Here is a 57,671-nt window from a genome sequence, read left to right on the forward strand (position 1 = left end):
AAGCTCGCCGGCGGCGTCCACCGCCTCGATGGCCAGCTCATGGTCGTCCTCGATGTCGATCGCGTCCTCGAAATCGTGCCCACCACACTCGCAGCATAGAACGATCGGAATAAGGAGGTCGAAAAATGAAAACATGTCTTGTCGTCGACGATTCAGGTGTCGTGCGTAAAATTGCGCGCCGCATCCTGGAAGAGATGGGCTTTGAAATCACCGAGGCTGAGGACGGTGAGAAGGCGCTCGAGGTCTGCAAGCTGGCGATGCCGAATGCCGTCCTGCTCGACTGGAACATGCCCGTGATGGACGGTTATGAATTCCTCGGGCATCTGCGCCGATTGCCCGGCGGCGATGTGCCCAAGGTAGTGTTCTGCACCACCGAAAACGGCATGGACCATATCTCGCGCGCGCTGCATGCCGGCGCCAACGAATACATCATGAAGCCGTTCGACAAGGATATCGTCGCCGCGAAGTTCCAGGAAGTCGGCTTGGTCGAGCTTTCAGAACCGACTCCGGTTTAAATCTTATCCGCTTGCCCTTGAGAGGCCACCCGTGACCCCGCCAGACTATGAGTATCTGCGTAAGCTCCTGAAGGACCATTCCGGTCTCGACCTGTCCGCAGACAAGCAGTACCTGATCGAAAGCCGCCTGCTGCCGCTGTCGCGCAAATGCGGCCTCGCCGGCATCAGCGAGCTCGTGCAAAAAATGAAGGGCGGCGCGTCGACGATTGTCGCCCAGGTGGTCGAAGCCATGACCACCAACGAAACCTTCTTTTTCCGCGACAAGGTGCCGTTCGATCATTTCCGCGATTCGATCGTGCCCGAGGTGCTGAAGGCACGCGCGGCCCGCAAGAGCATCCGGATCTGGTGCGCCGCCGGTTCGACCGGTCAGGAGCCGTATTCGCTGGCCATGTCCCTGAAGGAGATGAGCGCAGCACTTGCCGGATGGCGGATCGAAATCATCGCGACCGATCTCTCCCAGGAAGTGCTCGAGAAATCCAAGGCCGGCATCTACAGCCAGTTCGAGGTCCAGCGCGGCCTGCCGATCCAGATGCTGGTCAAATATTTCAAGCAGAACGGCGAGCTCTGGCAGATCAATGCCGACATCCGCGCCATGGTGCAGCACCGGCAACTCAATCTGCTGCACGATTTTTCGCAGCTCGGGATGTTCGACGTCATCTTCTGCCGCAACGTTCTGATCTATTTCGACCAGGACACCAAGATCAACATCTTCGGCCGTCTTGCCAAGTCGATGGAAGCGGACGGCTTCCTGGTGCTGGGCGCGGCGGAGACGGTGGTCGGCTTGACCGATGTCTTCAAGCCATTTCCGGACAAGCGTGGGCTCTATCGGCCGAACGCAGCGCGTGCGGCAACGGCAGCGCCGAAAATCGCGGCAATGGCGGGGCGTTGAGGAATGACGGAAGAGAACAAGGCAGCCGAGCGCGTCACGTTCAGCCGGGGTTACGACGTCTGCATCATGGCGATTGACGGAACCTGGCGCCGGGATTGCCAACTCAACTCGATCTCCGATACCGAGGCCACGTTGACCGTGGAGGGCTCCATTCAAGGCCTCAACCTCAAGGAGTTCTTTCTGCTGCTGTCGTCGACCGGGCTCGCCTATCGCCGCTGCGAACTGGTGCGCGTCAACGGCACCGACATGGATATTCATTTCCTGAGGGGCAAGCACGCCAAGAAGCGATCCGGCGCGGCGTCGAAGTCCGAAGAGATGATGTCCTGAGCGTCTAGCTTTCGCACCGAACCGCTGGTCAGGCGGTGAAATCGCTCATTGGCAAAAAGCCGGGGCAACGTCCGGGCCAGGATGGCGGCAAACGGCAAGGACCCGCCGATACAGGCTGGCCGGTTCGATGTTCCCAATTTTCAGATGGCCGTATTGGGCGGGCTGCTGCGGCACGGCGCCGCCATTCGCTTACGCGCTGAGAACCGAAAGCGCCGGCGGACTCCAGGCATAATCGCTGGCGCCCTGCTCCGGTGTATTGGACGGTGTCATGGGGTCGAACAGCGAGTGGAGGGCGATGGCAAGATTGGCGTCACAGGCCTTCAACGCCACGGTCGCCCTGACATAGGGCGGCGTCACATCATCCAGCACAACGACATTGGTGGAGATGTCTTGGCTGCCGGACGCGGTTTCGCGGGCGATCTCCTGTTCGATCAGCCTCAGGCTCGCCTGGACATGCTCGATCAGGGATATGACATCCGATACCACCGAGCGGTACGCGTTATTTCGGTCGTCGGGTTCGATCGCGATGCCGCCGCCTTGGGGGTTCTGCATAGCTGCACTCCTCAGGCCACTTTTTAGGGGCGCGTTGCTACTTGTGCGTTAAGCGAACGTCCCGTACAAATACGGGGGCGTTTTGATGCGGTATGTAGTTGAGTACCGATATCGAGTGCGCGTCACGTTTCACCATGCACGGAAGTTGAAACATGGCTGAGAAAGCCCACTCCCGCGGGGAGATCTTTGTAGTCGATGACGACCCGGCCGTGCGCGACACGCTTTCCATGGTGCTGTCGGCGGGCGGTTATCAGGTCATCTGTTTTGCCGACGGCGCCGCATTGCTGGCCGTTGCAAGAACCCGGACGCCGTCCTGCATCCTGCTCGACGTGCATATCCCCGGCAAATCGGGCCTCGACATCCTGAAGGAACTGCACGGCGAGGACTATCCTGCGCCGATCTTCATGATCTCCGGGCAAGGCGATATCTCGATGGCCGTCAACGCCATCAAGAGCGGCGCGCTGGACTTCATTGAAAAGCCGTTCCGTGGCAGCGAGATCGTCGCACGGCTCGACGAGGCGATCGAGGCCTATGCGCGCCGGCAGGCGGAAAACAACTCCGCGTCCCGGATCGCGACGCTGCATTTTCCCGGACGCGAGCCGCTCACCCGCCGCGAACGCGAAGTGCTCGAGCAGTTCACCGCCGGCGCGTCCAACAAGGAAGCGGGCAGGCACCTTGGGATCAGCCCGCGGACCATCGAGGATCACCGCGCCAACATCATGAAGAAGCTCGGGGCACGCAACGCCGCTGACCTGGTCCGAATCGTGATGACCACTTCGCGTCAGGCGTGAGTGGACGGCGACGGTGCAGCTTTCGCGAGAATGCGCGGCAGCTGTAGGCCGCTAGAGCGTTTTCCAGCGAAGTGGACACCGGTTCGCGTCAAGAAAACGCGTCAAATCTAGAATCTAGAACCCCGTTCCGATTTAAATCGGAACGGAAAAGGCTCTAGTCGCCGAGGGCCTTGCGAATCATGATGGCCATATCCGATTTGCGATAGGGCTTGGCCAGCAGCAGCACGCCCTCGTCGAGCCGGCCGTGGTGGATGATCGCGTTTTCGGTATAGCCTGACGTGAACAGCACTTTCAGCCCGGGTTTGATCTTCAGCATCTCGTTGGCGAGCTGGCGGCCGTTGAGGCCGGGCATGATCACGTCGGTGAACAGCAGGTCGAAGGGGTGGCCGGCGTTGACGATCGCGAGCGCCTCCGTCGCGTTCCCCGCATCCATCGTGACGTAGCCGAGCGAATGCAGTTGCGTCAGCACGTAATTGCGCACCAGCGCGTCGTCTTCGACCACCAGGATCGTCTCATTGCCGCCCTCGACCGTCGGCCCGTGGCTCGGCCCGGCCGCAAGCGACGTGCCTGAGGCCGGCGGCAGGTACATCTTGATCGTCGTGCCGTGGCCTTCCTCGCTGTAGATCATGATGTGGCCGGCGGATTGCTTGACGAAGCCGTAGACCATGCTGAGCCCGAGGCCGGTTCCCTTGCCCGGCCCCTTCGAGGTGAAGAACGGATTGAACACCTTGTCGAGGATGCCAGCCGGAATGCCGGTTCCGGTATCGCTGACTGCGATCATCGCGTAGCGGCCCGGCCGGACGTCATTGTGCGTCCTGGTGTAATGCTCATCGAGTACGACCATGCCGGTTTCGATGATCAGCTTGCCTCCGTCAGGCATCGCATCGCGGGCGTTGAGGGCGAGATTGAGGATGGCGGTGGCCAGTTGATTGGGATCGACGATCGCCGGGCAGGATTCGTCTTCAAATACCGATTCGATCTCGACATGCTCGCCGAGCGTACGCTGCAGCAGTTTCGCGGTGTCGATGATCAGCGTATTGACGTCGGTTTCCTGAGGCTCGAGCGGCTGCTTGCGGGCGAATGCCAATAGATGCTGGGTGAGGTCGGCGCCGCGCGACGCGGCTTCGTCAATCATCCGCGTGATGGCCGCGAGTTGCGGCTCGTCCTTGACGGCGTCGGCCAGGATTTCGATCGTCCCGGTGATGACGGTCAGGATATTGTTGAAATCATGCGCGATGCCGCCGGTGAGCTGGCCGACGGCTTCCATCTTCTCGGACTGCCGGATGCGGTCCTCAGTGGCGATCTTGTCGGTGAGGTCGCGTATGAAACCGTTGAACACGAAGCCGTTGCGGCGCTTCAGCGCGGTGACACTCAGTTCGACCTTGATCTCCTTGCCGTCGCGTCGCATCGCGTCGATCTCGAGACGGCGGCCGAGGATCACCCCATCACCGGTGCGCAGGAACCGTTCCAGGCCGGCCGCGTGCGCGTCGCGATGGACGTATGGAATGATCAGTTCGCTGAGTTTGGCTCCGACCGCTTCATCCCGTGTCCAGCCGAAGATATTCTCGGCTTGCGAATTCCAGTCCGCGATCGTGCCCTGATCGTCCATCTGGACAAAGGCATCGAGCGCCGTGTTGATGATCCCGCGGGCCAGCTGTGCGCTTTCACGCAAGGTTTCCTGCGCCCGGCGGGTCTCGGTCATGTCGCGGCCGACAAAGAAGAACCGTCTCACCGGTTGGGACCAGACCCCGAGCCAGGACAGCCACACTTCGCGACCGCTCTTGTGGAAGCAACGCGTGTCCGCAATCGTCGGGCGTTGCCCGCGCCGCAGGGCGCGCATTTCCTGGCGCGAGTTCTCGAGATGATCGGGATGGATGAAGTCTTCTCCACTGCGGCCGATCATCTCGCCGGGCCAATAGCCCAGGATGACGGCGCAACTCGGGCTGATCTGGACCACGGATCCCCGTGAATCCGTCACCATGATCAGGTCCTGCGAAGTCTCGAAGACGCGGCGAAGCTCCTCGGCCTGTTGGCGCAGCTCCAGCCGGGTCTTGTTGCTGTCGGTAATGTCGCGGGCAACCTTCGATATGCCGATGGTCGCGCCCGAGGGCGCCTTGATCGGCGAAATGCTGAGCGAAACCTCGACCGGCGTGCCGTCCTTGCGAAGACGCGTGGTTTCGTTGTGCTCGATGCTTTCACCCCAGCCGATCCGGCGCAGGATGTCCTGCCCCTCGGGCAGCCGGCCGGCGGGCATCAGGATCGCGATGTTCTTGCCTGCCGCTTCCGCCGCACTGTATCCGTACAATCGTTCCGCAGCCGAGTTCCAGCCGGTGATCGTGCCGTCGAGCGACGTCGTGATGATCGCGTCGTTGGATGATTCGACCGCCGCGCTGAACAGACGCTCGCGCTCGGCGTGGTGGTCGCGCGCCGCGATGGTGCGGCGATGCTCCTGAACCTCCTGCTGCAGTGCTGCGGTCTTCTCGTTGACCTCCTCGATCACGTCAGCGAATGCGCGCGCCAGCACGCCGGTCTCGCCGCGAGCGTCAACCGGAATGGCGACTTTCCCGTTCCGGGCGGCGCCCTGTACGGCGGCGGTCAGGCGAATGATCGGCCGGGTCAGCGACCTCGCGATCAGCAGGGCCAGCACTGCCGCGCACAACACGGCGATCGTTCCGACCAGAAGGGAGGTGTTTCTGATGCTGGCGGCCGGCGCCATGATCACGGCGTTGGGGGTGGTTTCGATCACGCCAACCCATTCGGTACCAGCCAGAAGGGCAGGGGCGAGAGCTATCCCGCCCGAGCGGGCAGCATGATCCGGGACGATTTCGGCGATGCCGCGGGTTGCCCCTGCCTGCGCCGCCAGTTGCGGAAAGTCGGCTTTCCAGTCGTTGGGCTTGCCGAGCAGCGCGCCGAACTCGCGTGAGCGATCGGGATGAATGAGATAGTCGCCCTGCCGGTTGACGACGTAGATCGTCTCGCCCGGCAACATCGACGACCGCACGCGGTCGAATGCCCGCCGCATATCGACATTGATCATGAAGATGCCGAACGGCTTGCCGTCATCGGCGAAGATCGGCGTCGCGATGCGAATCGTCGGCCTGTGCGTCTCCTCGATCAGTCCGTTGCGGCGTCCCAGATCGAGCGGCGAAACGTAGATTTGTCCGGGACCGAGTGCGAGCGTTTCCGTGAAATAGTTTCGGTCGCTTCTCTTCTGCAGTCCCTCTTCGGGAACGATCCGAATCCTGTCGTCTGGTCCCATACGGTCGACGCGGACGACCTCGCGGCCGTCGTCATCAAAGCTGATGATCCGAAACATCGCATAGGTGGGCTTGGCTTCGAGTTCCGCTGCAAGGCGAGTCGCTATCCGGTCGCGCCACGTCTTTTCGGAGACACCATCCACCGGATCGACGCCGCCCGCCCTTCGGGCGCGGATCAGTCCCCGCAACGCCGCCGCCGAACGGAAGCCCGCGACATCTCCGGTCGCACTGGCTGCGTAATATTCGAGGTCGGTCGCCACCTGCCGCGAATGCGTCTCGATGCGGTCTCGGGCGCGCAGCAGCAGCGCCTGTTCCAGGCTGCGATAGCTCAGCCAGCCGACCGCGGAAACCGCGAGCGCGACCAACGCAATCATGGCGATGGCAAGCCTGGTTGTGAGCGTCATTTTTTGATTCGTTCGCCCTCCCGTTCATCCCGGGCAAGCGGCTGGGCGAACCCGGTAATGCTATTTCGCATTACGGGCAGGAAGCAACTCCGCCGGGGGCATGGGATGAACTTGACGACAGGCGTTTGGCGGCCTCCAGGCAGTTCGTGACCATCGCCAGCAGGGCCGCCGGTTTGAACGGTTTCTGCAGACTGGAGACGGCGCCGAGCTTGGTCGCCATGGTCAGGAAGTCGGGGGCGGCGCCTTCTTCCGAAGATATCGGCCGTCCCGAGATCACGACGATCGGTATCAGTGGCCGCAGCTGGTGAACCAGCCGCATGGTCTCGAACCCGTCCATTCCCGGCATGAAGATGTCGAGAAACAGCAGATCGAAATCTTCCTTTTCGAACAGCGCAAGCCCTTTACGGCCGTCACCGGCGGTGACCACGCTATGGCCTGCGCGCTCGAGCAATAGGCGGACCGTGGCCTGAACCGCGGTATCGTCGTCTACTATCAATATTCTTGCCAAAAGAAGGTTCTCCGGGCGCCCGCTGGAATCAGGTCAACGGCAGGTTGCGATTTTCGCTGAAACCTTGTTCTCCTGCAACGGTTTCCCGGCTGCAGATGTTCCTGCCAAGAACCGCATATCCGCCTGTTGTCGGGTAGACAGCGAGCAATTTGCTGCCGCAACGGAGCCGATTCGTCCTGATGGCGCGGATTAATCTGCGGCGTTCAGTCGCTCAGATATTCCGGATACCGCGCCCGGATCTGGGCGAGTTCGCTGAGCGTTCCCGACAGATGGGTGCGCAGATGCTTCTGCGCCCCGTCTGGATCGCCGGCGTCGATCGCCTTGGCGATCAGCCTGTGGTGCCGCACGATGTCCTGCGCCTTGCCGGGGGAGGGCAGATGCAGCCGGCGCAGCCGGTCGATATGGCCGCTGCGGCTGCGCACCAGCGCCCAGATGTCCTGCTTGTCGGCCGCCGTATAGAGCTGGGCGTGGAATTCATTGTCGGCGGCCATGAATTTCTCGAACTCGCCGGCCTTGGCGAATTGCTGTTGGCGCACGATTGTTCCATTCAGCTCGGCGACGAAGGCTTCGTCATGGCGGATCGCCAACCCGCGTACGATCTCCAGCTCCACCGCCTGCCGCAGGAAATGCGCTTGCTGGGCCAATCGCACATCGACCCGGCTGACCACGGTCGCATATTGCGGGAACACGTCGACCAGGCCTTCCTCTTCGAGCCGCATCAGGGCGTCCCGGATTGGCGTCGAACTGATTCCGAACTGCCCGGCCAAAGCGGCCCGCGACAGCGGCGATCCCGGCGGCAGCTCCAGCGAAATGATCATGCCGCGCAGGCGCTCGAATACCTGGGGCGCAGCCTGCCGGTCGCGGTCGAGCCGCTCGGGGGAACGCGGTGCGGCGCGGCGGGCGGCGATTGGCGTTGGACCCATCGGAACAACGGTCCTTTCAGAAGGTGCTTGCCTCAAATGCACTAATATATTAGTGCATCTCCTTGAGGGCGTCAATGCGTGGAGACCGCCGGAGGAAACCAACGATGAAGAGCATGATGTGGCGCGCCGCTGCAGGCGCAATCGCGGCACTCGGAATGGCGCTGTCCGGCGCGCCCGCGCTGGCGCAACAGAAAAGCGAGATCGCGCTGTCGCGGCAGCCCGGCATTTTCTACATGCCCTCGCACATCATGGAAAAGCAGAAGCTGATCGAAAAGCACGCCGCGGCGCTGGGCCTTGCGGGCATCACCACCAAGTGGCTCAGCTTCAACAGCGGCGGCGCCCAGACCGACGCGCTGCTTGCGGGGGGCGTCGACATCCTCAACACCGGCACCGGCAACCTGCTGCTGCTGTGGGATCGCACCCGCGGCGGCGTCAAGGGTATCGTTGCGACGTCAGCACAGCCGATGACGCTGATCAGCCGCGACGCCAACATCAAGTCGCTGAAAGATATCGGCCCCAACGACAAGATTGCGGTGCCGACCGTGAAAGTCTCGACCCAGGCGATCGTGCTGCAGATCGCGGCCGCCGAATTGTTCGGCGCCGACCAATGGTCGAAGCTCGATCCCAACACTGTGCAGCTCGGCCATCCCGATGCCTATGTCGCGATGACCAACGCCCAGCACGAGGTTCGCAACCATTTCGCGATCCCGCCCTTTACGTTCCTCGAACTGAAGAACGTGCCCGGCGCCCATGTCGTGCTGTCCTCGCCCGACGTGATGGGCGGGCCGCTGAGCCAGGCGCAGTTCTTCACGACAACCAAATTCGCCGACGCCAATCCCAAGATTGTCCAGGCGGTGCGCGATGCCACCAAGGAAGCGCAGGATCTGATCCGCAGCGACACCAAGGCGGCGGTGGATATCTACAAGGAAGTCACCGGCGACAAGACCAGCGCCGAAGATCTGCTGGCCTGGCTCAAGGAGCCCGGCATGATGGAGTGGAACCTGCAGCCGCAGGGCACCATGAAATTCGCCAACCATCTGTTCAAGGTCGGTACGCTGAAGACCCAGCCCAAGGCGTGGACCGAATATTACCTGCCGATGGCGCATGACCTGAAGGGCAATTGACGCGATGACGGCGCTTCTCGACGTCAGCGACGTAACGCTGCGCTACAAGACTTCGAGCGCGGTGGTGACCGCGACCGAGCGGGTCAGTTTTACGGTCGATCGTTCCGATCGTTTCGTGCTGCTCGGTCCCTCCGGTTGCGGCAAGTCGACCTTGCTGAAGGCGGTCGGTGGCTACATGACGCCGAGCGAAGGCAAGATGCGGATCTCGGGCCGCGAGATCACGGAGCCCGGCGCCGACCGCATGATGATCTTCCAGGAGTTCGACCAGCTGCTGCCCTGGAAGACCGTGCTGGAAAACGTCATGTTCCCGCTTCTGATGACGCGGCGGCTGCCGCGCAAGGAGGCCGAGGTTCGCGCCCGCGCCTACATCGAGAAGGTCAGCCTCACCCGCGTCGTCGATTCCTATCCGCATACGCTCTCGGGCGGCATGAAGCAGCGCGTCGCGATCGCGCGCGGTATGGCGATGGAGCCGGATATCCTCTTGATGGATGAGCCGTTCGCCGCGCTCGATGCGCTGACGCGGCGCACCTGCCAGGACGAACTGCTGCAGCTCTGGTCGGAAACCAAATTCACCGTGCTGTTCGTCACCCATTCGATTGCGGAAGCGATCAAGATCGGCAACCGGATCCTGCTGCTGTCGCCGCATCCCGGACGGGTCAAGGCCGAAATAACAGACGTCGATCAGGTCTCCAGCGAAGACGGCAGCGCCGCTCGGCTCGAAAAGCAGATTCACGATCTGCTGTTTTCGAACGCGGACAACGAAGCCGCCGCGGTACATTAGAGCATGATCCGGAAAAGTGGGTACCGGTTTTCCCTCGCGACAAACGCGGAACGCGTTTGCGCGGAGATCATGCTCAAACAAAAGGATTGAGCGTTCGATGGGCGAAGCGAAAATTTTGATGCGCGACACCTCGGCCGCAGCCGCATCGGTAGAGGTTGAGCGTAAGCTGACGGTGCTGGAGCTGTTGTGGAACGACGGCTTCGTTCGCAAAGCCGTAATCATCCTCTTCCTCGCGGTGGTTTGGGAAGTCTACGGCACTTACCTCGACAATCCGCTGCTGTTCCCGACCTTTCACGACACCATCGTGACCATGTTCGAGAAGGTGCGCGACGGCACGATCCCGCTGCGCGCCTGGGCGTCGCTGAAGGTGCTGTTCATGGGGTACAGCGCCGGCATCATTCTCGCCGCGATCTTCACCATTCTGGCGATCTCCACCCGCATCGGCACGGATTTCCTCGAAACCGTGACCGCGATGTTCAACCCGCTGCCGGCGATCGCGCTGCTGCCGCTGGCGCTGATCTGGTTCGGGCTCGGCAATGGCAGCCTCGTCTTCGTGCTGATCCATTCGGTGCTGTGGCCGGTCGCGCTCAACACCCATTCCGGCTTCAAGAGCGTGTCGAACACGCTGCGCATGGTCGGCCGCAATTACGGCCTGCGTGGGCTGCCTTACGTGGCGCGCATCCTGATTCCGGCGGCGTTCGGCTCGATCCTGACCGGCCTGAAGATCGGCTGGGCGTTCGCCTGGCGCACGCTGATTGCCGCCGAACTGGTGTTCGGCGTGTCGTCGGGGCAGGGCGGGCTCGGCTGGTTCATCTTCGAAAACCGCAATCTGCTTGACATACCTGCTGTCTTCGCCGGCCTGTTGACGGTGATCATCATTGGCTTGATCGTGGAAAACCTGATCTTCCGCACCATCGAGCGCAACACCGTCCAGAAATGGGGTACTCAATCATGAGCAGCAAAAACAAGACCCCCGACCAGCTTCGCAGCGCGCGCTGGTTCGCGCCCGACGATCTGCGCGCCTTCGGCCACCGCTCCCGCGCGATGCAGATGGGCTACGCGCCGGAGGAATGGAAGGGCCGTCCCGTCATTGCGATTTTGAACACCTGGTCGGACGCGCAGCCCTGCCACATGCATTTCAAATCCCGCGTCGACGACGTCAAGCGTGGCATCCTGATGGCCGGCGGTTTTCCGATGGAGCTGCCGGCGCTGTCGCTGTCGGAATCGTTCCTGAAGCCGACAACGATGCTCTATCGCAACATGCTGGCGATGGACGCGGAGGAATTATTGCGCGGCCATCCCGTCGACGGCGTCGTGCTGATGGGCGGCTGCGACAAGACCACGCCGGGCCTTCTGCTCGGCGCCACCAGCATGGGCCTGCCGACGATCTATCTTCCGGCGGGGCCGATGCTGCGCGGCAACTGGAAGGGCAAGACGCTAGGCTCTGGTTCGGACGCCTGGAAATTCTGGGACGAGCGGCGCGCCGGGAAAATCTCCGACAAGGATTGGGTCGATGTCGAGGCCGGCATCGCCCGCAGCTACGGCACCTGCATGACCATGGGCACCGCCTCGACCATGACGGCGATCGCCGAGTCGATCGGCATGACCTTGCCGGGCGCATCCTCGATCCCGGCCGCCGACGCCGGACATATCCGCATGGCCTCGGAATGCGGCCGCCGCATCGTCGAGATGGTGTGGGAGGATTTGACGCCAAACAAGATCCAGACCCGCAAAGCCTTCGAGAACGCGATCACGGTGGCGATGGCGATGGGCTGCTCGACCAATGCGATCATCCATCTGATCGCGCAGGCCCGCCGCGCCGGCCAGGATATCGGGCTCGATGATTTCGAGATCGCCAGCCGCAAGGTGCCTGTGATCGCCAATGTGCGGCCGAGCGGCGACAAATATCTGATGGAAGATTTCTTCTATGCCGGCGGTTTGCCGGGCCTGATGAGCCGCATCAGGGAGCACCTGCACCTCGACGTCATGACCGTGACCGGCCAGACGCTCGGCGAGAACATCGCCCGCGCCGAAGTTTATAATGACGACGTCATCCGCACCGTGAACGACCCTATCTATGCCGAAGGCGCGCTCGCGGTGCTCAAGGGCAACCTTGCGCCCGATGGCTGCGTGATAAAACCCTCGGCCTGCGAGCCGCGCTTTCTCAAGCACACGGGACCGGCGCTGGTGTTCGACGATTATCCCTCGATGAAGAAGGCGATCGACGATCCCAATCTCGATGTGACCGCGGATCACGTGCTGATCTTGCGCAATGCCGGGCCGCAGGGCGGGCCCGGGATGCCGGAATGGGGCATGCTGCCGATCCCGACCAAGCTGGTAAAGCAGGGCGTGCGCGACATGGTGCGGCTGTCGGATGCGCGCATGAGCGGCACCAGCTACGGCGCCTGTATCCTGCATGTGTCGCCGGAATCCTATATCGGCGGTCCGCTGGCGCTGGTGAAGAACGGCGATCGCATCACGCTCGACGTCAACGCCCGCACCATCAACCTCGATGTGCCGGAGGCGGAGCTTGCAAAGCGCCGCGCCGAATGGAAAGCGCCGGAACGCCGGTTCGAGCGCGGCTATGGCTGGATGTTCACCAAGCACATCAAGCAGGCCAACGAAGGCTGCGATTTCGATTTTCTTGAAACCGGTTTTGGCAAGCCGGTGGGGGAGCCGTCGATTTACTGACGCCGTCGTTCCGGGGCGCGCGCAGCGCGAACCCGGAACCTCGAGATTCCGGGTTCGATGCTGCGCATCGCCCCGGAATGACAAGAGAGAACCGATACCAAGCAAAAAACATCCCAGGGAGGACCACCCATGAGCATCACACGACGCAACATCCTCGCCGCAGCCGGCGCCACCGCGGTCACCACGCTTCTCTCGCGTGCCGCAGGTGCGCAATCATTCCCGTTCACGATGAACCAGCGCTATCCCGATCCGTCGGTGCAAATCCTCGATCCAAGCTTTGCAAAATACCGGATCTATTCGTCTACGATCGAACAGGTCGCTACCGGGATGCGTTGGGCCGAAGGCCCGGCCTATTTTCCCGAGGGAGGCTATCTCCTGTGGAGCGACATCCCCAATAATCGCATCATGAAGTTCGACGAGAAGACCAGCCAGACCAGCGTGTTCCGCGCTAACGCCAACTATGCCAACGGCAACACGCGCGACCGCCAGGGCCGCCTCGTCACCTGCGAGCATTCGGTGACCCGCCGCGTCACCCGCACCGAGAAGGACGGCAAGATCACGGTGCTGGTCGACAAGTTCGAGGGCAAGCGGCTGAACGCGCCGAACGACGTCGTGGTGAAGTCCGACGACAGCATCTGGTTCACCGATCCCTTGTTCGGCATCAATGGCGAGTGGGAGGGCAAGAAGGAAAAGCCCGAACAGGCCACCACCAACGTTTACCGCATCGCCAAGGACGGCAAGATATCGGCCGTCATCACCGACATCGTCAATCCGAACGGCCTGGCGTTCTCGCCCGACGAAAAGAAGCTTTATGTGGTCGAGTGGAAGGGAAGCCCCAACCGCAGCATCTGGGCCTACGACGTCAAGGACGATGGCACGCTCGGCAGTCGCAATAAGCTGATCGACGCCGCCGACCAGGGCGCGCTCGATGGCTTCCGGGTCGATCGCGACGGCAATCTGTGGTGCGGCTGGGGCAGCAACGGCGCGCTGCAGCCGGATCCCACTGACGTTGGCGGCCGCAAGGTGTATCAACTGAAGGGCAAGTCGGAAGACCTCGATGGCGTGATGGTGTTCAACTCCGAAGGCAAGCCGCTGGCGTTCATCCGGCTGCCGGAGCGTTGCGCCAACCTCTGTTTCGGTGGACCGAAGAATAACCGCCTCTATATGACGAGCTGCCACTCCGTGTACGCGCTTTACGTGGAAGCGCATGGGGCGGTGTGATTGATTACCACCGTCATTCCGGGATGGTCCGAAGGACCAGACCCGGAATCTCGAGATTCCGGGTTCGCTTCGCGCCCCGGAATGACGGAATAACTGGGATGATGAAACCATGACAAAACTGAGCGACGCCACCCGCAACAAACTCAAAACCGTCTCCACCGCCACCGTCGCCACCGCGCTGTTCAAGCGCGGCTTCCGCATCCAGATGATCCAGGATGTGCATCCGCTCGGGCCAAATCAGCCGGTGCTGGTCGGCGAAGCCTTCACGCTGCGCTACATGCCGGCGCGGGAGGATCTCAACAAGATCGAGGTGTTCCGCGACCGTGCCCATCCGCAGCGCAAGGCGATCGAGGACTGCCCGCCCGGCGCGGTGCTTGTGATGGACAGCCGCAAGGATGCGCGCGCAGCTTCGGCCGGCGCTATCCTGGTGACGCGGCTGATGAAGCGTGGCGCGGCCGGCGTCATCACCGACGGCGGCTTTCGCGATTCGGCTGAAATCGCCGCGCTCGGCTTTCCCGCCTACCACCAGCGGCCGAGCGCGCCGACCAATCTGACGCTGCACCAGGCGATCGAGATCAACGTGCCGATCGGCTGCGGCGACGCGCCGGTGTTCCCCGGTGACGTCATTCTCGGCGACAGCGACGGCGTGATCGTGATTCCCGCGCATGTTGCCGACGAAATCGCCGACGAGGCGGTCGAGATGACCGCGTTCGAGGATTTTGTTACCGAGGAAGTGCGCAAGGGCCGATCGATCCTCGGCCTCTATCCGGCAACCGACGAGCAGACGCCGAAGGATTTTGCGGCTTGGCGCAAGGCCAACGGGCGGTAATATGCCGCCGGCTGGCACCGAACGTTTTTTTCTCCAACAGTGAGTCCACATCATGCTGATGTTCAACAATCTGATCGACGGCGAATGGCTGTCCGATGGCGCCCGCGCGCCCAACGTCAACCCATCCGATACCAAGGACATTGTCGGCCAGGCGGTGCGCGGCACGCGCGCGCAAGCCGAGGCCGCGATAGCAGCTGCAAAGGCCGCATTCCCTGCCTGGTCGCGGTCGACGCCGCAGGTGCGCTACGACATTCTGAAGAAGGCGTCGGACGAAATCCTCGCGCGCAAGGACGAACTGGGCCGGCTGCTGTCGCGCGAGGAAGGCAAGACGCTGCCGGAAGGCATCGGCGAAGTCGCGCGCGCCGGGCAGATCTTTGCGTTCTTTGCCGGCGAATGTTTGCGGATGGCGGGCGAGAAACTCGCCTCAGTGCGTCCCGGCATCGACATCGAGATCACACGCGAAGCGCTCGGCGTTGTCGGCCTGATCACGCCGTGGAATTTCCCGATTGCGATACCGGCCTGGAAGATCGCGCCGGCGCTGGCCTATGGCAACACCGTGGTGATCAAGCCCGCCGACCTCGTGCCGGGCTCGTCGTGGGCGCTGGTCGATATCCTGCACCGCGCGGGCCTGCCCAAGGGCGTGCTCAACCTCGTGCTCGGGCGCGGCTCCGAAGTCGGTGCGGTCCTGCTGGAGCATCCTGATGTCGCGGCCATCAGTTTCACGGGGTCCGTTTCCACCGGTCAGAAAGTCGCGGCGGCCTGCATCGCCTCGCGGCCGATGAAGAAGTTTCAGTTGGAGATGGGCGGCAAGAATCCGCTGGTCGTTCTCGACGACGCAGACCTGAAGGTCGCCGTGGAATGCGCCGCCAATAGCGCGTTCTTTTCCACCGGCCAGCGCTGCACCGCCGCTTCGCGCCTGATCGTCACCGCCGGGATCCACGACAAATTCGTCGAGGCCCTCACCGAGCGGATGCGTGGCCTGAAGATCGACGACGCCGTCAAGGCCGGCACCGATATCGGTCCCGTCGTCGATCAGAGCCAGCTCGATCAGGATCTCAAATATATCTCGATCGGCAAGGATGAGGGTGCAAAACTCGCATTCGGTGGCGAGCGCCTCAACCGCGATGCGCCCGGCTTCTATCTGCAGCCGGCGCTGTTCACCGACGTGAGCAACACCATGCGGATCGCGCGCGAGGAAATTTTTGGGCCGGTGGCCGCGGTCATCAGGGTCAAGGATTATGCCGAAGCGCTGGCGACCGCGAATGACACCGACTTCGGCCTGTCATCCGGCATCTGCACCACCAGCCTGAAATACGCCAGCGACTACAAGCGCAATTCCGAAGCCGGCATGGTGATGGTCAATCTGCCGATCGCCGGCGTCGATTACCACGTGCCGTTCGGCGGCCGAAAAGGCTCCAGCTTCGGCGCCCGCGAACAGGGCCGCTACGCGGCGGAGTTTTATACGACGGTGAAAACGGCGTACACGTTGCCGTAAATCGACTACGGACAGTGTGCGTTCCCCGGACGCAGCGCAGCGTGAAACGGTGCGCTGCAGAACCGGGGTCCATACATCTGTAACTCAAGCGTGGGTCCCGGCTCTACGGAGCAGCGTTTCACGCTGCACCGCGTCCGGGACACGGCCTCACATCACACCTCCGCTCTATCCGCCAGCCCCACCGCCCACAGCGCGAACGCATAGGCGATCGCGACTTCATCCAGCCGGTTGAAGCGCCCCGACGCGCCGCCATGGCCGGCTCCCATATTGGTGCGGAGCAGCACCGGGCCGCCACCCTTCATTGTCGCGCGCAATCGCGCGATCCATTTCGCCGGCTCCCAATAGGTGACGCGCGGATCGGTCAAGCCGCCCATCGCGAGGATCAGCGGATAGTCCTTGGCCGCGATATTGTCGTAGGGCGAATAGGACAGGATGGTGCGGAAATCTCTTTCGCTCTCGATCGGGTTGCCCCATTCCGGCCATTCCGGCGGCGTCAGCGGCAGCGTGTCGTCGAGCATCGTATTCAGCACGTCGACGAACGGCACTTCCGCGACGATGCCGGCGAACAATTCGCCCGCGCGGTTGGCGACCGCTCCCATCAGCATGCCGCCGGCGCTGCCGCCATGGCCGACGATGCGCTTTGCGCTGGTGTATTTGGCCTCAATCAACGCGCGGCCTGCCGCCGCAAAATCGTCAAACGTGTTGGTCTTCTTTTCGCGCTTGCCGTCGAGATACCAGCCCCAACCCTTGTCGGCGCCGCCTCTGATATGCGCGATCGCATAGACAAAACCGCGATCGACCAGCGACAGCCGGTTGGCCGCGAACGAGGCCGGCATCGCCATGCCGTAGGACCCGTAGCCGTACAGCAGCAGCGGTGCGTTGCCGTCGCGCACGAGATCCTTGCGATGCAGGATCGAGACCGGCACTTTGGCGCCGTCATGCGCCGTCGCCATGATGCGGGTGGTGACGTAGTCGGCCGGGTTATGGCCGGACGGAATCTCCTGCCGCTTGCGCAGCACTCTCGTTCGCGTCGCCATGTCGTAATCATAGACTTCCGACGGCGTCGTCATCGACGAATAGGAAAACCGTAAGTTCGTGGTTTCGAATTCATAGCCACCCATGGTGTCGAGCGAATAGGCGGCTTCATCGAAGGCGATGGCGTGTTCTTCACCCGTCGTGAGATCGCGGATGATGATCGCGGGCAACGCGTTGGCGCGCTCCAGCCGCACCATGTGGCCAGCGTAAAGCTCGACATCGAGCACATAGATGCCCTCGCGATGCGGGATCAAATCGCGCCAGTTCGCGCGCGCTGGTGAAGCCAGCGGCGCGCTCATCACCTTGAAGTCGATCGCGTCATCGGCGTTGGTGAGGATGAACAGCTCGTCGCCGCGGTCGGCGATCGAATATTGCACGCCTTCCTCGCGAGCCGCGACCAGCCGTGGCGGCGTCTCGGGATACGCCAGATCGATCAGGCGCTGCTCGGATGTCTCGTGGTCGCCGCCCGCGATCACGCAAAAGCGTCCGCTGGAGCTTTCATGCAGATGGGTGAACCAACCGGAATCCCGTTCCTCATAGATCAGCGTGTCGTCCGCCTGCCGGGTGCCTAAGCGATGCCGCCACACCTGCATCGGCCGGTGGTTGTCGTCGAGCTTGACGTAGAAGAAGCTTTGTCCGTCCGTGCTCCAGACCACGCCGCCATCGGTCTCCTCGACGAGGTCGTCAGAGTCCTTGCCGCTCGCCCAGTCGCGCACACGGATCGAGAAATATTCCGAGCCCTTCGTGTCCGCGCTCCACGCCTGCAATTTATGGTCAGGCGAATGCCGCGCGCCGCCGAACTTGAAATAGCTGTGGGATGCCGCCAGCGCATCGCCGTCGAGCACGATCTCAACGTCGCCGCCATCGCGCGGGGTGCGGCCGTACATCTCGTGCTGGCCGCCCTCGCGGAATTTTCGCAGGTAAGCGAACGGGCCATCCGGCGATGGCACGCTGGAATCGTCTTCCTTGATGCGCCCGCGCATCTCCGCGACCAGTTTCTTCTGCAGCGGCGAGGTGTGGCCGAGCAGGCTCTCGGTGTAGTCGTTTTCGCTTTCCAGATACTGCCTGATGTCGGCGTCCAGGATCGAGGGATCGCGCAGCACCTCCTGCCATTTAGCGTCCTTCAGCCACGCATAATCGTCCGTCACCGTGATGCCGTGGGTGGTGAACGAATGCGTGCGGCGCGGCGCCACCGGCGCCTGCATTGAACGGCCTTTGGTCGTTGGTTGGGTCAAGCGATCCTCGTCTGGTTCTGGAAGTTCGTTCGCATCCGCCCTTATATCGGGTCGAGATCGCGAATTGCCAGACGGAAGCCATCAGTTCGTTTGCAGATCGACGCGTATCGGGTGGAGCGCCAGGGCGGCACGCCTTGAGCCGTGCCGTTACGGTGCCGAGACCGCGCCGACAATCGCCCGAATGGCCTTGGGATTCCTGATCATGTCAGTGTGCGTCACATCAGGTACAATGGTAACCGGGATATTCACGCCAAGACGCTGCAACAGCGGGGCGTATTGGGATGCGATCACCTGCTCGTCGGCATCTCCAACCAGCAACGCGGCGGGACGGCGGATGTTCTGCAGATAGGCCTGATACTGACGTCCTGCGCCGAAATTTGTCGCCAGCCGATACGAATAGCTGTCGGTCAACCAGCGCGCCATCTCGGGCGATATCGCGTAGCGGATGACTGGAAGCCCGTCGAACCAGTGAATGCCGACGCGGCCGAGCAAAGCAATCGTGATGATGCGCGGAACGGCAACGCTTACCCAGCCGCCGGCGTTCGGCCGCAAGGTTGGCGCGTCCGAGAGCGTGGTCGGCGATAGCAGCACATAGCGATTAAACAGCAGGCCATAGCGGCCGCCGGCGATACGGATGGCGAATCCGGCCCCGGCGGAGAATCCCAGCAGCGTGCGGGTCTCGCCGCTCTTCGCCGTCCCAAGCGCTGCGACGAAGTCGGCGAGATCGTCATCGATCTGCCCGATATAATCGATGTCGCCGCGCCGTCCCGAGCCGCCATGACCTCGTATATCCGGCACATAGACCGTAACGCCGGCGGTGCGGAGGGATTCAGCGAGGATGTGCATGCTGGTCCCGGGGCCCGCCGAGCCGTGGATCAGGATGGCGACTTTCTCAGGTCCCGCAGGGTAGGCGTAGTATTGCAGGTTGGCGCCGTCCCGCGCTCGGAATTGCCGGGGCGCCGGAAAGTCAGAGCTGGCCAGCTTTGACGGCGCCGCCATGGCGGCCATCACCGGCGGGGCTCTCGGTGCGTCGAACGAAATCACGGCAACAGGGATCATCGCGGCCACGACGAGTAAGGCAAGCAGGCCGATGAGCAGCTTGTACATGATGTCTCCGGGGCTTCTACAACGGCCTGATTGGAAGACAGAGCTCGCAGCGCAGGCTCGCGGTAGAGAAATCGTAACCGCGCCGAAGTTCCAGTCGCGGCCTGTCCTCGGGTTGGTAGCCGCTGCCTGGCAGCCAGATTGTGTACAGCCTGTCCCACGCCTCGGTGATGACGGCGGCCGAACCCTGAAAGAGCATGACTGCGTATTTGCCGCCGGGCAGGTCGGCCACGTTGATGGCGCGGTCAGGCTTGAAATCGTTGCCGACGATAAGGCCGGCGTCATAGCGCAGCCTGTCCGGTGCAACGATGCTCGGCGCATCGTGGCCGATGCCGACCGTGAGCATCGCGGGGTGCCGCAGCTCGCGGATGGCTGCCCAGCGCATCAATCTGGCCCATAGCGGGGAGATGCCGCCGCTGGTGCCGTAGGGCCCGACGTGACGCATATAGGCGATCCGGTACGGCGGAATTTCCATCACCTTGACCCGCATTGCGCTCCCTTCGGTGCCAGTTGCGGGACGATGCCGGATGCGTTCGATGGATGCTTTGCGATTCTTGCGCTGTGATTGACCTGGTTTGCGCTTCGGCTTTGCCTGTTTGTTCCGACGCCGATGCACCTCCCGCCATTTCCGCCCTTCATCTCCGCGCCACCGTGTTGCGCTCATGCCGAAATGCGCCTTGAACGCGCGCGCGAAGGTCGCGGCCGACGAGAAGCCGTATTCGAGCGCGATGCCGAAAACGTTGGCGTCCGGCGCTCGCAGGAGCGCGGCGGCGGCACGCTCGAGGCGCGTGCGGCGGATGAAGTCAGCGAGAGTCTCGCCGGTGATCGAGGTAAAAACCCGATGGAAGTGGAACGGCGAAAACGCCGCGATATCGGCCAGTCGCTCGAGCGTGAGATCGCCGACAAGGTGGGCTTGCACATGGTCGATAACGCGATTGATTCGCCGCTCGTACTCGCGGAGGCTGGCGGGCGTTTTCATGCGCAGCTTTTCGGTCACATCCGCACCGGCATCGGGCAACAAACGGTCGACCCACGTTATAGCCGATGGACGTCAGCGGCGACGCGCCATTGACGATTTTATCGAGGGTCAGCTATTCCTTAACCGCGCGGCGGCGTTGCCGCCCGGGATGCGGTTGACAGCGAGCACCACCGCGAAGGTGATGATCAGCATCGCGATGCCGAGCACGGCGATCGCGGCGAGGTCGCCGCTTTCGTTGAGGTCGTAGATCAGCACCGACAGCACCTTGGTCTGCGACGTAAACAGCACGATCGCCGCCGATAATTCGCGCATCACGCCGATGAAGATGAAGCACCAGGTCGCGATCACGCCGGTGCGCAGCAGGGGCGCGGTGATCTTGCGCAGCGACTGCAGCCGCGTCGCGCCGAGGATGCGGCTGGCGTCTTCCAGTTCGGGGTGGATGGTCGCGAACGCCGCCTGCAATTGCTGATAGGCCGACGGCAGGTTGATGGTGAGGAATGCGAGCAGCAGGATCCACAGCGTGCCGTACAGCACGAAGGGCGGCCGTGTGTAGCTCAGGAACAGGCCGACACCGAGCACGATGCCGGGCACCGCGATCGGGGCGGTGGCAAGAAAGCCGAGGAAGCGATGCCCCGAGATCACGCGCCGCGTCGTGACATAGGCGATCACGAGCGCCAGTAACGTGCCGATGGTCGCGGTCGAGGCGCCCAGGATCACGGTGTTCTTGAGCGCGAGCTGGGTCGACGACAATTCGGTGAACACGAATACGATGTTGTGCAGCGTCGCGGTCGCGGGTGTCACCAGCGTGGTTGCGTTCGGCGAGAATGCGGCGTTGAGCAGCGCCAGATAGGGCAGGAACACGGGGTTGAGCAGCACGATCAGGCAGAATGCCAGCGCCACCCAGCGCCAAGCCTTCATTTCGATCGGGCGTGGTGCGCCATATTTGCCGCCCACCACAGAGTAGCCGCGGCGGCCGAGCAGGAATTTCTGGCCCTGCAGCAGCAGGATCGTCAGCAGCAACAGCGGCACCGCGGCCGCCGCGGCGAGTTCGGGCTTGGGCGGATACTGGAACAGGCTCCAGATCTTGGTGGTCATGGTGTGGAAGCCGGCCGGCAGCGCCAGGATCGCGGGCGATCCGAACAGCGTCATCGCCTGCAGGAAAGCGATCAACGCGCCGGCGACCAGTGCCGGCAGCGCCAGGGGGATCGTGACGCGCCGCGCCGTGGTCCACGCCTTGCCGCCGAGGATGGCGGAAGCGTCTTCGAGCTCGCCCGGCATGTTGTCGAGCGCGTTGGCGACCAGCACGAACACAAACGGAAACGTGTAGCAGGAGATCACGAAGATAATGCCGGTCAGCGAATAGATGTTGAAGAGATGCGTGCCCGATTCGGCGCCGGTCAGGAACCGATAGAGCTGGTTCAATAGCCCGCTGTTCGGCGCGGCCAGCAGTTCCCAGGCCACCGCGCCGAGAAACGGCGGCGTCACGAACGAGGCGGTGACCAGCGCGCGGATGGTCTGCCGTCCCGGCATGTCGGTGCGCGACACCAGCCAGCCGATCGGGGCGGCGATCATGCAGCAGATCGTCGCCGACGTGGTCGCGATGATCGCGGTGGTCAGCAGGGGATCGAGGAAATCCGGATCGGTGAACAGCTTGACGAAATTCTGCAGCGTCGGGTTGCGTGCCTTGTCGGTGAAGGCATACACCGCCAGCCACGACATCGGCATCACGATCAGCACGATCATGACGGCCGCGAACAGCCACAGGATAGGTTTGGTCCAGTCGAGTTTTGTCTTGGCGGGAGCGGTGTCGGCGATGGTCATTTATCTCTCTATCCTGTCATTCCGGGGCGCGAAGCGAACCCGGAATCTCGAGATTCTCAGGTGCGCAGTTGCGCACCGTAGTTCGATGCTTCGCATCGCCCCGGAATGACAACAGCAAATTGGTCCGAACTGGGCCGTCACACCCGAAACAACTTCGCATACCGCGTCTTGATCTCTTCCGTCATCGCCTCGACGCCAACAGCGTCTTCCTTCATCAGCTTGATGTCGGAAAGCTTGCGGCGCCCCGGTTTCGATTGCACCTGCGGATGAACCGAATATTGCGCGGTGTAGTCGACGAAGAATTGCTGGGTCTCGCGCGTGTGTAGCCATGCCTGGAACAGTTTTGCCGCGTTCGGATGGGGTGCGGTCTTGAAGATTGCGGTTGGCCCCGAGATCGTCGGCGTGCCCTCGGTTGGATATAGCGGCTCGACCGGCTGGCCGGCCTCCTTCAGAAGCACGACGCCGTACTCATTGCCGTCGGCCATCACCGCACGTTCGCCGAGCGCGAGCTTCTTCGGTGGATCGGTCGAGGATTGCACCTGCATCACGCGCTGCTTCGATAGTTTTTCGAGATAGCTCCAGCCCAGCTCACGCACCAGCTGGAAGGTCGCGGTCATAATGGTGCCGCTATAGGACGGATGAGCCTTGACCATCTTGCCCGCCCATTTCGGATCGAGCAGGTCCGCATAGCTCTTCGGCGCGTCCTCGGGCTTTACGAGGTTGGTGTTGTAGGCGATCGACGACAAGTAGATACGCGAGGTCGCGGACATTCCGTCGGGATCGCGATAGGTTTCCGGAAAATGCTTGGCAACGTCTTCCGGAAGGAACGGCATCAGCCAGCCGTTTTTCTTCCAGGTGATGATGTGCGAGGCGTCCGACGTGTTGATGATGTCGGCGGCGCGGATGTTGCTGGCGAACTCCTGGTCGATCCGCGTGAACAGCCGCTCCGAGCCGGAGCGCTCGATCTGCACACTGATGCCGGGATAGGCCGCCTCGAACGCCTTGCCGAGCTTTTCGCCGACCGGCAGGTCCATCGAGGAATACAGCACCACCTTGCCTTCCTTTTTGGCCGCTTCGATCAGGCCGGGGTTGATCGCGACCGGTTCCGGCGCCTGGGCGCGCACCGGTGACGCGAACACGGTGCCGAGCGCGAGCGCGGCCGAGCCCTTGATGATATCGCGCCGGTTGATAAGTTTTCGCATCGTGGTTCCCTGATCGTTTCTTGTCGTCATTGCGAGGAGCGAAGCGACGAAGCAATCCATCTATCCATTATGCCGTGAATGGATTGCTTCGCGGAGCCTGTCATCGGGCGCGCATTCGCGCGACCCGTTGGCTCGCAATGACGGATCAAACACGGAAGATCTTCTGGTAGCGCGCCTTGATCTCCTCGCTCTGGGCCTCGGCGCCCGCGGCGTCTTCCTTCATCAGCTTGATATCCGCGAGCGGCTTGCGGCCGGTATGTTCCTTCACCTGGGCGTGCAGCGATCGCAGGCCGCCGGCGTCGATGATGATCCGCTGTGCGTCCGGCGTGAAGCAATAGTTCTGGAACAGCTTTGCCGCATTGGGATTCGGCGCCGCCTTGAAGATGCCGTTGGGTCCGACGATGAACGGTGTGCCCTCGGTGGGATACACCACCTCGACCGGCTGGCCGGCTTCCTTGAGCAGGAAGATATTGTACTCGGTGCCGTCGGCCATCACGCTACGCTCGCCGAGCGACAGCTTCTTCGGCGGATCGGTCGCCGATTGCACCTGCATGATGTTCTGCTTCGCGAGCTGTTCGTAATACTCCCAGCCGATGTCGCGAACCATCTCGAAGGTCGCGGTCAGGATCGTGCCGCTATAGCCGGGATGCGCCTTGACGATCTTGCCCTTCCATTTGGGATCGAGCAGGTCCTTGAAACTCGCCGGCGCGTCTTCGGCCTTCACCAGTTTGGTGTTGTAGGCAATCGGGCTCAGCGTGGCGCGGAAGCCGGCAAACATGCCGTCGGGATCGCGATGCTCGGGCTTGTAATGCCTGGCGACGTCCTCCGGCACGTAAGGCAGCAGGATGCCCTGCCGCTTCCATGCCAGCAGATGCGCGGCATCGGACGAGTTCGCGATATCGACGGCGTGTACGTTGCTGGCATATTCCTGGCCGATGCGCTGGAACACGCGCTCGGCGCCGGTGCGTTCGACCCGCACCTCGATGCCGGCGAATTTCGCCTTGAACGCGGCCGCGATCTTTTCGGATACCGACAGATCGATCGAGGTGTACCAGACCACCTTGCCTTCTTTTTTCGCCGCCTCGATCAGCTGTGGCGTGATCGCTTCCGGCGGCGGCGCCTGCGCGCGGGCGGGCGAGGCGAACACGGTTCCGAATGCCAGCGCCGTCGAGGCATTCAGCGAGCCCTGCAGCACCTCGCGCCTTGAGAGTTTTCGCTTCATTGCATCCTCCGCTTCTTGTTCTTCGTCGGCTGATGGCTCTTTATCGGCTGAGCGCCCGGCAGCGGTCGGGCGGCAGGGTGAGCCAGACTTCGGTTCCCTTGGCGACATTGTTTGCGGTCGGCGTGGTGACGCGCAGCGAGGTGCCGTCGGCCACCTCCACCATGTAGTCGCGCGCCACGCCGAGATAGACCTGCCGTGTGACCGTGGCCTTGATCGCATTTAGCGGCGCCGCCGGCGTCTGCGTCGAAAGCTGGATATCGTGCTGACGGATCGCGACCGGCGCGCTCTGGCCTGACGTGAGCGGCGCACCGACCACCTGCAAGGTCGCGCCCGCGAACGCGACATGATTGCCATCGCGCGCCGTGCCTTTGATCACGTTGCTGGCGCCGATGAAGCGCGCGACGAATTCGGATTCGGGACGCGCATAGATGTCCTCGGGCGTGCCGAGCTGGTCGATCCTGCCGCCGTTCATGACCGCGATCATGTCGGCCGTGGTCATCGCCTCCGATTGGTCATGGGTGACGTAGATCGTGGTGTAGCGATATTCGTCATGCAGCCGGCGGATCTCGAACCGCATCTCTTCGCGCAGATTGGCGTCGAGATTCGACAGGGGCTCGTCGAGCAGCAGCGTTTCCGGCTCCACGATCAGCGCGCGCGCCAGCGCCACGCGCTGCTGCTGGCCGCCGGAGAGTTCGCCGGGGTAACGCTGCGCCAGCGCTTCGAGTTTCGTCGTCGCCAGGATCGCTGCGAGTTTCTTTGCGATGATATCGCGATCCAGTTTGCGCAGGCGCAAGCCGTAGACGATGTTCTCGGTCACCGTCATATGCGGCCACAGCGCGTAGCTCTGGAAGATCATCGACATCTTGCGCTGTTCGGGCGGCAGCGTCCGCGCCTTCGACGACACCAGCCGGTCGCCGACATGGATCTCGCCGTCGGAGGGTTCTAAAAAGCCCGCGATCAGCCGCAGCGTCGTGGTCTTGCCGCAACCCGATGGTCCCAACAGGCAAACCAGCTGACCATGATCGATCCGCAGCGAGACGTTATCGACCACCGCGAGCGATCCAAATCGCTTGGTCAGGCCGCGCAATTCGACGGACGCCAATCGGAATCCTCCAACGTTTCTTGCACCGGAGTCTGCGCCCGGCTTTCTCTGGCATACAGTATAAGCACTAAATATGACGCGCGGGAAAGCCTTCGCGTCGGAAGTTAGTTGGATTGAATGAAGCGCATCGCCTCGAATCTCTCTCACATTGTGAGAGAGACGGCGTCGAGCGCGCAGAAACCGTGATTACGCTGTCGCGCTCACGCTTTCGCCGAGCCATTCGATCGCGGCTTCGGTTCCGCCCTTGCCGTGCGGGATGTTGAGGGCGTTGAGTCCGACTTCGATGACGCCGAGCGTGCCCAGGATCATCGGCGCGTTGACGTGGCCCATATGCGCGATCCGGAACGCCTGGCCGGAGAGGTCGCCGATGCCGGTCCCAAGCACCACGCCGCATTTTTCCTTGCAATAGCGCTGCAGCGCGGCGGGGTCATGGCCGTTCACCGTCACCGTCGTCACGGTGTTGGAGCGCTCGTTTGCTTCCGCGATGTTGAAGCCGATGACCTGGCCCTCGGCCCAGACCGCGACCGCGCGGCGAACCGCTTCGGCGAGCAGCCGGTGGCGCAGGAAGGCATTTTCCAGGCCTTCGGCGTGGAGCATATCGATCGCCTTGCGCAGCGCGAACAAGAGATGCACCGGCGCGGTGCCGGCATATTTGCGGTAATGCTCGCTGCCATCGCGCTCGGTCCAGTCCCAATAGGGCGTGCGCAGGTTTGCCTTCTTGTGCACCTCGCGAGCGCGGTCGTTGGCGGCGACGAAGCCGAGGCCCGGAGGCGTCATCAGGCCTTTCTGCGAACCGGACATCGCGACATCGATGCCCCAGGCGTCCATCTCGAACGGTACGCAGCCGAGCGAGGCAACCGTGTCGACCATGAACAGCGCGGGATGACCCGACGCCTTGATCGCCTTGCCGATCGCTTCGACGTCGTTATAGGCGCCCGAAGCGGTATCGATCTGCACGGCGACGATGGCCTTGATCTTGTGCTCCTTGTCCAGCTTGAGGCGCGCCTCGACTTCGGCCGGGCGGATCGCGCGGCGCCAGTCGCCTTTCAGCACCTCGACCTCAGCGCCCATCGCGGCCGCGGCATTGCCCCAGCCGATCGCGAAGCGGCCGCTTTCCAGCACCAGCACCTTGTCGCCCCGCGACAGTACGTTGGAGAGCGTCGCTTCCCACGCGCCATGGCCATTGGCGATGTAGATGTAGGAGTGGCCCTTGGTCGCGAACAGCTTGGAGAGATCGCCGAGCAGGCTGTGCGTCAGGTCCAGCATCTCTTTGGAATAGATATCGAGCGCCGGACGGTGCATCGCCTGAAGCACTTCGTCGGGCATGGTGGTGGGTCCGGGGATGGCCAGAAATTCCCGGCCCGCGCGAACGGTCATTTTTCTTATTCCTTATCGGCGGAACGCGGAATCAAGGCGCCCGAGGTTTGGTAGGACTGGAGCATGACAATAATCGATTGAAACCGTCATTGCGAGCGTAGCGAAGCAATCCAGAGCCGCAAAAAGACTTGATCGCTTCCTGGCGTTGCTCCCTTGCGCAATTGCTCCGAGCTTGTCGCGGGTAATGGCGGCAAATGGCAGCTTATTTTCCCATTGCCCCCGCGATCGCATGCCAGATCTGATCCTTCAGCTCGGTCGCCGGCGGGCTCGGGATCGTCACCGTGGGGCCGTCGCGCTTCCGGCACGCCTCGACCAGCCGCAGCACCCAGATCTCGCCGTCGGTGTAATAGAGGTCGCCGCCGCCATTATAGCCCGCAATCGTCGGCCCGATCCCGGTCACCTGATATTTCGCGGTCACCATTCCGGCATTTGCGAGGTCGGCGCTGAGCCGCGCGCGCTCGGCGTCGAGATCGGCGCTGATGTGATGCGTCACCGCGCCGGTATATCTGCTGACGCCGACGCCGCGATCTTGCGTCGCCGCGCCGAGCCACACCGGGCGTTTTTCCTCGCCCTGGTCCAGCACCTTCCAGTAGCGCACGTGGTTGCGGCGATCGGCGCTGGCGCCGATCGGCTTTTCGTAAGCCAGATCCTCGCGGCGTTCCTGATAATAGAGATTGCTGACCGGCGCATCCTTGTAGGGGCGGTCGAGCAGCACGCTGCCTACGATCTCGATCGATGATTTCAGCGTGATCGGATCGGCCGGATACCAGCCGGCCTGGTGCATCGCGCAGACCACGTCGCTGATGTCGCCGATCAGGCCGACATTCATGGGATCGCCGGGAATGCCTTGTCCCGTGCGCGTCACCATCGGCAAATCGGCAAGCCCTTTCTGGTGCTCGTAATGCGTCCACAGCCCGGGCAGGATCAGATAGGCGAGCAGGCCATAGCCGCAAAGGATGAACAGGGTCAGCGTGACCGCGCGGCGCAGCCCGCCGCGATGCTGTCGGGGTGGCGGGCTACTGGGTTGGGTGCCGGGCACCGCTAACGTTTGGTCTCGCGGCAGCCCGCGGCTTCGGCCTCTTCGACCGAGCAGAACCAGCGCGTGCCCTTGCTGATCTTCATCTCGATCTTCGCGTACCAGCGGCTGGTGGGCTGGTGGAAAATGCACTCGCCCGAGCGGTTGACGTTGCCCTTGATGGTGCAGTCGGGCGATGGCGCGACCGAGCCGGAGGCGGATGCCTGCAGGATGGTGCTGGCGTTCTCGGGCGGTTTGGCGGCGCCGAGAATGGCGGTCTTCTTGTTGCGGGCGCGCCAGTCCCACGGCGCGATGAAGGCGCCCTGCCACATGCCGGCCTTGGCCTCGCGCGCGGCCTTTTCATCCGCCTCATAGTCGTGGGAAATACGAGTGAACGCCAGCGCCCAGCCGTTGGCGACCATCCATTTCTGGACGTCCTCGCCGCCGACCTCGCATCGCGCCACAATGCGGCCGCGGCGATCGACGCTGCGGGTACGGCAGGTCCAGCTCTTGTTGCCGAAATGCTTGATCAGTTCGTCACGCGCCGCGACGCCGCAGGTCCAGCGTTCGCCCTTGTTGTTGAGGCAGAGCTGGTCCACCGCCGGCGCGTCGATGCCGCCGAGCCGAATGCGGGTATTGCCGATCTGGAGCTGGTCGCCTTGGCGGATTTTCGGGACGCCGGTGATGTCGGCGGCGTGCGCCATCGCCGGCAGCAACAACGTCAAGACGGCACAAAGCCAAATCTTCGAATTCCAGATCCTGGACTTCCAAATCTTAGACTTCATGGGCAATCCCGGCGCGGAAATGTGCACAATCATTGCGCGGATTGTGCGGACATTGAGGCCGGCTTGCCAGTGCTCTGGGACCGCATGGCTTTCAACTTCCCGTCAGAAGGAGGCGCTTCTTCTTACCCTCCCCTGGAGGGGGAGGGTCGGCTCACGTTGAGCGAAGCGAAATGTGAGACGGGGTGGGGTGATCTCTCAACACGGGTACTGTTCGAGACGAAAGACTTTCACCCCACCCCGCCGCGAATTTCATTCGCGTCGACCCTCCCCCTCCAGGGGAGGGTAATCTTAGCCCCTTCCACTCCGCATCATCACCCCCCGTGCCAGCGCCAGCCCCATCAGCACGAAGGCCGAGGTCACCTCGGGGCCGCCGACCAGGATGCGCGTCGGGGTCTTCATCTTGTTCCACTCATACGCCTTGTAGGGACCGTGCCGGCCGCCTTCGCCGACACCGGCGACGATGCAATGCAGCGCAGGTGCAAAGCTTGCCGCGTCGGCGCCGAGATGCGCCAGCGCCATCAGGGCCAGCGCCGCGTCGAAGGCGTTCATCTCGTGGGTGATCAACTCGCCCTCGACATAGGCCAGCACGCGGCCGCGGATGAAGTCGAAGGTGTTTTCGGGATCGATCGCCAGCCGCGCCGCCGGCGGCAGCGCGATGAAGGCCGCATAGCAGCGGCCGAAATAGGCGCAATACAGCTCCGGCAGATAATAGATATGCGAGCGCGGATTGGTGAACGCGCCGCTTTCCACCAGCCGCTTCTGGAAGTCGATGATGCGGTGAACCGTCTCCAGCCGTGACGGCGTCTCGATGATCTTCCAGCGCGCAAGGTTGCGGAAGCTGACCTCGAGGATGTCGAGATTGAGTGTGGGGTCGAGGTCGTTGCCGTAGGGCCGGTCGCCGGCGAGGTTGTCGATCCAGGTCACGACGCCGCCCTCGTACTCGACATTGTCGTTCAGCGGCACCGTCACGCGCGGCTCGTTGGCGCCGCTGCGGACCTGATAGCCGGCGTAGAAATCCAAAAGCGGCTGGTCGAGGATCGGATCGGTCGAGCCGGCCTGCGTCGCCGCCGAGAACGAGCAGGCCGTGGTGTCGCAGTCCGGCACGTAGATGCCGAAGCCGAGATCCTGCTTGATCTGGGAAAAGAACTTTGAAAAGCGCGGATGCGGCAGCGGCGCCAGTGCGGTGATGACGCGCACGGTGGAGCCGTCATGCGAGGGCGCTTCCTCGGCGCTGGTGGCGAGGCAAAAATCGACCATCTCCGAGATGGCGCGGCGTGACGCCGCCGTCTGGTCGACGGAGGCCAGGCCGGTTTCGACAAAGCTGAGCAGCGCCTCGGTGAAGAAGGCGTCGTAATAGGCCGAGCGGTGGCGGATCTGCATCGGCTCCCACATCGGCTCGGCGATGCCGGTCCAGGGCGGGTTGATCAGCGCGCGGGCCGGCGAATGCGCGATGAAGATCCGCGCCAGGCTGAACAGCAGGGTCGAGTTCTTGTAGCCGCGCGAATTGAGCCCGGTCAGCGCCATCAGCATTTCGCGCCCGCCCATGTCGGCATCGCCGAGCAGGTTGAACGCGGCATAGGTCGGGATGAAGCCGTTGCCGGCAAACGAGCGCAGCAGATGCGAGCCGCAGGTCCGGATCACGCGCTCGATCTCGGCGAGGTCAGGCGCTTTCGCCGGCGCCACGGCCGGCGCCGGCTTTGGGTGGCGGACATCAATCGTCGCCATCAGCTCGGCGATGGGTTGACCGACCGCTTCCCAGTCCGGCGCGTCGTTGTCGCGGGCGCGGGTCAGCGCCTGGCGCAGCGACTGCAGGCGGCCTTCGTCGCGCAGTTGCGGCAACCCGGTACGGCGCAGCAGCGGGCGCAGCGCCGGGTTGCCAAGCGCGGTCCGATAGAATTTTCCGAGATGGGGGTCGCCACCGGCATAGTTCAGCAGCAGGGGGTCGCAGACGTCATACAGCGACGGCCCGTCCTTGCGAGCGGTCAGCGCGCGGTAGGCGGCGCCGGCGAAATATTGAAAGCCCATGCAGTCTCTTTTCGCCGGAACCGTGAACCGAGGGCCGTCGAATCTACCGCCGGCCTGCAAGCCATTGAAAATGATACAAATCAGCGGGAAATACAAATGTGACCGATGTCACAGAAAATGTCCCGATTTGGCACCATCATTCTTCTGGGGAACGTCATGCGCCAAAGGAGGTTGCCCGCAATGGCCGTGCGGGTTAAGGGTTTCTTTGTTGCGGTGCCGCAAATTGCCACAATTCGACGGCACACCAATTCGCAACCCCTCAAACCTAAACGGCACTGGCGCGACTAACTGGCGCGCCCTGGTCAACGATTGGGAATTGAATGATGGACGGTAAGCCTAGCATCTCTCGCCGCACGGTCACCGTGGCCGCCGCTTTGGTCGGTCTGGTGTCGCTGGCGATCGGCGCCCATGCTGCGCTCAACAAGCGTTCGCTCGATGCCGCCAAGGCGATCGCGACCGAACAGAATTCCGACGTCGCCACCAAGACTTCCCGCGTCGCACTGGTCATCGGCAACGGCCACTATCCCGACGCCTCGGCGCCGCTGGCGCAGCCGATCAATGACGCCCGCGGCCTGACCGCGGCGTTGCGCGGCAAGGGCTTTGACGTCGACGTGGTGGAAGACGCCACCAAGGACGACATGGCCCGCGCCATCGGCCGGCTCAAGTCCAAGATCAAGCCCGACAGCGTGGTGATGCTGTTCTTCGGCGGCTACGGCGTCCAGGTCGGCCGCCAGAGCTACATGATCCCGGTCGATGCCGCGATCTGGAAGGAAGCCGATGTCCGCCGCGACGGCGTCAGCATCGAGGCCGTGCTCGACGCGATGAAGGAGCAGGGCGCCAAGGTCAAACTCGTCGTGGTCGACGCCTCCCGCCGCAACCCCTATGAGCGCCGTTTCCGTTCCTACTCCCACGGCCTGGCGCCGATCTCGGCGCCCGAAAATGCGCTGATCCTGTCTTCGGCGACGCCGGGCAAGGTGGCCGACGATTCCAAGGGCCAGTACAGCGTGCTGATGTCCGAGCTGCTGAACAACCTCGCCGCACAGGCCGGCGCCGAAACCGCCTTCAACAAAACGCGCGTGACGATCTCCCGCGCCAGCGAAGGCGAGCAGGTTCCCTCGGTGTCGTCCTCGCTGCTCGAAGACGTCAGCATCGGCGGGTAAGCAAGCTAAAATAATTGTCTAAGTGTCGTCATGCCCGGGCTTGTCCCGGGCATTTTCGTGCGTGCGGCTACTTCGCGTCCGCGGCCACCATCACCGGGCGCACCGGATCGCCTTCGCGCAGCAGGGCGCCGGCGCGGGCCACCACGATATCGCCTTCGACGATGCCCTCGCGGATCTCGACCTGGCCCTGTGACATCAACCCGGTTTCCACCCGCCGCGTCTCGACGCGCTGGCGTTTCACCACCTGCACCACGGTGCCGGCATTGCCATAGAGGATCGCGGTCAGCGGCACCGAGATGCCGCAGCTCTGGCCGGTCTTGATCTGCGCCCGTCCGGATGAATTGACCAGAAGCCGGCGGTTGGTGGTGACGGCGATGAACACCTGGGCGAGCTGGCTGTTGGGCTCGACCGTGGTCGACAGCCGCCGCACCCTGCCATCGACTTCGCCGGCGCCGATCACCTTGATCCGCGCGCTCTGGTTGATCTGAAGCTTTGCGATGTCGCGGGTCGGCACCAGCCCGACCAGGTCGAATTCGCTGCGGGCGATGATCGAAAACAGCGCCTCGCCCTTGCCGGACGCCATCGCGCCGACCGCGGCGGTCGAGGCCGAAACCAGCCCGGCGACGGGCGCCTGCACCAGCACCGTGCCGCCTTCCGGCAGCGTCAGCCGGGCCAGCGTCTGGCCCGCGGTGACGGTATCGCCGGCATCGACCAGCACTTCGGCGACCTTCAGCCCCATGCGCTCGGGCCGCACCTGGGTTTCCTCGCGCGCGATGATGGTGCCGGACACCTCGACATTGTTGCCGAAGCAGGATTTTGCGGCCTTGAACACGGTCACCGCCGCGCCCTTGGGCGCTGTTTCCTCGTCGGCGGCGAACGCCTGCGGCGCGGCCAGGCTGAGTACCCCCGCAAGCATCAGGGCAGGCAGCTTGAGGTCGCGCACGGTGATCATCGGCGTTTCGTTTCCATTTTGCCCGGTTTCGGGCCCATGGATACCAGATGCCCGACCGGCGCGCCAAGCGGCAAGAAGACCCAAACCGCCGCTCAACCGCCTGCCAGGCTGACCAGCTTCGCCGCCGGCTGGCCGGCCGCCAGCGACACGCCGGCGAGTTCATCGGCGCGGGCGATGTGGGCCGCGATCACGGGGTTGATGATGGCGGCATGGGTCATGGCAAGCATATGCCCGGCATCCGGCAGATGGCGCAGTTCGGCGCCGTCGATGACCGCGGCCAGCCGGCGGACGATGCGCTGGGTCAGGTTCGGCGATTGCCCGCCGGACAAGAGGAGCGTCGGCACCCGCAACGAGGCCGCCGCCATCGTCACATTCTCTTCGGCGAAGGCGGCGGCGAAGTCGTACGGCAGCCGTTCGGCGTGTTCGATCATGCGGATGCGCGCGGCCACAGGCAGCTCCTCGCGCGGGCCGGAGCCGCACCAGAATTCGCTGAACTTGTCGATCGCCTCCAGCACTACCCGTTCCAGATATCCTCACGCACCTCGGCGGCGAGATCGGCGAACTGGTCGTGCAGCCGCCGGTCCGGCGCGCTGTCAAGCAGCAGCGTCGGCAGCACCGGCTCGATCAGCGTCAGACTCTGGACGCGATGTTCATACGCCGGATCGGTCGCGATCTTGAACGCGATGGCGCCGCCATAGGAATGGCCGACCAGATGGATCGGGCCGTTGGCCTGATCGAGCGTCGCGCGCAGGCATTCGACTTCCTGCGCCAGCGTCAGCGGCAGGTCGAACGTAACGGCACTATGGCCATAGCCGATCAGATCCGGCGCGATCAGCTTTGTGCCGACGCCAAGTTCGGCGCCGAGCTTGGCCCATTGGCGTCCCGAACCGAGTGAGCAATGCAACGCGACGACGCGAGCGGTGGCGCTTTTGCGTGAAGATATTTGAGTCAAAATATTCATCGAACTTGTCCTGTGTGTTCTTCTCTCCGTCATGGCCGGGCTTGACCCGGCCATCCACGTCTTCCTTGCTTTCGAGAAACAAAGGCGTGGATGCCCGGGACAAGCCTGGGCATGACGGAGTGTTGGGTGTGTGAAAGTGAATCGTCATCGCTTCGTGATCACCACTTCGAGATATTCGCTCGGCACCACCATGCTGCCGTTGGTGGCGCGGTTCATGCGCACGATCAGCGCGTGCAGGTCGTTGTGCAGCTCTTCCTGCTTGGCCGGCTCGAGCGCGGCGAACGCTTTCAGCACCGGGCCATAGAACGTCTTGAACACGTCGAGGAAATGCTCGGCCGAGCGGTAGCGGAAATTGAACAGCCGCGACTCGGCCTTGATCGAGGTCGCGCCGGCGTCGAACATTTCGGTGAGCCGCGCGCGCGTGCCCCACATCGCCGGCGATTTCGCGCCCGCGGGCGGCGGCAGATGCTTGCCGAGCGTCTTGAACACCTGGCCGATGAAGCCGTCGGGTGTCCAGTTGGCGAGGCCGATCTGGCCCTTCGGCCTGCATACGCGCAGCAATTCAGCGGCAGCCTTGTCCTGGTTCGGCGTGAACATCACGCCGAAGGTCGACAGCACGACTTCAAAACTGTTGTTGTCGAACGGCAGGTTCTCCGCGTCGGCCTCGCGAAATTCCATCGTCATGCCTTCGGCATTGGCGCGCGCCCGGCCGCGCTCCAAAAGCGCCGGCACGTAATCGGTCGAGGTCACGTCGCACCAGCGGCGCGCGGCGGCGAGCGAAGCCATGCCGTTGCCGGCGGCGACATCCAGCACCTTGGCGCCGGCCTTGAGGTCCATCGCCTCGCACAGCTGCTCACCGACGATCTGCAGCGTGGAACCGACGATGGCGTAATTGCCTGAAGACCACGCCGCCTGCTGCTTGGTCTTCAGCGCGGCAAGGTCTGGGGCAGGCGTCATGGTCGGGGCGGTGGCGGTAGCTGTGGTGGCCATGCAGTTTCCTCCTCTGTGGCATGCGGTCACGGGGGCGACCGCGCTGAACCGAACATGCCGCTCGGAGGACCTAAAGACTCTGAGACGGGGCTGATTTTGCCTTGAGGCCACCCTGATTTTTCTGTGAGGCGGGAATCTGTGAGGTAAAACACGTCATGGCTGATTTGACCGCGCTAATTGAGCGGCCCCGCCAGCAAAACCCGGCAAAACCGGGCGCCAAACGGGTCCGATCAACCGGCCATGGGGATCCTCGCGTGCAGTTTCACTTCTCAAACCATGTGCTCGACAGCGCCGTGCGCGAATTGACCCGCGATGGCCAAATTGTCGCAGTCGAGCCGCAGGTGTTCGATCTCCTGATGTACCTGGTCGAACACCGCGACCACGTCGTCTCCAAGGACGATCTGATCGAGAGCATCTGGCACGGCCGCATCGTCTCCGAATCCACCCTGACCAGCCGCATCAACGCCGCGCGCACCGCGATCGGCGACAGCGGCAAGGACCAGGCGCTGATCCGCACCATCGCGCGCAAGGGTTTTCGCTTTGTCGGTGATGTCAGCGGCGCCCTTGCGCCGCGACCCGCGCTCAGCGGCACTCTTGTGCCGCAAAGCGCGACCACTGCCTCCGCATCAACGCCACGCCCGCCCGAACCCGCCGCCGCCTCCCTGCCGCCGCTCGACCGCCCCGCCATCGCCGTGCTGCCATTCACAAACATCTCCGGCGAGCCCGAGCAGGAATATTTCTCCGAAGGCATTTCGGAGGACATCATCACCGCGCTGTCAAAACTGCGCTGGTTCTATGTCATCGCCCGCAACTCCTCGTTCGTCTATCGCGGCCGTCAGGTGCATTTGAAGCAGATCGGCGAGGAACTCGGCGTCGGCTATGTCGTCGAGGGCTCGGTGCGCAAGGATGGCGACCATGTGCGCATCACCGCGCAGCTCAACGACGTCGTCACCGGCAGTCACCTTTGGGCAGAGCGCTACGACCGCAATCTGGCCGACGTGTTCGCGGTGCAGGACGAGATCACGCAGGCCGTGGTCGCCGCGATCGAGCCGCAGCTCTACGCCGCCGAGAATTTCCGCAGCCAGCGCAAGACGCCTGATAATATGGACGCCTGGGATCTCGTGATGCGCGCGCTGTCGCATTACTGGCGGGTGACGCGATCGGACAATCTGGTGGCGCAGGCGCTCTTGGAAAAAGCCATCGCGGTCGATCCCGGCTACGGCCAGGCGCTCAGTCTTCTCGCGGCCTGCCATATGTTTGCGGCCCATATGGGCTGGGAGGACATGCCGATTGCGGTGCGGGCGGCGGAACGCGCCGCCTTGGCGGCGATCCGCGCCGACAGTGAGGATGCGTGGGCGCATTATGCGCTGGCATCCGTCTATCTGTTCAACCGCCGCTTTGACGATTGCATCGCCGAGTTCGAGCTGGCGCTGCGGCTCAATCCGAATTTCTCGCCGGCGCGCGGCATCTATGGCGTGGCGCTGTCCTATCGCGGGCGCTGGGAGGACGGCGACGCCGCCGCCCGGCAGGCGCTGCGCTTTTCCCCGCGCGATCCCTTTGCCGGCATCTATTACGGCGTCGCCGCCTATTGCCAGTATGTCGGCCGCAACTACGAGGAGGCGATCCGCCTCTCCCGCGAAGCCCTGCGCCAGCGCCCCGATTTCGTCGGCGCCCACCGCGTGCTGACGGCCTCCCTCGGCATGTCCGGCTTCACCCAGGCGGCGGCCGCGGCGCTGGAGGGGCTGCGCAACGTCCAGCCGAACATTTCGCTGGCGTGGCTATCGAGCGAGATGCCGTATGAGCATGAGGTGGAGCGGGAGCATTATCTGGAGGGGTTTAGAAGGGCGGGGTTGGGGTAGGGGCAGGCTAACGGCACAGCTCACGCCGCTTTCGTCAGAGGTCGCGCTCGTTCAATCCGCTTGCGCTCCAGTGGTGAATGCATCGCTTCCCACAGATCGCTTCGCCGCTGCACGTTAAGCCAGAAATCCGCGCTGTTGCCGAACACGCGGGCGAGAATGAGGGCGGTCGCTGCGGTCATATTGCGACGATCGTTGCACAGTTCGTTGACGTGCTTGCGTTGCACGCCCATGGCTTCAGCCAGCGCGCCTTGCGTCAGGCCGATCGGCTTCATAAATTCCTCGACCAGAATTTCGCCAATCGTCGCCGGCTTGCGTTTTGTCATCCATGGCTCACACATCGCTGTGGTCGTCCGGATATATCTTACAGCGCTTTCGACGCCAGCATTCTAAACTGCATTATTTTTTCCGACGAGCGAAATAACAGCACCGCGCCCATCCGTCAGCTGCATACTCCAAGCCTAGACCGCCAGCCCGTGAAAGCTGGCGGTCCATGCCGTCTCATTCAGCACTCACCACACCGAACGATCTCACCTCACAGAATAAAATCCGCCGTCGTAAACTGGTGGCTATTCGTCGAGATGATCTCCATGTCGGCCGCGCCGCCGTTGATGTTGAAGAACACGTGCTGGCCGTCGTCGTGGGTCTCGAACCAGAACTTGCCGGCCTGGGTGGTCGCGCCGCTGGACGAGAAGGTGAAGGCGCTGTTGCCGTTGGCGGAATTGCCGTCGGCGTCCATGAAGGAAACGTCGATCTTGTCGCCCACCTGGAAGTCGGTGATGCGGTCCGCGGCGCCGACCGCGCTCTCGTTCTCAGTGCCGAGGCCGACGAAGTAGACGAAATTGTCGTTGCCCGTGCCGCCCGACATCACGTCGGCCTTGCCGCCGCCGTAGAGCGTGTCTTCGCCGCTGCCGCCGTACATCGTGTCGATGCCATGCAGGTTGGACGCCACCGCGTCATTGTCGCCGACCAGATAGTCGTTGTCGCTGCCGCCGCTGATGTTGTCCGCGCCGGCGCCGCCGAAGATGTGGTCCTCGCCCGCCTGGCCCTTGAGCGTGTCGTTGCCCGCGCCGCCGTCGATCGTGTCGTTGCCGGAGCCGCCGAACACCGTGTCGGCGGAGTTGCCGTCCAGGATGATGGTGTCGTTGCCGCCCTGGCCGTTGACGAGCTTGGGGGCAGTCCCCGTCAGCTGGAAGTGAAAGTTGTTGCCGCTGCCCAGGTTCTGAAAACCGTCGCGGGCATCGTCCTGGGTCAGTTCGGATTGTTGTTCGGCGTAATCCAGCTTGTTGAAAGGCTTCCAAGGATAAATCATCGTCGTGTTCCCTCTGTGCCGGCCGCCCGGAATGGGCTTGCCTGTGACGGCGAACATCGCAGGGTCCGCCGGCCGGCGCTGTTCCCTGGGGAACAGGCGGCCAGGGAGCAGGCGTAGCTGCTTTCTCCGTCATTCCCCGATGCGCAATTGCGCATCGGGGAATGACGAAGGAGGGAGATGCGACAAATCGGCACGACGGGCAAATCAGTTCTGTTTTTCGGAATTCATGTCAAGCCCCAAAATAAAAAATATTTCTGTTTACCAGAACACAAATCAGGGGCATATATTCGCCCATCCCGTCCTACTCAGAAGGGCGTCGGCCGTCGTCACGGACGTTGGATGGGTTGCGGTGGACGCTGGTTTACGCCTCGACGACGGCGTGGATAAGCGTACGGCAAAACCGTGTGGTCCTGGCGCCCGTTGCAGGCGTCAAGCTGTCGGAGAAGCGCAAGCGGGAACGGCGGCGACGGAGTCAACCAAGAACTCGTCTCCGGGGAGATCACGGCATAAGCCGTAAAGCCACTGCGCAGGGAAGGCCGGGTGTTCTCCGCTGCCCTGTATGCTCGTGTGCAGCCTTTTCTGTGCAATCGCACACGGGACCGCGGGTGCAGCGCGCACCCGGTCTTCCCTGCGCCCTCTTAATTCCGGGGGCAAGGTTTTCTGACAAAGCTCGGGCGTAGTGCGTCGCGAGATCGCGAAGGCGTGTTTTTGTCGTCCCGGCGAAGGCCGGGACCCATACGCCGCGGCCCTTATTGTTGAAAAGGGAAGATAACGACCTGCACGCAAAAACAACTATCGCCGGTGGTTATGGGTCCCGGCCTTCGCCGGGACGACGATGAGCGGCGACGACGCGGACACGTCACGCCGTAGCTCGAAGAGCGTAGGCGGATATTCAAAATCGAATCAGAAATTGCCGACGAAACACACACACGCGCACCCGATGTGACTCCACGCACAGTGCGAAGCGACAGAACACCTTACGTTTGCGCTGTCTCCGATGGGGAGATTTCAACACGAAAGGTCTACACCAATGTTCCGCTCAGCTCTCATCCTCACCGCCGCCGTCGCCGTTGCGCTCACCGCTTCCTCAGGTGCTTACGCAAGGGGCAAACACCGCATGGCGATCTACGATTCGAACGGCAAGAAACTGTTCGATGACGGCAAGCTCGACGGCAAGGGTTGCGTCGTCGGCAAGCAGGCCAAGTTCGATCCCAAGACCGGCGGCATCAAGGTCGTCAACGCGGCGAAGTGCAACTTTTGACCTTCGTCACGACGGGCCGGCGACGACATGGAGCTTGATCGTTCCATGTCGTTCGTCGTTCTGGATTACTTAGTGGCAATGGGTAGCCCACACGGGGTGGCCCGGATTGGTGGTCCGATCGACGTACTTATGGCAATGCAGCTTGAGATTCGAATTGATCATCGGCCGCGTCGGCTGAACGCGGGGCGGCGTCGGCATCGGGCGGTTGATCACCGTTTTCGAGCCGGCGAAGTTGGAATTGCCGACCATCCCGGCCTGCGCGACCGAGGCGGAAGCAAGGCTGGCTGCGGCGGCGGCAAGGGTGATCATGGATACATAGGCGGTGCGGGAAAACATCGGGGTAGCTCCTGGTTTTTGGGTGTTTGTCGTCCTGGGACGCCTAGCGGCAGCGGTAGGAAGCAAAGACGTTGCCCGCCGCGTCCCGATCGCGGTGTGCACGGCAATCCAGCTTGAGATTCGATTTGATCATCGGCAACGGCGTCTGAACGCGGGGCGGCGTCGGCATCGGACGGTTGATCACCGTCTTCGAGCCGGCGAAGTTGGAATTGCCGACCATCCCGGCCTGCGCGACCGAGGCGGTGGCAAGGCTGGCTGCGGCGGCGGCAAGGGTGATGACGGATACATAGGTGGTGCGGGAAAGCATCGGGAAGCTCCTGGTGTTTGGGGACTGTCCAGGCCGCGACCTCGAATGCGAACTGACCGCCGTTTGTCGCATCCAGCGGGCAACGGGTTCTATGCGATGCGGATAAGAGACGCTGTTTTTGTGCGCTGCGACGATTTGTCGGGTTGGCTGCGGGGAGCCCGACCAACACCACCCGTCGTCCCGGCCTAGTGCGCGATTGCGCACGGGGGCCGGGACCCATACGCCGCGGCCCATCGGCGAGAACGCCGGCGTTAGATACCTTCCGCAAAGTGAGCATCACGCGGTATGGGTCCCGGCCTTCGCCGGGACGAAGGCAATTACGACTTCTTCTGTTGCCGCCGCGCCGCAGACGCCGCATCCACCACATTATCCACCTCTTCCCGCCAGCTCGTAATCTCGGCCGCAAGAATCGGATGGTTAAAACCCTTCAAATTGAGATCGTCGATCGGCCGGCCCTCGACCCATTGCTCGACCATGCCGTAGACGCGCCTGGACACCACGATCTGGTTGGCCTTGGCCTCGTCGCACAGGCGCGAGGCGAGGTTGGTGACGCTGCCGATCGCGGCATATTCCAGCCGCTGCTCGAAGCCGATCTGGCCGAGCGTGGCGTAGCCCAGCGCAATGCCGATGCCGAAGCCGAGATTGTGGCCGCGGTTGCGCCACTTCTCGGTCAGCTGCCCGATGGCGTCGCGCATCTCGACGCTCATCTTCACCGCGCGCTTGACATGGTCCTCGAACTGGATCGGCGCGTTGAACAGGATCATCACGCCGTCGCCGGCATAGCGGTCGAGCGTGCCCTCATACTTGAAAATCAGCGCGCCAAGGGCGGCGTGATATTCCCGCAGCACGTTCATCGCCTCTTCCGGCTCGGTGGTCTCGGTGAACGAGGTAAATCCGCGCATGTCGCAGAACACGACAGTGACTTCGCGGCGGTGGCTGTCGAGCAGGCCTTCATGGCCGTCGCCGGAGGCGATCAGCTGCGCCACCTGCGGCGCCAGGAAACGTTCGAGACGGCGGATGCGTTCGATCTCGCCGAGCTGGGTCTCGACCCGTTCCTCCAGCGATTTGTTCCAGTCCTTGAGCTGGTCGGTCTGCTCCTGCAGCTTGTCGGCCTGCTCGCGCACCGTGGAGTTCGCCATCTCCAGTTCGCGGCTCTTGTGGTCGACCTCAGAGAACAGCCGCGCGTTGCGCATCGCGAGCACGCTCTGGTGCGCAAAGGTCTTCATCAAGCCGATGAGGTTGTCGGAAAATTCGCCGGCGTTTTGCCGCAGCACCACCAGCGATCCCAAGATGCCCTGCTGGTCGACCAGCGGCACCACCAGCACCGAATGGAAACCGGCCTCGACCACGACGTCGCGCAGCGGATGATCCGCCGTCGCGTCAAGGTCGGGGATCGCGATCGGCTCGCCCCGCGCGGCGGCTTCGCCGAGCGGCGAGTTGTCGGCCTCGATTGCAAGGTGCTTGCCTTCGGCCGCCTTGTCGATGCCGATCGATTCGGTGAGGTTGAATTTGCGGTTCGCGGCGTCATAGCCGTAAATCAAGACCGCGTCGGCATGGGTGATTTCGAGCGCGCGGGCGGCGACCGTCGGCAGCACGGCGTTGAGGTCGAGCGACGACGACACCGCACGGCCGACCTCCTCGAGCACTTTCAGCTCGTTGATCGACTGCGCGAGATCCCGCGTCCGCTCCTTCACCTTGGCCTCCAGGCCGGAATAGGTTTCCGCAAGCTGGCTCGCCATGCCGTTGAACTGGTCGGCAAGCTCTTCCAGCTCGTCGGATGTCTTCACCTCGATGCGGTGGCTGAAATCGCCGCCGCCGAGGCGATGCGCGCCGGCGCGCAGCGCGTTGATCGGCACCAGCATCCGCCGCGCCATGACAGTGCCGGCGATGATCGCGGTCACGAGGCCCATCGCAATCAGAAGCGCGATGCGCATCAGTTGATCGCGGATCGGCATCAGCGCCTGCGCCGTCGGCTGCTCGAAGAACACGAACCAGCCGATCCGCGGCACCGCGCTCACCGTCGTCAGCACGTCGTTGCCGGCAATGTCCGTGCCCTCCGACAGCAGCGAGCCCTTGATGGCGGCGACCTGCGGGAGGCTTGAGACGTCCTTGCCGATTTCGGGGCCCTTCGACGAACTCGCCAGCACCTGGCCCTTGCTGTCGACGATATAGGCAAAGCCTGTCCTGCCGATCTCGGTATCGCCGAAGAAGTCCTGCAGGAAGGTAAGATTGATTTCGGCGACGGTGACCTGGGAATCCGAATGCGGCAACGAGATCGACGTGAACGGCCGCCCGTCCCGGAAATAGGGCGTCGCAAAGCTGGTGCCGCGGGAAGCGGACTCGGTGAAGCGCAGGTCGCGGGAGAAATCGGCGTTGCTGCCGTAGTGGACCGTCTGGCGCGTGATGCGGAGCTGCTCGCGGCCCTGGGCCGAGAGCAGCGTCAGCTGGCTCACATAGGGTACCTGGTTGAGCAATTGCGCATAGTCGGCGCGGCGGTCCTCGATCTTGTAGGAAGAGGTCCGCGTCACCCAGTTGATGTGCCGTTCGAGGTCCGACATCGATTGCTGGATGCGCTTGGCGGTTGCTTCCGCCTTCTCCGACATGCCGTCGGTCAGCGAACTCTTGATGCCGCGATAGCTGATCCAGATTTCCATCGCGCCGTTGACGGCGAGCACGAACACGACAAGGCCGACCAGCGCGACGACGTATTTCGCGAACAGGCCCTCACGCAGGAACCAGACTTTGCCCTTGGCGGCGCTCACATCCACGACCCTCGTGCGCCACGCCTCTTGCGCGCGCATCGGTTTTGCCGGTGGCGGCATTCCCCGGCCGGGAGCCGTCGCGGTTGGGCCTTTTTAGCACGATTTGAGGGCCGAGCAGGTGGCCTATCCCACACATGGTTAGCTCCGACTTTGGGCAGTTATCCGGGGAAATCGGCGGTGCGTGTGGCCATTACGGGCCGAGACCGTTGCGGCAGCGGAAGTCGGCCCCCTCTCCCCTTGTGGGAGAGGGCTGGGGTGAGGGGTCACGGTCTATCGAGGGACCAAGCTCACCGATTAAACAGCTGCCGCAAGACGTCGTTCATCGGCTGGCTGTCAGCTTGCGGAGCTGTGTCATTTTGCGCCGTCGGGGCGGCCGGCGCCGCGGGCTCGGCATCAGTGGGCTGCGGGCCCGGAATCGGGATGCTTCGCGGGCTGTTCGGCCGCGGTGCGCCTGGACCAGCCGCGCCGCCTTGTCCTTGCCCTTGGCCCAGCCCCTGGCCCAAGCCGCCGCTCAATCCCTGCTGCAGCAGATTGCCGATGGTCTCACCGAGCGGGCCGCTGAGCAGATCGCCCGGCCTGCCGGCGCCCTGTCCAGGCGCCGCGCCCTGTCCTCCAGCCGGGCCTTGCCCGCCGGTTGCACCTTGCCCGCCGCCGAGCAGGCCGCCCAACGCGGCGCCGATGCCCCCGCTATTGGGACCCAATACGGTTCCGAGGCCGCCATTGGGACCAAACAGCCCCTTGCCCATCTCCTTGAGCTTGGCATAGGCGGCGTCGGGATTATCCAAAATGCCCTGCATGTCCGGATAGATTTTCGGCGCGCCCCACGGCCCCTCGATCATCACGGGAATGCCGAATCCGACCGGCTCATTGGCGCGGCCCTGGCCTTCGGTGGTCATCACGAGCTTTGGTTCGACGCGGAACCCGATCTGCTTGGTGTCGAGCGCAATGGTGCCGACGCCCGTCATCCGCACCAGCGGGCCGACCAGATTGAGATCGGTGGTGACGGCCTGCCCCTTGTCGATCTTGAACGACGCCGAAAGCTGCGACAGATCCGTCGACTGCTCCTTGCCTTCCTGCCAGCCGGACAGGGTGCCCGAGGTGAGCGAGCGGATCATCTGGGCGACGTTGAGGCCCTTGATGGCGCCGTCCTGGAACACGACGAACGCGGTGCCCTGCAAGCCCGCCATGATCGCGCGCTGGCTGTTGCCGGTGGAGCGGACGCTGATCTTGGTTTGCATCCTGCCGTCGAGCTTGTCGAAATCGGCCAGGCTCCTCAGCAGCGGCAGCGCGCGTACGCCGTTAAGATCGGCCCGCAGCGCAAACGAAGGATTGGCGGTCGAGGCATCAATGGTGAGATCGCCATTGGTGTTGCCGTCATAGGCGCCGAGATTGGAAACCTGCGTCTTCAGCACGCCGCTGTTGAGCGTGACGTCGATCGCCGCCGGCGCGAAACGCGCGTCGCCGATATTGAGCGCCGCCGCGGAGATCCGCGCCTGGGCATCGATATAATTGAGGCCATTGAGATCGATCGCGGCATTGCTCCAGGGCTGCGCCGCCGAACCGCCGTCACCACGGCCCATCGCGACATCGAGCCGCTGGAAATCCAGATCGAGCTTCACCAGCGGCTTGCTTGCGGTATCGACCGAGGCCCAGCCATTGAACGCGCCGTCGCCGAGCGTGCCGGTCAGGCCGTTGATCATCACCACCGGGCCGTTGAGCCGGACTTCCGCCTTGCCCGACAGCTGCCCGTGCAGGAAGCCGGGTGCGTCGATCTTGAATTCGGTCGGGATGTTCTGCCGTTCGAGCGGCGGTGCCGGGGCCACCGCCTTGATGTCGAATTTCAACGCGTGCTCGCCGGCGCGCGCATTGCCGGTCGCCCGGATCTTGCGGTCGGCATCGATCGTCATGTCGGCGTTGATGGTCTCGATCTTGTTCTCGACGCGGTCGCGCAGATTGGAAAACACGATCGTGCCGCCGGTGACGCTGACATGCTCGATGGTAAAGGCTTCGCCCTTGATCGCGGCGGCCGGCCTCGACGGCTGATTGATATCCTTGATGCGTTCGCGCTGCAGCGGCAGGTTCAGCACCGGACGAACGATGACAAGTTCGGTAACTTGCGGTTTGCCGGACCACAGGCTCGCCAGTGTCACGTCTGCCTGGATGCTGACCGCGGTGAGGCGGTGGTTGATGTCGCGATCTTTCGGATCCTGCAGCGCGACGTCGTTCAGCGTGATGTTGAGCGACGGCCAGAGCCCGACCCTGGTTCCGCCGTTGATGGTGAGCTTGTAGCCGGTCTCGCGCTCGACCCGTTCCTGGATCTGCGACGTCATGAAGCCGGACGGGATGCCGATCACGAGCAGCAGCGCGATGATGACGATCACGGCGCCGATGGCGGCCACGGCGAATTTCAATGCTCTCATTTCGACTTTCCAGGCCGGGCAAACGGCATCGGTTTCGGCCGCGCCCGATGGGGCACAGCCGGACAAGCGAGCTTATCCCGGAAGGGGACATCGCTCAAAGAAGCCAAAATTATTCCAAGGCTACTGCAATGCTATGTGACTTATGACACACTTCGGTCGGGGTGAATCTTGCTAGGGCCTTTGGGGACGGTTTTGGGATCGAACTGGAAGGCAAACCAATGAGCAAACAGGCCGAATTTGCGGTCATTTTGAAGATGAACCCGATGTTCGCGGACCTTGGCGCCGACGAACTGCAGCGAATCTCCGGACTCTGCCACACCCAGCAACTGGGGCTCGGCGAGATGCTGTTCCAGAAGGGGGACCCCGGCGACGCCCTTTACGGGGTCCGCCGCGGCCAGATCCGGATCGAGACCGGCGCCTCCGACGGCAGCCGCCTGACCCTGAACTTCATGGGTTCAGGGGACCTCTTCGGCGAAGTCGCCGTGCTCGACGGCCAAAGCCGCACTGCGGACGCCACCGCCGGCGAGGCGACGGAACTGTTCGTGCTCCGGCGTGAGGATTTCCTCGCCTTCCTCGAACGTGAGCCGAAAGTCGCCATCAAGATCATCACGCTGCTGTGCCAGCGCATCCGCTGGCAGAGCGAGCGGATGGAAGAATCCATGCTGCAGCCACTGCCGGTGCGGCTGGCGCGAAGGCTGGTGGCGCTGGCTGCCGATTTCGGATCGGAAGTGCATATTTCGCAGGAGCAGCTCGGCGTGTTCGTCGGCGCCGCGCGCGAAAGCGTCAACCGTCAACTGCAGGCCTGGCGCAAGGACGGGATTCTGGATCTGCAGCGCGGGCGCATCCTGCTGCAGAACCTGAACAAGCTGACGACGGTGGCGCGCAACGAGTAGGGCCTGATCGTCAGGCCCCGGCGGTTATTTCCTTGATCAGCGCCGTATCGGCGAACTCGACGAGTTCGATGATTTTTCCGTCCTGGAATTTGAACAGGTCGGTCAATTCCGTCGTGAAGGTCTTATCCTTGAACCGCATCGTGAGCCGCGAGTGCACGGCGGCGCGATCGCCGTCTGCGATAAAGGCGATGATGTCACGCTCAATGAACTGAAAAGCGCCAATGAAACCAGTCATCGCTTCGCGAACGTTCGGATGACTGCGAACCGCTCCCGCCAATGCGAGGACCTTCGGCTCCCCGGCAAGTTCGAAAACCGCGTCAGCGTGAAACGCTGACATGAGGCCCTCGATGTTGCCGCTACCGCGGTCTGCATACGCTTGCTCGACGAGCTTTCGCATCGCTTCTCGATCTGCCATCCCGCCCCCCTTAAACTATTGGTTGAGCCCGAGCATAGCACCCGCTTCGATGCGGGCAACAGCAGAAGTGGTTCGGATGAATGGCGCGATGCAAGCGCCTGCAGAGCCGCAGGCGATCTCGGCTATCGACCGTTGAGGGCTTGCGTGGGTGGAAAGCGCCTCACTTCGCTGCGGGCGACATCGCCGGCGGGACCGGCGGCGGCCCCTTGGCTGGAGGCGGTGCGGTGTGATGGCCGCCCGGCGGAACATCGTCGCTCTCGGCTTCCGAGGCCAGCAGCAGCTTGCCGTAGCGCCAGATCAGCGCGCCGAGATCGTCCATCATCATGAACATCGCGGGCACGAACACCAGCGACAGCACCGTCGAGAACAGCAGGCCGCCGATCACCGCGAGCGCCATCGGCGAGCGGAACTCGCCGCCGGCACCGAATGCCAGCGCTGAGGGCATCATGCCGGCCGCCATCGCGATGGTGGTCATGATGATGGGACGGGCGCGCTTGATGCCGGCGTCGATGATCGCAAAATCACGCTTGTTGCCTTCGCGGATCGACTCGACCGCGAACTCCACCAGCATGATGGCGTTCTTGGTGACGATGCCCATCAGCATCAGGATGCCGATCCACACCGGCGTGGTCAGCTGCTTGCCGGTCAGCAGCAAGGCTGCGATCGCGCCGCCGATCGAAAGCGGCAGCGAGAACAGGATGGTGATCGGCTGCAGGAAGGTGCCGAACAACAGCACCAGCACGGCGTAGACCATCATCAGGCCGGCGGTGATGGCGGTGGCAAAGCCGTCTGACAGTTCAGCCAGGCTTTCGGCGTCGCCCGACGGGCTTACCTTGACGCCCTTCGGCAGGCTCTTCATCACGGGCAGGTCGTAGATCATCTTGGTCGCGTCGCCGAGCGCCGCGGTGCCGACGAGGTCGGCCGCGACGGTGGCCTGCCGTTCCCGGTCGTAACGGTTGATGCTGGTCGGGCCCTGGTCGAGCTGGATGTCGGCGACGACAGACAGCGGCACGCCGCCGCGCTCGCCGCGCTGGCCGAGCGGCACCCGCAATTGCTGCAGCATCTGCAAGTCGCCGCGCGCGCTGTCCTCGAGCTGGACGCGGATCGGCACCTGGCGGTCGCCGGCATCGAACTTGGCGAGCGCCGGGCCGACGTCGCCGATGGTGGCGACACGGATGGTTTGCGACAGGCTTTCGGTGGAGACGCCAAGCCGTGCGGCCAGTTCGGCCCTTGGGCGAATCCGAAGCTCCGGCCGGTCGAGCGAGGTTTCCGAGATCACGTTGGCGATGATCGGAATCCGCTTCATCTGGGTCGCGAGTTCGTTGGCGACGTTGCCGACGATGTTGCTGTCGATGCCGGTCACGACGAGCGAAATCGCACGCAGGCCGTTTTCATCGAGGAACCAGAACCGGATGTCCGGGACGTTTTCCAGTTCCTTGCTGATATCGAGCTCGAGCAGGCGCTGGGTGTGCTTGCTGTCGCGGTCTTTCTTCGGCGTGTAGTTGATGATCAGCGCGGCGCGCCGCACTTCCTGCGTTCCCGGCGGCACCCGGCCGCCATCGACGAATATGCTCTTGATCTCCGGGCGCTTGCGCAGGCGCTGGACGATTTCTTCCGTCACCTTCTCGGTGTAGGCGAGTTGCGAGCCTGGCGGCAGCTCCATCGCCAGCAGCGAGCGCGCGGTGTCCTGCGCCGGCAGGAAGCCCTGCGGCAGCAGCGAGATGCTCCAGATCGAAGCGGCAAAGATAGCCAGTCCGGCCAAAACGGTGATGAAGTAGTGTTTCACCGACCAGGTCACGAGCTTGGTATAGGCCTGCAGCAGGCGGCCGGGCGGCGGGTCGTCATGCGGGTGATCCTTGAGGAAGTAGGCCGCCAGCACCGGCGTGACGAAGCGCGCCGCCAGCAGCGAGAAGAACACCTGCACCGACACGGTGATGCCGAATTGCTTGAAGAACTGCCCGGCGATCCCGGACATGAAGCTCGCCGGCGCGAAGATCGCGATGATGGTCAGCGAGATCGCGATCACGGCGAGGCCGATTTCGTCGGCGGCTTCCAGCGCGGCGCGATAGGGCGTCTTGCCCATGCGCATGTGGCGGACGATGTTTTCGATTTCGACGATGGCGTCGTCGACCAGAATACCCGTCGACAGCGTGATGGCGAGGAAGCTGACGAGGTTGAGCGAGAAGCCGAGCAGATCCATCACCCAGAACGCCGGGAAGATCGACAGCGGCAGCGAGATCGCGGCGATGATCGTGGCGCGGATGTCGCGCAGGAACAGCAGCACGACGACGACGGCGAGAATCGCGCCCTCGAACAGGGTCGAGATCGCCGCCTCGTAATTGCCCTTGGTGAAATCGACCGAGGTGTCGATCATCTTCAGGTCGACGTCGGGATAGGCCGCCTTCAGCGCATCGATGCGTTTTTGCACGGCGGCGGCGACCACCACGTCGCTGGCGCCCTTCGAGCGCTTGATGCCGAGGGCGACCACCGGCTCGCCGTTGAAGCGGGCAAAGGTCCGGCGATCGGCAATTGTGTCTGTGACGGTGCCGAGATCGTCGAGCCGCACCTCGCCGCCGCCGAACAGCGGGATCATGGTGCCGGCAAGTTCATTCAGCGTCTTGGCGCCGGCGAGCGTGCGGATCGCCTGGTCGTTGTTGCCGATGCCGGCGCGGCCGCCGGCGAGGTCGACATTGGTGCCGCGCAGGATCTGGCTGACATTGACGGCGGTAAGCCCCGAGGCCTGCAACCGGTCGGGATCGAGCGAGACCAGAATCTCGCGCTCGACACCGCCGATGCGCTCGACCTGGGCGACGCCGCGGACGCCCTGCAACGCGCGTTTGACGACGTCGTCGACGAAGTAGGACAGCTGCTCCGGCGTCTTGCCCGGAGAGATCGCGGCATAGGTGACGATCGGCAGGCCGATCACGTCGACGCGCTGGATCAGCGGCTCGGTGACGTTTTGCGGCAGGCTGGCGCGGACGCGGGTGACGGCATCCTTGATGTCGTTCAGCGCGCGGTCGGTGTTGGTCTCGAGCGCGAACTGGATCGTGGTCAGCGACAGGCCATCGGTAATCGACGACGAAATGTGCCGCACGCCCTCGACGCCGGATACGCCGTCCTCGATCGTCTTGGTGACCTGAGATTCAAGCTCCGAGGGCGCCGCGCCGAACTGCGAGACCGCCACCGAGATCACGGGGATGTCGGCGCTCGGCAGCCGCGTGACCGCGAGCTTGGTGAAGCTGACCCATCCCAGCACCAGAAGGATGATTGAAAATACGATGGACGGAAGCGGGTTCCGGATCGACCATGCCGAGATATTCAAAGCCATTATCGTGTCCGCGTGCGCTCGAGTTCGTCGGCAAACATGGTCTTGATCTGGTCGCCGTCATGCAGCGAGGTTCCAGCATCGGCCACGACGGTTTCACCGACGGCGAGGCCTTCAAGAATTTCCGTAGAGGTGTCCGACGTCAGGCCGACCCGGACTTTTCGCGTCTCGATCCTGTTGTTCTCCTTGACCACCTGCAGGGTCAGGCGGTCGATGGCGGTACGCGGCACCGCGACGCCACAGCTGCGCTTGGCGTCGATATTGGCGCGGGCGAACATGCCGACCTTGAGCGAGGGATTGTTGTTCAGCGAAATCCTGACTTTGCCGAGCTGGGTGGCGCGGTCGATCTGCGGCGAGATTTGCCGGATCTTGCCGACCAGATCGGGCGCGTCGTCGCGGCTGATCCGCACCGTGGCGCCGGGATTGAGCTTGAGCAGATGGACGCTCGGCACTTCGGCCTCCAGCTCGATCTCGTTGTTGACGGAAATCCGGAACATCGGTCCGGCCTGCGGCGAGGCCGGCGCGCCGACGGCGGTCCTGACTTCGGTAACGAGGCCTGGGCCAGGCGTGCGCAGCGATATCGGTCCAGTCCTGCCGCCGCCCGGAGCTCCCGGCTGCTGCGGCGGCGCGGTCAGGCGTGCCAATTCCTGATTGTCCGCCACCATGTCGCCTTCGCGGACGAAGACATCGGTGACCCTGGAGCCTTCCTGATCGACGCCGACCTGCGCTTCGCGGCGCGGCACGATAAATCCGGTGACCCGCACCATGTCGGAGAAGCAGGCATTGGTGGATTTGGTCACGATCACCAGCGCCTGGCTGGGCGTATCCTTGGGCTCGGGACGGGAGCGGTGCTCGAACCAGTAGTAGAAGCCACCCACAACAACAACGAACGCTACTCCGAGCGCAGGTTTGAGGTATTCGGAGAGTTTCATCGCCGGATCAATCCAGACTGGAAGTCAAATGAAGCGGGGTGCATCCGATTCACCGAAAAATTACAATGAACCCAAAACAAAATGCGTCCCGCAAGGGTGCTGCGGAACGCATTGTAGCCGGAAAATCTAGGTCAACGCCACGCCCTACTTGAACAGGCTATTTGGACGCAGTGGCCTTGTTTTCCATGTTCACAACCTGCACGCGGCGATTGGCTTCGGCCATCGGCTGGTTCGAGTCCTTCAGCTTGCTCTTGCCGTAACCGACGGTCACCAGATCGGTGCCGTTGATGCCGTATTTATCGACCAGATAGCGCTTGATCGCGTCGGCGCGCCGCTCGGAAAGGTCCTGGTTGTAGCCTTCGCCGCCGGCAGCGTCGGTATGACCGGCGACCACGAAGGTCGAGCCTTTCAGGTCGGAATTGGACAATGCGCGGCCGAGCGCCTGAACCGATGCCAGCGATCTGGGGCTGATATCGGCCGAGTTGTAGTCGAAGTTGATTTCCAGATCGATCTTGGGCTTGTCCTTGACGATCGCGGCGATCTCTTCACGCTCGCTGAACGACAGCGACCGCGTCGAGCGGCCGCGGATTTTCTGGACGAACTGCCCTTCGGCGGCAACTGCGGCCTGATCAACCTGCTGCGGACCGACCGACAGGCCGCGGGTCAGCGGCTTCTTTTCCGGCACCAGCGCGCGGAGGATCTGATCCTCGGTCACGTTCTTGTCCTTGGCCTTCTCCTCGGCAACCGCGCTGGCCATGCCAAAGCAGAGGGCGGCGCCGAGCGTCGCGATCGAAAGGAGCCCGGTCAGGGTCTTTGTTCCAGAGCTCTGTGACATTACCAGTCCCTCCTGCGCGTGGTTCCAAAACGTGATTCAAATGAGCTGCCGGACCAATCCGGTCGCGGCCTATTACCGTTAGTCTAGCCGCCCGCCTGTCGGTTCGAGGAGGCTGCCAGTTAGCGTCAAATAATCGTCACTGTACCCCGTAATCGGCGAATTCCTTAACGATATTCGGATCCATCGCCTTGGCGTTGCTAATATCCAGATCGCCTTCCGGGATCGAGCCGTTGCGCTTCTTGGCAATGCCCCGTCCGTACAGCGACGAGGTCAATCTCGGGTTGATCTTCAGCGCGGCGTCGAAGTCGGCAATTGCATTCTTGGTCTGTCCGCTCTTGAGGTTGACGAGGCCGCGGCTGTCCAGCGCATCGACGAAATTCGGACGCAACCGCAGCGCCTCGTTGCAATCCTTCAGCGCGGCCTGCAGGTCGCCGATGACCGTGCGGGCCCAACAGCGGTTGTTGTAGGCTTCCACATCCTTCGGGTTGAGCCGCAGCGAATTGTTGAAGTCCTTGATCGCGAGTTCGTAGGCGCCCTTGCTGGCATAGACCTGGCCCCGCCGATACAGCGCGGCCCCATCGTCGGGGTTGTCGTTGAGCTTGGCGGTGAGGCTCTTGATGGTCGGATCATCGGCGAGCGCCGCGATCGCCGTGTTGCTCTCGGTCGGCTTGGCCGGCGGAGCGGGCGGCGGGATGGTGACTTCGACCTGTTTTGGCGGCTGCGGCGGAGCGGGCGGCTGCGGCGGTGCAGGTGGCGGCGGTGCCGGCGTCGCAATGGCCACCTGGGCTCCGGCGGGAGGTGCCGGAGCAGGCGCCGGTGTCGGAGCGGGGGGAGGTGACGGAGCGGCGGCGACCGGCGGCGGGGAGGGCGCGGCGACAACCGGAGGCGGGGCTGGCGGCGGACTCGAAGGCTTCGGCCCTGCGCCGCCCGGGATGAAGGAGAAATCCTCGGCCAGCGACGACGAAATCCACGGCACCTGTTCCTGGCGCGAGGCGCGGGTGACGCCGACCCGGGTGCGATTCAAAGTTTCCTCGGCCATCAAATCGGGGGTGCGGATTTCCTTGAGCAGTTCCCGCACGAACAGGCTGCGATCGCTGCCATTATCCGAAATGACCGACGAAAGGGCCGCCGAATACATCACCAGAGAGCCGTTCGGCGCGATGACCGGCGCAAGTCCGGCGGAAAAACTGCGGAACCGGCGCTCGAACGGATTGCGCCTGGAGGCGTCGACCAGGGCGATCTTGACGCCGGCGCCGCGGCTGTTGATCTCGCCCAGCACCATCTCGAGGCTGAAGCCGTCGCGGCGCACGTCGGCCTCGGCCCAGATCTGCGCGTCGACCGGGATCATGTAGCTCTGGCGGTTCGCCTGGATGCCGAAACCCGAGAAGAAGATCAGGGCGACCGAGCCGGGCTTGATCTTCCCGTACAGGCGCTCGAAGGCCCGGCGCATGCCGTCGCCGGTGAGGTTTTCGCCGATATCGACGTTGAAGCCATCGCGCTTGAGTTCTTCGGCGACATCGCGCGCGTCGTTGATCGGCTCTTTCAGCGGCGCTTCGGCGTCCGGATATTTCGAATTGCCGATCACCAGCGCAAAACGCTCGCCGGCCCCGAACGACGGGGCGATCGACGCCACGGAAAAGATCACTGTGAGAAGCAATGCAAGGCGGATTTTCATTATCACCGCAGTCCAGCCAAAAAAGCGCCGATCCGAGCTTGCGCCGCGGCGACCATACTCCACGCAAACCGCATTATCAAACGAGCCCCGCAGGCCGTCAACCACTTGCGAAGGCGACGTTAATTGCGACAATTCACCGCGACGAACCCGCGATGAACCCTTGGGAATTGAAGGGGAATAAATCCCGTTGGTCGTGAAATTGCGGTGCGTGATCAGCCGGTGGTTGCGTAAGCCCTCCCGGAGCCAGCCGTGGCCCTGGTGCCCGGTCAGCCACCGGCGATGTAACACATTGGGTGTGCCGCCCTGTTACGGATGGTCATTCGCACTGCCGGTTTGACCTTTGCGGATGACGATGGCTTGTTGTGGACGTCGGCCAAAACTCAAACCTCAAGAAAAGTGACACCGATGGGAAATGCCTACGAAATCTACGCACTGCGCTATGCGACGATGTCGCCGCGCACCCCTCATCTGAATTTCCTGATCCCGGATCCACACGACACCACGGCGCAGGACCTCGACTACTTCGTCTGGCTGATCCGCGGCCACGGCCGCGAGATCCTGGTCGATACCGGCTTCAACGCCGAGGAAGCCAAGGCGCGGTCGCGCAAGCTCAACCTCAATCCGGTCGATGCGCTGGAGGCGTTTGGCGTCAAGGCCGACAGCATCAAGGACGTCGTCGTCACCCATCTGCACTACGATCACGCCGGCAATCTCGACCGCTTCCCCGGCGCCCGGTTCCATCTGCAGGATCGCGAGATGAGCTACGCGACCGGGCGCTGCATGTGCAACGGCCTGATCCGGCACCCATTCTCTGTCGAACACGTCACGCTGATGGTGCGCCATGTCTATGGCGAGCGCGTCACGTTTCATAATGGCGATGGCGAGATCGCGCCCGGCGTCACCGTGCATCGCGTCGGCGGCCATTCCGATGGTTTGCAGGTGGTGCGGGTCGAGACCGCGCGCGGGCCGGTGGTGCTGGCCTCGGATGCCGCGCATTACTATGCCAACCTGCAGAAGCGCAGCCCGTTTCCGATCGTCTACAATGTCGGCGACATGGTGCAGGGCTGGGAGATCGTTGAAAAGCTGGCCGGCCACCCCGACCGCTTCATTCCCGGCCATGATCCGATCGTGAGCGAAATCTATCCGCGCGCCAGCGACAAGGTCGATGCGTTTGCCTTGCACCTGGCGCCGTCACGATCGTTTGTGAAGTAGGATCAAGCCATGATCGAACGCTTTCCCGGCCTCACGCCAACCCGCAGCCGCGCTGTCGTTCACGACGATCTGGTGCTCACCGTGGCGGTCGCGCCCGATCCGGTCACATCATCGATGTACGAGCAGAGCGTCAAGGCGCTCGCCCGCATCGACGAGAGCCTTGCTCTGTGCGGTTCGAACAAGAGCAAAATCCTGTCAGCGATCGTCTATATCTCCGACATGAAGCGCAAAAGCGAGATGAACCGCGCCTGGGATGAATGGGTCGACACCAGTAACCCGCCGATGCGCGCCTGCCTCGGCGTCGAGCTCGAACCGCCGCATATCGTGGAAATCGTGGTGACGGCGACGAAGTAGGCGGCGCGGTTTCGAGTTCGCGCGGGCGTGCTGATAGACCCTCATCCCGCGCAACGGCTTTGCCGTTGTCGCTGGAAGAGCCGCGCTCTTGCGCGGCGTCTCGAAGGATGCGGGCCCGTCTATGGCCTCATGGTTCGAGACGGCGCAAGAGCGCCTCCTCACCATGAGGGTTGAGGATTAATACGCTTCCTTCGCGTCGGCCTCTGCGCTGGTCTGCACGAGGTCGAGGCTTGCCTCGATCTTGCCGAGCAGCGCGGCCAGCGCCTTTCGCTCCGGCGCGGAGAGGCAGGACAGGATCTCCTGCTCCCGGCGCAGCAGGCGCGGGATCAGTTCCTCGTACAGCGCCTTGCCTTTTGCCGTCATGCGCAGCCGGAATTCGCGGCGGTCTGCTTCGTTCTCGACGCGCTCGATCATCTGCCGTTTCATCAGCGTGGTGACGGCGCGGCTGATGGTCGATTTATGGGTGCGGGTGCAATGGGCGATGTATTGCGCGCTGCAGGGCTCAACGCGAAAACCCAGCGTCGCCAGCACGCGCCATTCCGGAATGTCGAGCCCGTACCGCGCCTGATATTCGGCCGAGAGCGCCGAGGAGACTTCCGCCGCCAGCCGGTTCAGCCGGAAGGGTACGAATTTGAAGAGGTCGAGACGGCCGCCGTTTCTTGCGGCTTTCGCAGGCGTTCCATCCTTATCCCCGTCTTTGCGCGTGCCGCTGTCGGGCGCGGATCGGGATCGGGCGCTGTTCTCGCTGGACGACGCGTTGGCCAAAATCGCTCCAATTTGAGTTGACGCCGGGGGCGCCAGCGGGTTTAAGATAGTTGCAGATGCGACTAATTTAGCAAGTCCGCGCACCCTTGGCCAGAGTAAACCTTTCAATGGTCCAGACCAAAACCCAATTCGGCTACCGCAGGCACCCTGATCAGGATCGGGCGGGAGTTGATGCGGCCGAACATCCCGTCGTCGTGGTCGGCGCCGGGCCGGTCGGACTGTCGCTGGCGATCGATCTGGCGCAGCGCGGCCAATCCGTGGTGCTGCTCGACGATGCCGACCGGATCGGCGAGGGCTCGCGCGCGATCTGCTTTTCCAAACGTTCGCTGGAATTCTGGGACCGGCTCGGCGTCGGCCAGCGCATGGTCGACAAGGGCGTGGTCTGGAGCGTCGGCAAGATCTTTCACGGCGCCTCGCAGCTCTACCAGTTCAATTTGCTGCCGGAAGAGGGCCACAAGCGGCCCGCCTTTATCAACCTGCAGCAGTTCTATGCCGAGGCCTATCTGGTCGATCGGGTCCAGGAGCTTTCCGGCATCGACCTGCGCTGGCGCAACAAGGTGACCGGCCTCGAACAGCGCAACGACCATGTGCTGCTGACGATCGAAACGCCTGACGGACCGTACCGGCTGCATGCCGGCTTCGTCGTCGCCTGCGACGGCGCCCGCTCATCGTTGCGGCAGATGGTGGGCGCCGAATTCGCCGGGCAAGTGTTTGAAGATCAATTCCTGATCGCCGACGTCAAGATGACGGCGGCGTTCCCGACCGAGCGCTGGTTCTGGTTCGATCCGCCGTTCCACGCCGGACGCTCCGCGCTGTTGCACAAGCAGCCGGACGACATCTGGCGCATCGACCTGCAGCTGCATCCCGATGCGGATCCTGTCGTCGAGAAGCGCCCGGAAAATGTACGGCCGCGGATCGCGCGGATGCTTGGCCACGACAAGTTCGATTTCGAATGGATCTCGCTGTACAAGTTCCAGTGCCGCCGCATGGAGAAGTTCTTGCACGGCCGCGTGATCTTTGCCGGGGATGCCGCACACCAGGTCTCGCCGTTCGGTGCCCGCGGCGCCAATTCAGGCCTCGAAGACGCCGAGAACATCGCCTGGAAACTCGATCGCGTCTTGCGCGGGTCGTCGCCGGAAGCGCTGCTCGAGAGTTACCACACCGAACGCAGCGCCGCGGCGGACGAGAACATCCGCGAGTCCACGCGCTCGACCGATTTCATGGCGCCGGTGTCGCAACAGGAGGCGCGGCTGCGCAAGGCGGTGCTGTCGCTGGCCAAGGAAACCGAATTCGGCAAGCGCATGGTCAATGGCGGACGGCTGTCGGTGCCTTCCACCTATGACACGCCGCTGTCGACCGCCGATCGCGATGCGTGGCGCGGCGGCCCGCGGCCCGGCGCGTCGATGCCGGATGCGCCGATTGCGGCAGCGAGCGGCCAGCCGATGTTTCTGACCGAAGCCTTCGTTGGCAGGGGAGCGCAATTCACGTTGCTGGAATTTGGCAACGGTGCCGCGATCGATGCGCCCGAAGGCGTGGAAACCATTCGCATCGGCGGCGACCACGGCCTTGCCGACACCATGGGCCTTGCGGGTACGCGCTACGACGCCGAGCCCGGCACCGCCTATCTGCTGCGGCCCGACGGCTATGTCGCCGCGCGCTTCCGGCATCCGACCCGGCCGGCGCTGGATGCGGCGTTGGCGCGTGCGGCGGGTCTCAATCGAGGACTGTCATGACGCTGT

Annotated in this window: 50 protein-coding genes and 1 pseudogene (1 of these 51 running past the window's edge); 20 read left to right on the forward strand and 31 right to left on the reverse strand. The window is 63.3% G+C overall.

What is annotated here, in order from left to right:
* The 4 genes and pseudogenes from JQ611_RS42095 to JQ611_RS33295 form a co-directional block, all read left to right on the forward strand.
* A pseudogene (locus JQ611_RS42095) lies at positions 1-99 on the forward strand (chemotaxis protein CheW); the annotation flags it as partial.
* Positions 100-125: 26 nt separating this feature from the next.
* Positions 126-515, forward strand: a complete 390-nt coding sequence (locus JQ611_RS33285; protein ID WP_212269058.1) for a PleD family two-component system response regulator — start codon at positions 126-128, stop codon at positions 513-515.
* Between the two features lie 31 nt (positions 516-546).
* On the forward strand, positions 547-1,404 hold the full coding sequence (locus JQ611_RS33290; protein ID WP_212269057.1) for a protein-glutamate O-methyltransferase CheR: 858 nt from the start codon (positions 547-549) through the stop codon (positions 1,402-1,404).
* 3 nt (positions 1,405-1,407) lie between these two features.
* On the forward strand, positions 1,408-1,731 hold the full coding sequence (locus JQ611_RS33295) for a PilZ domain-containing protein (protein ID WP_212269056.1): 324 nt from the start codon (positions 1,408-1,410) through the stop codon (positions 1,729-1,731).
* Between the two features lie 189 nt (positions 1,732-1,920).
* Here JQ611_RS33295 and JQ611_RS33300 read toward each other — a convergent pair whose 3' ends face one another.
* Positions 1,921-2,283 (reverse strand): hypothetical protein, encoded by a 363-nt coding sequence (locus tag JQ611_RS33300; protein WP_212467838.1) that lies wholly within the window; start codon positions 2,281-2,283, stop codon positions 1,921-1,923.
* A gap of 152 nt (positions 2,284-2,435) precedes the next feature.
* On the opposite strand from JQ611_RS33300, the gene JQ611_RS33305 reads away from it, so the two are divergent.
* Positions 2,436-3,074 carry a response regulator transcription factor gene (locus JQ611_RS33305; protein WP_212001077.1) on the forward strand — a complete coding sequence of 213 codons (639 nt, stop codon included), beginning with the start codon at positions 2,436-2,438 and terminating at the stop codon, positions 3,072-3,074.
* 154 nt (positions 3,075-3,228) lie between these two features.
* Here the strand turns inward: JQ611_RS33305 and JQ611_RS33310 are convergent, their stop codons facing one another.
* From JQ611_RS33310 to JQ611_RS33320, 3 genes are all read right to left on the reverse strand, one after another.
* Complete coding sequence (locus JQ611_RS33310; protein ID WP_212467839.1) at positions 3,229-6,735, reverse strand: PAS domain S-box protein; 3,507 nt, start codon at positions 6,733-6,735, stop codon at positions 3,229-3,231.
* A gap of 70 nt (positions 6,736-6,805) precedes the next feature.
* Positions 6,806-7,243: a response regulator gene (locus tag JQ611_RS33315; RefSeq protein ID WP_212269053.1), complete on the reverse strand. Its 438-nt coding sequence runs from the start codon at positions 7,241-7,243 to the stop codon at positions 6,806-6,808.
* Positions 7,244-7,446: 203 nt separating this feature from the next.
* Positions 7,447-8,166 (reverse strand): GntR family transcriptional regulator, encoded by a 720-nt coding sequence (locus JQ611_RS33320; RefSeq protein WP_212269052.1) that lies wholly within the window; start codon positions 8,164-8,166, stop codon positions 7,447-7,449.
* 116 nt (positions 8,167-8,282) lie between these two features.
* Here JQ611_RS33320 and JQ611_RS33325 point away from each other — a divergent pair, with 116 nt between their 5' ends.
* The 7 genes from JQ611_RS33325 to JQ611_RS33355 all read left to right on the forward strand — a co-directional run bounded on the left by JQ611_RS33325 (position 8,283) and on the right by JQ611_RS33355 (position 16,307).
* Entirely contained in the window at positions 8,283-9,290 is a 1,008-nt protein-coding gene (locus tag JQ611_RS33325; protein WP_409363340.1) for an ABC transporter substrate-binding protein, read from the forward strand.
* 4 nt (positions 9,291-9,294) lie between these two features.
* The gene (locus tag JQ611_RS33330; protein ID WP_212269050.1) at positions 9,295-10,071 is read left to right on the forward strand and encodes an ABC transporter ATP-binding protein; all 777 of its coding nucleotides are present in this window, start codon (positions 9,295-9,297) and stop codon (positions 10,069-10,071) included.
* Between the two features lie 97 nt (positions 10,072-10,168).
* The gene (locus JQ611_RS33335) at positions 10,169-11,026 is read left to right on the forward strand and encodes an ABC transporter permease (protein ID WP_212269049.1); all 858 of its coding nucleotides are present in this window, start codon (positions 10,169-10,171) and stop codon (positions 11,024-11,026) included.
* Positions 11,023-12,762, forward strand: a complete 1,740-nt coding sequence (araD, locus tag JQ611_RS33340; RefSeq protein WP_212269048.1) for an L-arabinonate dehydratase — start codon at positions 11,023-11,025, stop codon at positions 12,760-12,762. The genes JQ611_RS33335 and araD overlap by 4 nt, the downstream gene beginning before the upstream one ends.
* 129 nt (positions 12,763-12,891) lie before the next feature.
* Entirely contained in the window at positions 12,892-13,983 is a 1,092-nt protein-coding gene (locus tag JQ611_RS33345; protein WP_212467840.1) for an SMP-30/gluconolactonase/LRE family protein, read from the forward strand.
* A gap of 109 nt (positions 13,984-14,092) precedes the next feature.
* Positions 14,093-14,812: a ribonuclease activity regulator RraA gene (locus tag JQ611_RS33350; RefSeq protein ID WP_212269046.1), complete on the forward strand. Its 720-nt coding sequence runs from the start codon at positions 14,093-14,095 to the stop codon at positions 14,810-14,812.
* 52 nt (positions 14,813-14,864) lie between these two features.
* A complete protein-coding gene (locus JQ611_RS33355) occupies positions 14,865-16,307 on the forward strand; it encodes an aldehyde dehydrogenase family protein (protein WP_212269045.1) in 1,443 nt (480 codons plus the stop codon).
* Between the two features lie 152 nt (positions 16,308-16,459).
* Here the strand turns inward: JQ611_RS33355 and JQ611_RS33360 are convergent, their stop codons facing one another.
* The 11 genes from JQ611_RS33360 to JQ611_RS33410 form a co-directional block, all read right to left on the reverse strand.
* The gene (locus tag JQ611_RS33360) at positions 16,460-18,547 is read right to left on the reverse strand and encodes a S9 family peptidase (protein WP_212467865.1); all 2,088 of its coding nucleotides are present in this window, start codon (positions 18,545-18,547) and stop codon (positions 16,460-16,462) included.
* A 177-nt stretch (positions 18,548-18,724) separates the two neighbouring features.
* Positions 18,725-19,684, reverse strand: a complete 960-nt coding sequence (locus JQ611_RS33365) for an alpha/beta hydrolase (RefSeq protein WP_212467841.1) — start codon at positions 19,682-19,684, stop codon at positions 18,725-18,727.
* A gap of 16 nt (positions 19,685-19,700) precedes the next feature.
* Positions 19,701-20,702: a GyrI-like domain-containing protein gene (locus JQ611_RS33370; RefSeq protein WP_212467842.1), complete on the reverse strand. Its 1,002-nt coding sequence runs from the start codon at positions 20,700-20,702 to the stop codon at positions 19,701-19,703.
* A gap of 66 nt (positions 20,703-20,768) precedes the next feature.
* The gene (locus JQ611_RS33375; RefSeq protein ID WP_212467843.1) at positions 20,769-22,481 is read right to left on the reverse strand and encodes an iron ABC transporter permease; all 1,713 of its coding nucleotides are present in this window, start codon (positions 22,479-22,481) and stop codon (positions 20,769-20,771) included.
* A 137-nt stretch (positions 22,482-22,618) separates the two neighbouring features.
* Entirely contained in the window at positions 22,619-23,683 is a 1,065-nt protein-coding gene (locus tag JQ611_RS33380; protein WP_212391332.1) for a substrate-binding domain-containing protein, read from the reverse strand.
* A 145-nt stretch (positions 23,684-23,828) separates the two neighbouring features.
* Entirely contained in the window at positions 23,829-24,905 is a 1,077-nt protein-coding gene (locus tag JQ611_RS33385; protein ID WP_212467844.1) for an ABC transporter substrate-binding protein, read from the reverse strand.
* 40 nt (positions 24,906-24,945) lie between these two features.
* Positions 24,946-26,007, reverse strand: a complete 1,062-nt coding sequence (locus tag JQ611_RS33390; protein ID WP_212416166.1) for an ABC transporter ATP-binding protein — start codon at positions 26,005-26,007, stop codon at positions 24,946-24,948.
* Positions 26,008-26,193: 186 nt separating this feature from the next.
* Positions 26,194-27,384: an alanine--glyoxylate aminotransferase family protein gene (locus tag JQ611_RS33395; protein ID WP_212467845.1), complete on the reverse strand. Its 1,191-nt coding sequence runs from the start codon at positions 27,382-27,384 to the stop codon at positions 26,194-26,196.
* Positions 27,385-27,586: 202 nt separating this feature from the next.
* Positions 27,587-28,423 (reverse strand): LssY C-terminal domain-containing protein, encoded by an 837-nt coding sequence (locus JQ611_RS33400; protein WP_312012304.1) that lies wholly within the window; start codon positions 28,421-28,423, stop codon positions 27,587-27,589.
* Between the two features lie 2 nt (positions 28,424-28,425).
* A complete protein-coding gene (locus JQ611_RS33405; protein ID WP_249133659.1) occupies positions 28,426-29,103 on the reverse strand; it encodes a thermonuclease family protein in 678 nt (225 codons plus the stop codon).
* A 369-nt stretch (positions 29,104-29,472) separates the two neighbouring features.
* Positions 29,473-31,209, reverse strand: a complete 1,737-nt coding sequence (locus JQ611_RS33410) for a hypothetical protein (protein ID WP_212467846.1) — start codon at positions 31,207-31,209, stop codon at positions 29,473-29,475.
* A 320-nt stretch (positions 31,210-31,529) separates the two neighbouring features.
* Between JQ611_RS33410 and JQ611_RS33415 the strand changes: the two genes are divergently transcribed.
* Positions 31,530-32,369 (forward strand): caspase family protein, encoded by an 840-nt coding sequence (locus tag JQ611_RS33415; RefSeq protein ID WP_212269035.1) that lies wholly within the window; start codon positions 31,530-31,532, stop codon positions 32,367-32,369.
* Positions 32,370-32,436: 67 nt separating this feature from the next.
* On the opposite strand, the gene JQ611_RS33420 is transcribed toward JQ611_RS33415, so the two are convergent.
* From JQ611_RS33420 to JQ611_RS33435, 4 genes are all read right to left on the reverse strand, one after another.
* On the reverse strand, positions 32,437-33,321 hold the full coding sequence (locus tag JQ611_RS33420; protein WP_212467847.1) for an efflux RND transporter periplasmic adaptor subunit: 885 nt from the start codon (positions 33,319-33,321) through the stop codon (positions 32,437-32,439).
* 92 nt (positions 33,322-33,413) lie between these two features.
* Positions 33,414-33,836, reverse strand: coding sequence for an alpha/beta fold hydrolase (locus JQ611_RS33425; protein ID WP_212467848.1), 423 nt, complete (start codon positions 33,834-33,836; stop codon positions 33,414-33,416).
* Positions 33,836-34,282 (reverse strand): alpha/beta fold hydrolase, encoded by a 447-nt coding sequence (locus tag JQ611_RS33430; RefSeq protein ID WP_212467849.1) that lies wholly within the window; start codon positions 34,280-34,282, stop codon positions 33,836-33,838. Before JQ611_RS33430 ends, JQ611_RS33425 begins: the two co-directional genes overlap by 1 nt.
* Before the next feature lie 144 nt (positions 34,283-34,426).
* The gene (locus tag JQ611_RS33435; RefSeq protein ID WP_249133656.1) at positions 34,427-35,272 is read right to left on the reverse strand and encodes a class I SAM-dependent methyltransferase; all 846 of its coding nucleotides are present in this window, start codon (positions 35,270-35,272) and stop codon (positions 34,427-34,429) included.
* A gap of 254 nt (positions 35,273-35,526) precedes the next feature.
* Between JQ611_RS33435 and JQ611_RS33440 the strand changes: the two genes are divergently transcribed.
* Positions 35,527-37,131 carry a winged helix-turn-helix domain-containing tetratricopeptide repeat protein gene (locus JQ611_RS33440; protein ID WP_212467868.1) on the forward strand — a complete coding sequence of 535 codons (1,605 nt, stop codon included), beginning with the start codon at positions 35,527-35,529 and terminating at the stop codon, positions 37,129-37,131.
* 20 nt (positions 37,132-37,151) lie between these two features.
* Here JQ611_RS33440 and JQ611_RS33445 read toward each other — a convergent pair whose 3' ends face one another.
* Together JQ611_RS33445 and JQ611_RS33450 are read right to left on the reverse strand one after the other, a co-directional pair.
* A complete protein-coding gene (locus JQ611_RS33445) occupies positions 37,152-37,454 on the reverse strand; it encodes a HigA family addiction module antitoxin (protein ID WP_212467850.1) in 303 nt (100 codons plus the stop codon).
* A 209-nt stretch (positions 37,455-37,663) separates the two neighbouring features.
* On the reverse strand, positions 37,664-38,440 hold the full coding sequence (locus JQ611_RS33450; protein ID WP_212467851.1) for a calcium-binding protein: 777 nt from the start codon (positions 38,438-38,440) through the stop codon (positions 37,664-37,666).
* Positions 38,441-39,470: 1,030 nt separating this feature from the next.
* Between JQ611_RS33450 and JQ611_RS33455 the strand changes: the two genes are divergently transcribed.
* On the forward strand, positions 39,471-39,701 hold the full coding sequence (locus JQ611_RS33455) for a hypothetical protein (RefSeq protein ID WP_212001010.1): 231 nt from the start codon (positions 39,471-39,473) through the stop codon (positions 39,699-39,701).
* Positions 39,702-39,770: 69 nt separating this feature from the next.
* On the opposite strand, the gene JQ611_RS33460 is transcribed toward JQ611_RS33455, so the two are convergent.
* From JQ611_RS33460 to JQ611_RS33475, 4 genes are all read right to left on the reverse strand, one after another.
* Positions 39,771-40,037: a hypothetical protein gene (locus JQ611_RS33460; protein ID WP_212467852.1), complete on the reverse strand. Its 267-nt coding sequence runs from the start codon at positions 40,035-40,037 to the stop codon at positions 39,771-39,773.
* Between the two features lie 43 nt (positions 40,038-40,080).
* The gene (locus tag JQ611_RS33465; protein ID WP_212467853.1) at positions 40,081-40,344 is read right to left on the reverse strand and encodes a hypothetical protein; all 264 of its coding nucleotides are present in this window, start codon (positions 40,342-40,344) and stop codon (positions 40,081-40,083) included.
* Positions 40,345-40,661: 317 nt separating this feature from the next.
* Positions 40,662-43,106 carry an adenylate/guanylate cyclase domain-containing protein gene (locus JQ611_RS33470; RefSeq protein ID WP_312012305.1) on the reverse strand — a complete coding sequence of 815 codons (2,445 nt, stop codon included), beginning with the start codon at positions 43,104-43,106 and terminating at the stop codon, positions 40,662-40,664.
* Positions 43,107-43,393: 287 nt separating this feature from the next.
* Positions 43,394-45,526 (reverse strand): AsmA family protein, encoded by a 2,133-nt coding sequence (locus JQ611_RS33475; protein ID WP_212467855.1) that lies wholly within the window; start codon positions 45,524-45,526, stop codon positions 43,394-43,396.
* A 218-nt stretch (positions 45,527-45,744) separates the two neighbouring features.
* Here JQ611_RS33475 and JQ611_RS33480 point away from each other — a divergent pair, with 218 nt between their 5' ends.
* Entirely contained in the window at positions 45,745-46,419 is a 675-nt protein-coding gene (locus JQ611_RS33480) for a Crp/Fnr family transcriptional regulator (protein WP_192735671.1), read from the forward strand.
* 10 nt (positions 46,420-46,429) lie between these two features.
* Here JQ611_RS33480 and JQ611_RS33485 read toward each other — a convergent pair whose 3' ends face one another.
* From JQ611_RS33485 to JQ611_RS33505, 5 genes are all read right to left on the reverse strand, one after another.
* The gene (locus JQ611_RS33485; RefSeq protein ID WP_212269025.1) at positions 46,430-46,834 is read right to left on the reverse strand and encodes a nuclear transport factor 2 family protein; all 405 of its coding nucleotides are present in this window, start codon (positions 46,832-46,834) and stop codon (positions 46,430-46,432) included.
* A 160-nt stretch (positions 46,835-46,994) separates the two neighbouring features.
* Positions 46,995-50,162, reverse strand: a complete 3,168-nt coding sequence (locus JQ611_RS33490) for an efflux RND transporter permease subunit (RefSeq protein ID WP_212467856.1) — start codon at positions 50,160-50,162, stop codon at positions 46,995-46,997.
* The gene (locus JQ611_RS33495) at positions 50,162-51,091 is read right to left on the reverse strand and encodes an efflux RND transporter periplasmic adaptor subunit (protein WP_212269023.1); all 930 of its coding nucleotides are present in this window, start codon (positions 51,089-51,091) and stop codon (positions 50,162-50,164) included. Before JQ611_RS33495 ends, JQ611_RS33490 begins: the two co-directional genes overlap by 1 nt.
* A 157-nt stretch (positions 51,092-51,248) precedes the next feature.
* Positions 51,249-51,926, reverse strand: a complete 678-nt coding sequence (locus JQ611_RS33500; protein WP_212269022.1) for an OmpA family protein — start codon at positions 51,924-51,926, stop codon at positions 51,249-51,251.
* Between the two features lie 136 nt (positions 51,927-52,062).
* Positions 52,063-53,601 carry a caspase family protein gene (locus JQ611_RS33505; RefSeq protein ID WP_212269021.1) on the reverse strand — a complete coding sequence of 513 codons (1,539 nt, stop codon included), beginning with the start codon at positions 53,599-53,601 and terminating at the stop codon, positions 52,063-52,065.
* 405 nt (positions 53,602-54,006) lie between these two features.
* Between JQ611_RS33505 and JQ611_RS33510 the strand changes: the two genes are divergently transcribed.
* Both JQ611_RS33510 and JQ611_RS33515 read left to right on the forward strand, forming a co-directional pair.
* The gene (locus tag JQ611_RS33510; RefSeq protein WP_212416569.1) at positions 54,007-54,813 is read left to right on the forward strand and encodes an N-acyl homoserine lactonase family protein; all 807 of its coding nucleotides are present in this window, start codon (positions 54,007-54,009) and stop codon (positions 54,811-54,813) included.
* Positions 54,814-54,822: 9 nt separating this feature from the next.
* Positions 54,823-55,167: a RidA family protein gene (locus JQ611_RS33515; RefSeq protein WP_212269020.1), complete on the forward strand. Its 345-nt coding sequence runs from the start codon at positions 54,823-54,825 to the stop codon at positions 55,165-55,167.
* Positions 55,168-55,344: 177 nt separating this feature from the next.
* Here JQ611_RS33515 and JQ611_RS33520 read toward each other — a convergent pair whose 3' ends face one another.
* Positions 55,345-55,782, reverse strand: coding sequence for a MarR family winged helix-turn-helix transcriptional regulator (locus JQ611_RS33520; RefSeq protein WP_249133660.1), 438 nt, complete (start codon positions 55,780-55,782; stop codon positions 55,345-55,347).
* Between the two features lie 257 nt (positions 55,783-56,039).
* Here JQ611_RS33520 and JQ611_RS33525 point away from each other — a divergent pair, with 257 nt between their 5' ends.
* Both JQ611_RS33525 and JQ611_RS33530 read left to right on the forward strand, forming a co-directional pair.
* Entirely contained in the window at positions 56,040-57,665 is a 1,626-nt protein-coding gene (locus tag JQ611_RS33525) for an FAD-dependent oxidoreductase (protein WP_212467858.1), read from the forward strand.
* Positions 57,662-57,671, forward strand: the 5' end (the start) of a protein-coding gene (locus JQ611_RS33530; RefSeq protein WP_212467859.1) for a DUF2783 domain-containing protein. The gene runs 239 nt beyond the window's last position; only the first 10 of its 249 coding nucleotides appear in the window; the start codon lies at positions 57,662-57,664; its stop codon lies off the right edge, out of view. The genes JQ611_RS33525 and JQ611_RS33530 overlap by 4 nt, the downstream gene beginning before the upstream one ends.

The sequence above is a fragment of the Bradyrhizobium sp. AUGA SZCCT0182 genome (assembly GCF_018130185.1).
Lineage (GTDB): Bacteria > Pseudomonadota > Alphaproteobacteria > Rhizobiales > Xanthobacteraceae > Bradyrhizobium.

What these genes read in the sequence shown, in the direction of transcription:
- JQ611_RS33285 (WP_212269058.1), top strand. Translation starts at nt 126, where the DNA reads ATGAAAACATGTCTTGTCGTCGACGATTCAGGTGTCGTGCGTAAAATT.
- JQ611_RS33295 (WP_212269056.1), top strand. Translation starts at nt 1,408, where the DNA reads ATGACGGAAGAGAACAAGGCAGCCGAGCGCGTCACGTTCAGCCGGGGT.
- JQ611_RS33300 (WP_212467838.1), bottom strand. Translation starts at nt 2,283, where the DNA reads ATGCAGAACCCCCAAGGCGGCGGCATCGCGATCGAACCCGACGACCGA.
- JQ611_RS33305 (WP_212001077.1), top strand. Translation starts at nt 2,436, where the DNA reads ATGGCTGAGAAAGCCCACTCCCGCGGGGAGATCTTTGTAGTCGATGAC.
- JQ611_RS33310 (WP_212467839.1), bottom strand. Translation starts at nt 6,735, where the DNA reads ATGACGCTCACAACCAGGCTTGCCATCGCCATGATTGCGTTGGTCGCG.
- JQ611_RS33320 (WP_212269052.1), bottom strand. Translation starts at nt 8,166, where the DNA reads ATGGGTCCAACGCCAATCGCCGCCCGCCGCGCCGCACCGCGTTCCCCC.
- JQ611_RS33325 (WP_409363340.1), top strand. Translation starts at nt 8,283, where the DNA reads ATGTGGCGCGCCGCTGCAGGCGCAATCGCGGCACTCGGAATGGCGCTG.
- JQ611_RS33330 (WP_212269050.1), top strand. Translation starts at nt 9,295, where the DNA reads ATGACGGCGCTTCTCGACGTCAGCGACGTAACGCTGCGCTACAAGACT.
- JQ611_RS33335 (WP_212269049.1), top strand. Translation starts at nt 10,169, where the DNA reads ATGGGCGAAGCGAAAATTTTGATGCGCGACACCTCGGCCGCAGCCGCA.
- araD (WP_212269048.1), top strand. Translation starts at nt 11,023, where the DNA reads ATGAGCAGCAAAAACAAGACCCCCGACCAGCTTCGCAGCGCGCGCTGG.
- JQ611_RS33345 (WP_212467840.1), top strand. Translation starts at nt 12,892, where the DNA reads ATGAGCATCACACGACGCAACATCCTCGCCGCAGCCGGCGCCACCGCG.
- JQ611_RS33350 (WP_212269046.1), top strand. Translation starts at nt 14,093, where the DNA reads ATGACAAAACTGAGCGACGCCACCCGCAACAAACTCAAAACCGTCTCC.
- JQ611_RS33355 (WP_212269045.1), top strand. Translation starts at nt 14,865, where the DNA reads ATGCTGATGTTCAACAATCTGATCGACGGCGAATGGCTGTCCGATGGC.
- JQ611_RS33360 (WP_212467865.1), bottom strand. Translation starts at nt 18,547, where the DNA reads ATGCAGGCGCCGGTGGCGCCGCGCCGCACGCATTCGTTCACCACCCAC.
- JQ611_RS33365 (WP_212467841.1), bottom strand. Translation starts at nt 19,684, where the DNA reads ATGTACAAGCTGCTCATCGGCCTGCTTGCCTTACTCGTCGTGGCCGCG.
- JQ611_RS33375 (WP_212467843.1), bottom strand. Translation starts at nt 22,481, where the DNA reads ATGACCATCGCCGACACCGCTCCCGCCAAGACAAAACTCGACTGGACC.
- JQ611_RS33380 (WP_212391332.1), bottom strand. Translation starts at nt 23,683, where the DNA reads ATGCGAAAACTTATCAACCGGCGCGATATCATCAAGGGCTCGGCCGCG.
- JQ611_RS33385 (WP_212467844.1), bottom strand. Translation starts at nt 24,905, where the DNA reads ATGAAGCGAAAACTCTCAAGGCGCGAGGTGCTGCAGGGCTCGCTGAAT.
- JQ611_RS33395 (WP_212467845.1), bottom strand. Translation starts at nt 27,384, where the DNA reads ATGACCGTTCGCGCGGGCCGGGAATTTCTGGCCATCCCCGGACCCACC.
- JQ611_RS33405 (WP_249133659.1), bottom strand. Translation starts at nt 29,103, where the DNA reads ATGGCGCACGCCGCCGACATCACCGGCGTCCCGAAAATCCGCCAAGGC.
- JQ611_RS33410 (WP_212467846.1), bottom strand. Translation starts at nt 31,209, where the DNA reads ATGGGCTTTCAATATTTCGCCGGCGCCGCCTACCGCGCGCTGACCGCT.
- JQ611_RS33415 (WP_212269035.1), top strand. Translation starts at nt 31,530, where the DNA reads ATGATGGACGGTAAGCCTAGCATCTCTCGCCGCACGGTCACCGTGGCC.
- JQ611_RS33420 (WP_212467847.1), bottom strand. Translation starts at nt 33,321, where the DNA reads ATGATCACCGTGCGCGACCTCAAGCTGCCTGCCCTGATGCTTGCGGGG.
- JQ611_RS33430 (WP_212467849.1), bottom strand. Translation starts at nt 34,282, where the DNA reads ATGAATATTTTGACTCAAATATCTTCACGCAAAAGCGCCACCGCTCGC.
- JQ611_RS33435 (WP_249133656.1), bottom strand. Translation starts at nt 35,272, where the DNA reads ATGGCCACCACAGCTACCGCCACCGCCCCGACCATGACGCCTGCCCCA.
- JQ611_RS33445 (WP_212467850.1), bottom strand. Translation starts at nt 37,454, where the DNA reads ATGACAAAACGCAAGCCGGCGACGATTGGCGAAATTCTGGTCGAGGAA.
- JQ611_RS33450 (WP_212467851.1), bottom strand. Translation starts at nt 38,440, where the DNA reads ATGATTTATCCTTGGAAGCCTTTCAACAAGCTGGATTACGCCGAACAA.
- JQ611_RS33455 (WP_212001010.1), top strand. Translation starts at nt 39,471, where the DNA reads ATGTTCCGCTCAGCTCTCATCCTCACCGCCGCCGTCGCCGTTGCGCTC.
- JQ611_RS33460 (WP_212467852.1), bottom strand. Translation starts at nt 40,037, where the DNA reads ATGTTTTCCCGCACCGCCTATGTATCCATGATCACCCTTGCCGCCGCC.
- JQ611_RS33465 (WP_212467853.1), bottom strand. Translation starts at nt 40,344, where the DNA reads ATGCTTTCCCGCACCACCTATGTATCCGTCATCACCCTTGCCGCCGCC.
- JQ611_RS33475 (WP_212467855.1), bottom strand. Translation starts at nt 45,526, where the DNA reads ATGAGAGCATTGAAATTCGCCGTGGCCGCCATCGGCGCCGTGATCGTC.
- JQ611_RS33480 (WP_192735671.1), top strand. Translation starts at nt 45,745, where the DNA reads ATGAGCAAACAGGCCGAATTTGCGGTCATTTTGAAGATGAACCCGATG.
- JQ611_RS33485 (WP_212269025.1), bottom strand. Translation starts at nt 46,834, where the DNA reads ATGGCAGATCGAGAAGCGATGCGAAAGCTCGTCGAGCAAGCGTATGCA.
- JQ611_RS33490 (WP_212467856.1), bottom strand. Translation starts at nt 50,162, where the DNA reads ATGGCTTTGAATATCTCGGCATGGTCGATCCGGAACCCGCTTCCGTCC.
- JQ611_RS33495 (WP_212269023.1), bottom strand. Translation starts at nt 51,091, where the DNA reads ATGAAACTCTCCGAATACCTCAAACCTGCGCTCGGAGTAGCGTTCGTT.
- JQ611_RS33500 (WP_212269022.1), bottom strand. Translation starts at nt 51,926, where the DNA reads ATGTCACAGAGCTCTGGAACAAAGACCCTGACCGGGCTCCTTTCGATC.
- JQ611_RS33505 (WP_212269021.1), bottom strand. Translation starts at nt 53,601, where the DNA reads ATGAAAATCCGCCTTGCATTGCTTCTCACAGTGATCTTTTCCGTGGCG.
- JQ611_RS33510 (WP_212416569.1), top strand. Translation starts at nt 54,007, where the DNA reads ATGGGAAATGCCTACGAAATCTACGCACTGCGCTATGCGACGATGTCG.
- JQ611_RS33515 (WP_212269020.1), top strand. Translation starts at nt 54,823, where the DNA reads ATGATCGAACGCTTTCCCGGCCTCACGCCAACCCGCAGCCGCGCTGTC.
- JQ611_RS33525 (WP_212467858.1), top strand. Translation starts at nt 56,040, where the DNA reads ATGGTCCAGACCAAAACCCAATTCGGCTACCGCAGGCACCCTGATCAG.